This is a genomic window from Streptomyces sp. 4N509B, from assembly GCF_052245655.1.
GTDB lineage: Bacteria > Actinomycetota > Actinomycetes > Streptomycetales > Streptomycetaceae > Streptomyces.
On the sequence record NZ_JBQQBZ010000018.1, the window covers coordinates 1 to 57,671 of the forward strand.

Here is a 57,671-nt window from a genome sequence, read left to right on the forward strand (position 1 = left end):
GACCTGGCCACCCTGCAACGCCTGGTCGCCGACGCCCGCGAGCGGCTCCGGCTCCGCGTGACGGCGGAGACGGCCCTGCTCGACGCCACGGCCGAGCTCGGGGAGCTGGCCGGCGCCCACCTCAAGGAGCACGGCTACTCCCCCGCTCCCACCGCGGGCGACGGGCCGGCGCCCCGGCGGGTGCGCGAGGAGTTCGGCGACGTGCTCTTCTCGCTGCTCAGCTTCGCGAACGCGGCGGGGGTCGACGCCCGGGCCGAGCTCACCGCGACCCTGGCGCGCTACGAGGCGCGGTTCGGCGCGGCCGACGGCACGGACGACGTCGTGGACGGGACGGAGGCGGTGACCCGGCATGGGTGACTACCACGTCCACCTCCACCCCCACGTGCCGCGCGAGGACAGCCCGCCGCCGGGGGTCTACCCCAAGGCGCACGTCGACGCGTACGTGGAGCGGGCGCTCGAACGCGGCGCCACCGAGGTCGGCTTCACCGAGCACATGCACCGCTTCGTCGAGATCGAGCCGGCCGCCGCCGGCTTCTGGCTCGGCGACCGCGAGGAGCTGACCGAACACTCCCGCCGCTACTACTACGACGAGCTGAACCTCCACCTCGACCGGTACGCCGGGGCGGTGCTGTCCGCACGGGACAGGGGGCTGCCGGTGCTGCTGGGCCTGGAGGTCGACTTCCTGCCCCGGCGCATGGAGCAGATCGCCGACATCCTCGCCCAGTACCCCTTCGACTACCTCATCGGCTCCGTGCACTTCATCGGCGCCTGGGCGGTGGACCACCCGGCGGTGGCCGCCGAGTTCGCGCGGCGCGGGATCCGGCGGGCCTACGAGGACTACTTCGGGCTCGTCGCGGAGCTGGCCGAGTCCGGTTCCGTGCAGGTGCTCGCCCATCCCGACGTCGTGAAGAAGTTCGGCCACCGCTGCGAGGAGGAGCCGACCGACCTGTACGAGCGGGTGGTGGCGGCGGCCCGGCGGGGCGGCGTCGCCCTGGAGGTCTCCAGCGCGGGGCTGCGTTACGAGGCGCTGGAGCCGTACCCGGCTCCGACGCTGCTGCGGATGGGTCACGAGGCCGGCGTCCCGATCACGTTGGCCAGCGACGCGCACTACCCCGACCAGGCCGCCGACCAGTACGGACGGCTGGTGCGCTACGCCCGCGCCGCGGGCTACCGCCAGCGCGTCGGCTTCCGGGCCGGCGGCGGCTCCTACCTCGTGGACCTGCCGGACCTCGACGACGGGTCGTCGGGAGAGGCGGGCGAGGCGGCCCAGACGGGAGAACCCGATGAACGAGCCGGTGGACGAACGAGCGAACAGAGCGGCTGACGCCGACGCGGACGGCGGCGGCACGGGCAGGACGGACGGCGCGGACGGCGCGGGGACGGCGGAGGGCGCGGGCGGCGGGAACGGGGCGACGGAGGCGTCGCCCGCTCGACGAGCGGAGCTGACGGAGCTGACGGAACGGACAGCGCGGACGGGTCGGCCGGACCGGACGGACCGGCCGGACCGGACGGACCGGCGGGACCGGCGGGACCGGGCGGACCGGGTCGAGGAGAGCGGACCGGAGAACGGGAGCGACCCCAGCGAGCGCTTACCCGGCCCGGCCGGCCTCCCCGTCCTGATCACCGGGGGCGGCGGCCGCCTCGGCAGCGCGCTGGCCGTCCACCTGGCGCGCGCCGGCCACCACGTGACCGTCGTCGACCTCCGCTTCCCCGACTTCCTGGCCGACCCCTCCCTCGCCGTGCGCCGCGTCGTCGCCGACGTGCTCGCCACCCGCGGCCACGAGGAGGTGCGCCGGGCGATGGACGGCTGTCGGGTGGTCGTCCACCTCGCGGGGCTGCACGGGCTGCACCTGCGGCAGGGCGCGCGCGTCGCCGAGCTGTGGCGGTCCAACGTGGAGGGCACGCGGCAGGTCGCGGCCGAGGCGGCGGCCTCGGGGAGCGTGGGCAGGATGGTCCTGGCCAGCACCACCGCCGTCTACGGCCCGGCCACGCCGCCGGGCGAGCCGGCCGCCATCCTCGACGAGCGACGCACGCCGGCACCGGACAACCCGTACGCCTCCTCCAAGTTGGCCTCCGAGTCCGTCGTCGCCGCCGCGGCGGCGGGGACGTCGATGACGGCGGTCTCGCTGCGCCTGGGGCGCTTCTACCGCGAGGACGAACACGACTACCAGCTCCGCAAGCTCTCCACGGGGCTGGACCTCCAGGACGCCGTCGACGCCGTGGTCGCCGCGTGCGCGACCCACGAGCTGCCGGGCGGCGTCTACTGCGTCGCCAGCGACCTGCCGCTGGACCGCGACTCCCGCCTGGCTCTCGGCACCGACTCCCACGCGGTGCTGGAGCGCCACCTGCCCGGCTTCGTCGCGCGCGCCGCCCTGAGGGGATGGAAGGTGCCCGCGCGCGTCGGGCGCTCGGTCGACTCGGGACGGTTCCAGTCGGCCACGGGCTACCGGCCGCGGCGCTCCCTGGCCCGGCTCGCCCGGGAGTGGGAGAGGACACGACTGCCGACATCCGACTCCGACTCCGACTCCGACTCCGACTCCGACGCCACGAGTGAGAGGTATCCCACGTGACTGCCAGCGAGACAGGGACCCACGACCGTCTGGCCCTCCAGGGCGGAACCCCGGTGATCTCACCTCCGCACCGCTTCGTCTGGCCCCGCGTCTCGGACGGGGACCGGGCCGCGGTGAACGCCCTGATGGACGCCGGCGAACTGTCGTACTACGGCCGCGAGGGCGTCCTGGAGGAACTGGAGGACCTGTGGTCGGCCCGGCTCGGCGGGCGCCGCACCCTCGGGCTCGCCTCGGGCACCGCCGCCCTCCACTCCGCCTTCGCCTCGCTCGGCGCCGGGCCGGGCGACGAGGTGCTCGCGCCGACCAACACCTTCCTGGCGACGGTCATGCCGCTGGTCCAGCTCGGCGCCACCCCGGTGCTCTGCGACGCCGAGCCGGACACCGGCAACATCGACCCGGCGGCGGTGGCCGCCGCGGTGACGCCCCGGACGGTGGGCATCGTCGTGACGCACCTGTGGGGCCACCCCTGCGACATGGACCCGATCCTCCAGGTGGCCAGGCGGCACGGCCTGTGGGTGGTGGAGGACTGCTCACACGCCCACGGCGCGAGCTACCACGGCCGCGAGGTCGGGACGCTGGGCGACGCCGCCGCGTTCAGCTTCCAGGCCGCGAAGATCGTCTACGCGGGGCAGGGCGGGCTGCTGGCCTCGGGCGACACCGAGACCCACGAACGCGCCTGCCTGCTGGGGCACTTCCGGGTGCGCGCGGAGCAGGACGTCACCAGCGAGCTGAGCCGGTACACCAGCACCGGCTTCGGGCTGAACTACCGCATGCACCCGTTCGCGGCGGCCCTGGCGCTCAGCAGCTCCCGCGCCCTCGAGGAGCGCGTCGCCACGCGGCAGAAGCTGCTGGGGCGCCTCGCCGACGGCCTCGCCGGCATCGACGGCATCCTGACCCCGGTCACGCGCCCGGGGTGCGACCGGGGCGCGTACTACGGCTTCAAGCCCCGCCTGACCGGCCCGTGGCTCGCGGCGGGCGCCAGGACCGTCGCCGACGCCCTGGCGCGGGAGGGCCTCGACGTCCACCCGCCGGGGTCCAGGCCGCTGCACCTGCTGTCGCTGTTCGCGGACGGCGAGGTGCCGCTGCACCGCTCGGGCCCGCCGGTCAGGCTGCCGGCCCACCGGCCCGGTGACTTCCCCGTGGCCGAGGAGCTGCACCGCACCTCGCTGAGCCTGCCCACCTTCACCTTCCCCGACGAGGCGGAGCTGGTGGACCGCTACTGCGAGGCGTTCGAGAAGGTGGCCAGGCACCTGCCCGAGCTGACCGGTTCGGGCGGAGGGACGGGCCGGGCGGACGGGACGGGCGGGACGAGCGGGGCGGCGACGTGACGGAGCCCGTCGACGGCGGCGTGGGCGCCTCGCCGGCCGCGCCACCGCCCGCCGTCGTGCCCACGGAGATCCTCGTCAGCGCCTGGGGCCTGGACGCGGCGGCGCTCGCCCGAGCGCTGCTCGCCCGCGTGGGCAGGACGCGGCTGTTCCTCGCCGGCCGTCTCGCCGACGACCTGGCCACGGCCCACGGGCCGGCACAGATCGTGGCCCTGACCGACCACACCCAGCGGGTGCAGCGCACCACCTTCCCCCGCGACGGGCTGGTGCCCTGCCCGGTGCCGTTGACGGTGACGGTGCTGCCGCTCGGCGTCGTCCGGGAGTGGTCGGCGCCGCTGGTGTCGCTGCTCACCGGGCCCGCCCCCGTGCTGCGGCGCCTCCCGCCGAGGGTGGCCACCGGGCTCCACGCCCTCTACACCCAGCGGGACCTGCGGCCGGGCGACGACCACCTCGCCGAGGAGCTGGAGTCGACCCACGTCGAGGTGCTGCCGATGTACCAGGCGACGTGGGAGGTCCACGCGCTGCGCCACCCGGACCGGGCGGGCGCCCCGCCGTCCGACCTCGACCGGCTGGCCGGGACCGTGCGGGCGCTGTTGGGCGCCTGGGGCCACTGCACCCCCGACCCGGAGGCCCTGGTGCCGCTCTTCGACCGGGCGGCCGACGGCCTCGGCGTGCCGGGCGAGATCCCTCGCCTGGTGCGGCGGGCGCTGCGCGACGGTGGCGGCGCCGGGGAGGCCGCCGTCGGGCCCGCCCTGCGGGCGGTGACCCGTCTGGCGGCCGGCGACCCGCTGCTGCGGCGCTGCGAGGAACTCGCGGCGGCGGCCGCCCTCGCGGGCCGGTACGGCTGAGGGTCGCCGTCCCGCCGTCCCCGGCGGGTCGGGGAGCGGCGCCCGCTGGCCGCGTCACTGCGGCCGGGTGGGGCCGGACCACGGCGCGGCACGGCACGGCACGGCTGTGCAACTGCCGCAGGTGCGCGGTTGCACAGCCGGCGAGGCCACCCCGCAGGCGACCCGCTCCGCCGGCCGGTCGGCGGGACGCGTTCGGCCGGCGAGCGGTCAGCCGCCGGGCCCTCGTCCGCTGCCGGCGCCGAGCAGCACCGCGCGGCGGACCAGCGGCGTCAGCACCGCCGCGGCCCGCGCGAGCCGGTGGCGGGGCACCAGGTTGCGGACGGCGCCCAGCGGCATGGTCGTCAGGGCGCGGCGCGCGAGCGGGGTGTCCACGCGTGCGGCGACGGCCCGCGCGGCACCGGCCGGGCCCGACGCGGGCGTGAGCTGCGCCGCGCGCACGCCGAGGAGGAACGCCGCCAGCCAGAGCTCGAACAGCAGCTCCTCGCCGAGCAGGCCACGCGCCGCCACCGTGGCGCGGTCGGGGCCGTTCACCGCCGCCGCGCCCGCCTCCCCGACCTCCCGCTCGGAGAGGCCGAACCACGCGAGCGCCGGCAGCGCCGGCACCTTGCGCCAGCCCTCGGGCGCGGTGGCGTCCCGCATCCGCACGTAACAGCCGGGCCGCCCCCACCAGGCCATCACCGGGACCGCGTCCACGCCCGTGACCGCGCGCCCGGTGTCGACGCCGCCGGCCGGGGCGTCGCCGAGCCAGCAGGCGGCGCAGCGCAGCCCGTGCGGATGGTTGCCGGTCAGGCTGGCGGCGTCGCGGTGCTCGACGAGGTTGGGCACGGCCACGTGCGGCACCCGGCCCGTGGCGAGCAGGTGGCGGTGGAGCGCGACGTCGTCGGGCGCGCCGCCCGAGAGCTCGCCCCGCAGGTGCTCGCCGACGGCTCGTGCCACGGCCGCGGGCATCACGACGGCCTGCGTCGGCACGTAGTCGTCGACGACCTCGGCCCAGCCGGCCCCGGTGAGCGCCGCCAGGCGGACGACGGAGGCGGTCCACGCGCCCCACTCGACGAAGAGGGAGGTCACCTCGTCGGGGCGACAGGCCACCACCGCGTGGAGGGCGCCGAGGAAGTCCCCGGGCAGGCGCACGTCGTCCTGGAGCACCACGTGGTGCGTCGCGTCCCGGCCGGCGGCGGACCAGGCGAGCTGGGCGGAGCGCAGCGAGCCGCGTTCGCCCGGTGGGGCGGTGTCGCACGCCACCCGCACCTGAAGCCCCGGGTGGCGGCGCCGCAGCTGGTCGCGCAGCCGCTCGGCCATGGGCAGCCGGAGCTGGTGCGTCATCACGGCGACGGAGCATCGCGCGCCGGCAGCGCCCACCGTTCCTCCCTCCGGGCCCGCGGCCGGACGTCCGACGGCCGCCGCGGCGGACCGACCGGCAGTGTCACCCCGGACCGTGCGCGGGGTCAACGCGCGGGCCCCGCCGCCACGTTGACGTCGACACCCGCCTCCCACCGCCCCTCGGCGGCCCGCCTATCCTGACGGCGACAGACAAGGGGGTCCGCCGTGCCCGCCCGTCCCGTGTACGTGGCCGTCGTCGGCTGCGGTTTCGTGTCGGACTTCTACCTCGACGGTCTCGCCGACCACCCGGGTCTCGCGTTGGCGGGCGTCCACGACCTGCTGCCCGAGCGGGCCGCCCGCGTCGCGCGGCGGCACGGGGTGCGGGTCTACGAGGACCTGCCGCGCCTCCTGGCCGACGAGCGGGTGTCCGTGGTCCTCAACCTGACGCCGCCGAAGGCCCACGCCGGGGTGACGCTGGCGGCCCTGGCCGCCGGGCGGCACGTCTACTCGGAGAAGCCGCTGGCCACGACCCTCGCCGACGGGCGCGAGATCGTCGAGGAGGCCGAGCGGCGCGGCCTGCTGGTGGCCTGCGCGCCGTCGAACGTCCTCGGGGAGGCGTTCCAGACGCTGTGGCGGGAGGTCCGCGCGCACGTCGTCGCCACGCCCCGGCTGGTCTACGCGGAGCTCGACGACGGCGCCGTCCACCGCATGGGCTACGAGCGGTGGCGCAACGCCACCGGCAGCCCCTGGCCGTACCGGGAGGAGTTCGCGGCCGGCTGCAACGTGGAGCACTCCTCGTACCATCTCGCGACGCTCACCACGCTGTTCGGGCCGGTGCGGCGGGTGGTGGCCGACCGCGCCACGCTCGTGCGGGACAAGTTCCCGCCGGGCGAGGAGGGGCCGCTCGGGCCGGACTTCGTGACGGCCACGCTGACGTTCGACGGCGGCCCTCTCGCCCGGCTGACGTGCAGCACGATCGCGCCGGTCGACCGTTCGCTCACGGTGGTCGGCGACGGGGGCGTGCTGCGCATGGCGGACTGCTGGGACCACGGCACCCCCGTGACGCTCAGGGAGGCGGCGGGGCGGCGCTCGGCCTACCTCGGCCCGCCGCGGCCGGTCGAGCCGGTCCGGCCCTTCGCTCCCCGCTCGCACCACGCCTCCGGGCACCGCATGGACTTCCCGCGCGGCGTCGCGGACCTCGCCGAGGCGGCGACCCTGGGGCGGCCCCCGCGCCTGTCGGCCCGGCACGCCCTGCACGTCCTGGAGGTGACGCTGGCGATGGGCTCGGCCGACGGCGCCGTCGACATCGCCTCGGAGTTCCCGCCGCCGGAGCCGATGCCCTGGGCGCGGGACTCCTGACGCGGCGACTCCGCGGCGACTCGAAGGCGCCTCCGAGGCGACTCCGAGGCGAGCGGCCGGATTTAGGGGTGTGCCGGCCGCCCGCCCCCCGCGATGCTGGGCGCGACCACAACGATCTCGTAGGCGACGCGGCCCGCTCGACGCGCCGCGTCGCCGGAGAAGGGGGCTCCATGAGGCCACGCGTTCGCCTCAGACCACTGGCGGTCGTCTCCGCCGTCCTCGCCTCGCTGTTGGCCTCGGCCGCGGTGGCGCAGGAGGACGGGCAGGGGACCGGGCGGGAGGCCGGCGCCGCGTACCAGGTGCCGGGCCTGGAGCGGGAGGTGGAGATCGTCGTCGACGAGTGGGGCGTCTCCCACATCTACGCCGAGAACACCGACGACCTCTTCCACGCCCAGGGCTTCGCCGCCGCCCGCGACCGGCTCTTCCAGATGGACACCTGGCGCCGCAACGGCCTGGGCCAGCTCAGCGAGGTGCTCGGCCCGGACTTCGTCGCGAAGGACACCGCCTCCCGGCTGCTGCTCTACCGGGGCGACATGGCGGCCGAGTGGGCCAGCTACACGCCCGGCATGCGGCGGATCGCCACCGCCTTCGCCGAGGGGGTCAACGCCTACCTCGGCTGGCTGGCGGAGCACCCGGAGGCGATGCCCGAGGAGTTCACCCGCCTCGGGTACGAGCCGGAGCGGTGGTCGGCCGAGGACGTGGTGCGCATCCGCAGCCACGCGCTGGGGGCGAACCTCAACACCGAGGTGGCCCGCGCGCAGGTGGTGTGCCTCGGCGGCGCCGAGGCGAGCCGCTACATGTCGACCCTTCAGCCCGCCCACACCCCGGCCGTCCCCGAGGGCCTGGACCCCTGCGCGATCCCGGCCGACGTCACGGCCCAGTTCGACCTCGGCACCGCCGCCGTGACCTTCTCCGAGGCCGCGGGCGGGATGCGGATCGAGGACCCGGTCACCGACGCCCTGGCCGACGCCACCTCGGGCAGCAACGCCTGGGCCGTGGCGCCCGAGCGCACCGCCACCGGCCGCCCCGTGCTGGCCGGCGACCCGCACCGCACCAGCGGCGGCGCGCCCGCGAACCGCCACCTCGTCCACCTCTCCGCGCCGGGGCTCGACGTCGTCGGCGCCGGGGAGCCGTGGAACCCCGGCATCAGCCTGGGGCACAACGGCGAGGCGGCGTTCGCCCTCACCAACCTGCCCGTGGACCAGACCGACCTGTACGTCTACGAGCTCGACCCCGACGACCCCGGGCGGTACCGCTACGGCGACGGCTGGGAGGAGTTCGAGACGGTCGAGGAGTCCATCGAGGTCGCCGGCGGGCCGTCCGAGACCGCGCGGCTCCGGTTCACCCGGCACGGCCCGGTGATCCGCGTGGACGAGGAGGCCGGCCTGGCGTACGCGGTGCGCACGGTCTGGACCGAGCCGGGGACCTCGCCGTACCTCGGCAGCCTGAACTTCCTCGACGCGGGGAACGTCGAGGAGTTCACCGAGGCCCTCGACACCTGGCGGACGCCGAGTTCGAACCTCGTCTACGCCGACGACTCGGGGGACGTGGCGCTGCTGCCGCGCGGGCTCGCCCCGCGGCGCGTCGGCGACGGCTACGACGGGCTGATGCCGGTGCCCGGTGACGGGCGCCACGAGTGGGACGGCTTCCACGCCCCGGAGGACATGCCGGACGTCGTGAACCCCGAGGAGGCGTACGTCGCCTCGGCGAACGAGTACAACTTCCCCGACGACCATCCGTTCGCGGTCGCGTACGAGTGGGGTCCGCCCTTCCGGATGGAACGCCTGGACGAGGTGCTGGCCGAGGCGGAGCGCGCCACGGTCGCCGACTCCCTGGCGCTCCAGCAGGACATCGCCTCCACCCTGCCCGAGCAGCTCCTCCCCTACCTCGACGACCTGAGTTCGTCCGACCCCGACACCGCCGCAGCGCTCGACCTCGTCCGTTCCTACGACGGGGTGGCGTCGGAGGACTCGGCGGCGGCGGTGCTCTACGAGGCGTGGGTCATGCAGACGTTGCCGTTCGCATGGGTGAACACTGTCTTCCCTGAGGGGGCCCACCACCCGATCTTCTCGTTCTTCCCCGCCCACAGCGTCCACCTGGAGTCGTTCGCCGCTCCCGAGGAGTGGTTCGGCCCCGACGGGGCGGCCGTCCGCGACCGGCTGCTGCTGGACACGCTCGGCCAGGCGTTCGGCGTCGTCAGCGCGCGCATGGGGCCCGATCCCGCGAGCTGGCGCTGGGGGGACTTCCACCACCACGTCTTCCGTGGCCCGCTCGGCGACGAGGTCGCCAGGACCTCGCTGCCCGGCTCGTACTACTCGGTGCGCGCGTCGATGTACCACCCGCTGACCGGGGAACAGATCGTCGGCCCCACGTTCAAGATGGTGGTCGACGTCGGCGCCTGGGACCGGTCGCGGGCCATCAACGCGCCGGGCCAGTCGGGCGACCCGGACAGCCCGCACTACACCGACCTGCACGGGATGTGGGCCGAGGGCCAGACGTTCCCGCTGCTCTACGGCGACCGCGCGGTGCGGCGGCACGCGGAGGAGCGGCTGCGGCTCCTGCCGGCACGCTGACCTGCCCGCCCCCGCCGAGCCCGCCCGGCTCGGCGGGGGCACCCCGGCGGGCGGTCACGCCGTCTGCGGCGTGAAGACGGCGCGGACGCAGCCGTCCGTCTTGTCCTTGAACATGGCGTAGCCGCGCGGCGCGTCGTCCAGGGGCATGGTGTGGGTGGCGAGCTGGGCGGTGGGGAGTTCGCCCCGGGCCATGCGGTCCAGCAGCATGGGGATGTAGCGCTGACCGTGCTGCTGGGCCCCCCGGACGGTCAGGCCCTTGTTGATCACGGCGCCGAGCGGGAACTTGTCCACGAGGCCGCCGAAGACCCCGAGGACGAAGACGGTGCCGCCCTTGCGGCAGGCGTGGATGGCCTGCCGGACCGCCGTGGGCCGGTCGGTGTGCATCCGGAGCTGCTGCTTGGCCTGGTCGTAGAGGTATCCGGGTCCGGTGCCGTGGGCCTCCATGCCGACGGCCTCGACGCACACGTCCGGGCCACGACCGCCGGTCATCTCGCGCAGCGCCGGGGCGATCTCCGTCTCCGTGTAGTTCAGGGTCTCCACGCCCAGGTACCGCTCGGCCAGGGCGAGCCGTTCGGGGTAGCGGTCGATGACGATGGTCCGCTCGGCGCCGAGCAGCACCGCCGCCCGCGCGGCCATCTGGCCGACGGCGCCGCAGCCCCACACGGCGACGACGTCGCCGGGCCCGACCTGCCCGAGGTCGGCGCCCATCCAGCCGGTGGGCGCCGAGTCCGAGGCGAACAGCGCGGAGAGGTCGTCCACCTCGTCCGGGACGGGGAAGGCCCCGTGGTCGGCGAAGGGCACGCGCACGTACTCGGCGTGGCTGCCGCGGAAGCCGCCCATGGCGTGGGAGTAGCCGTAGATGCCGCCCGTCTCGTAGCCGAAGAGCGCCTGGGCCAGGCCGGGGTTGGTGTTGGAGTTGTCGCACAGCGACCACTGGTCGGTCTGGCAGTACCAGCACCGTCCGCAGCCGATGAACGAGCACACCACGACCCGGTCCCCCGGACGGTGTCGGCGCACCCCGGGGCCGACCTCGACGACCTCCCCCATGAACTCGTGGCCGATGACGTCGCCGGCACGCATCGCGGGGATGTAGCCGCCCAGCAGGTGCAGGTCGGAGCCGCAGGTGGTGCCCAGCCGCACGCGGACGAGGATGTCCTGCTCGTTGCGCAGCTCCGGCTCGGGCACCTGCTCGACGGACAGCTTGTTCACGCCTTCCCAGCACAGCGCCTTCACAGCACTCCCTCCCGTGACGCGCGCCGCGTCGCGGCGCCGACCAGCCGGCCGCGCAGGGTGGGGCGCGTGGTGGGCGGCCGGTCGGGCTCGATGACCTCGCCGGCCTCCAGCAGGGCCTTGGCGTCGCGCAGGGCGCCGCGCAGCTCGGCACGCGTGTCGTCCCGCGCGCCCGCGTGCCCACCGTCGGCGTCCGGGCGCTCGGGGGCCCGGCGCGGACGGACGGCGAGCTCGCCGCCCCTCCCGCCCGGCGCCTCCCTGACCTCCACCTCGATCCCCTGGTCGAGCTCCCGGTCCATCCTCCCCAGGGGCTCCGGCAGCTCTCCGCCGGGCGCGATCTCCTCGGGCGGTCGGTAGACCGTCACCACCAGCCAGCGGTGCCGCCCGTCCTCCGTGCCCCGCGTGTGCCGGCGCCATGCCACGAGCGCCCGCGCCGCCGCGGCGCCCGCGGCCGTACCCGCTGTCGTCCCCGCGGTGACCACCGCGGCCCGTACGAGGGGATGCCGCCCCATCTGCGCCTCCTCACCCTGGTCAGCGGCGCCCGGGTACCCGGACGGGCGGCCGCCAACCACCTCGGTCCCGTCGGAGCGTGACGCCCGTCACATCGAGGGGACCGGGTGTCACACTGCCGGCGGGCCGTCGCTCCTGTGCTGCGTGAGACGCCGGAGGAGCGAGGACAGCGGAAGGGTGGCGGACCAGGCGATGGGCGACACGACGACGGACGGGGCGGCGGGGAAGCCGGGCGAGGACGCGATCACCGCGGCGACCGAGGTCTACGTCGACCACCGGGAGCTGCTCTTCCGCGTGGTCTACGGCATGCTGGGCAGCGTCGCCGACACCGAGGACGTGCTCCAGGACGTCTGGCTCGCCTGGTCCGCCCGCCGCACGGCGCGCGACGCGGCGCAGATCGCGAGCCCCAGGGCCTACCTGGTGCGGACGGCCGTCAACGGGGCGCTCGCCCGCCAGGCGAGCATCAGGCGCCGCAGGGAGACCTACGTCGGGCCGTGGCTGCCCGAACCCGTCGTCGACCCGCCGGGCGGCCCCGGGGCCGTCGCGCCACGGGACGGCGACGCCTCGGACCCGGCGGTAATGGCCGACTCGGTGTCGATGGCGCTGCTGGTGGTGCTGGAGACCCTCACCCCCGTGGAGCGCGCCGTCTTCGTGCTACACGAGGTCTTCGGATACTCCCACCCCGAGACGGCGCGGATGCTCGGCCGCAGCACCGTCGCGGTGCGGCAGCTCGCCCACCGCGCCCGCGAGCACGTGCGGGAGCGGCGGCTGCGGCACCGGGTCGACCCGCGCCTCACCCGGCGGGTGACCGAGCGGTTCGTGGCCGCCGCGGCCGGGGGCGAGGTGCGGGACCTGCTGGAACTGCTGGCGCCCGACGTGACCCTGTGGGCCGACGGCGGGGGCAAGGCGCCGGCCGCGGGCCGCGGGCCGGTGCGGGGCAGGCAGAAGGTCGCCAGGGCGCTGGTCGCCGGGCGCGGCCGGTTCCCCGCCGGCCTCGACGTCCGGTACCGGCACGTCAACGGCGCCCCGTCGGCGGTGCTGTGCCGGGAGGGCGCCCCGTTCGCCGTGCTCGTGGTCGACCTGGACCCGGAGGACGAGCGGATCACGGGCATCTACCTGGTCTCCAACCCGGACAAGCTCTCCCACCTCCACTGATCCGCCCCTCCCCCGGCCCGTCGAACGGCGGCGCCCGCACCAACACCAGCACCAGCACCCACGTCCACCCCCGCACGCATCGGAGGGACCACCGTGTTCGCCGCCCACCTCGCCGCCACCCTCCTGGCGGTCCTCGCCAACTCCTTCTCCGCCGGCATGGACCTCGTCCGCCACGAACGCGTCGTCGCCGTGATGGAGCGGGGGCGGATACCGGTGTCGTGGATGATCCCGCTCGGCGTGCTCAAGGCGGCGGGGGCCCTCGGCCTGCTCGTGGGGTTCGCCGTCCCCCTGGTCGGCACGGCCGCCGCCGTCGGCCTCGTGCTGTACTTCCTCGGCGCGCTCGTCGTCCATCTGCGGGCGCGCTACCTCGTGTTCGGCAACCTCGCGCTCTTCCTGTCCCTGGCGGTGGCGGCCCTGCTCACGGGCCTGGCCCACCGGGGCGTCGCGTGACGCCTGGCCTCGGCGCTCGCGAGGGCCCGGAGGGCCCGGCGTCAGCCGGTGTCAGCCGGTGTCACAGGGACCGCATCACCGGCAGCACCGTGCGGGCGAAGGTGGCGCAGTACTCCGCGAACGCCTCCCAGCTCATCCCCGGCGTGGTGGCGGTCCCGGGTCGTGGCCCGACGAGCAGGACCTCGTCCGGCGCGTGGCCACCGCCCCAGACCGCCTCGACCTCCTCGCGCAGCCGCGCCGGCGTCACGAACACGTCCTGGCCGTGGGGCAGGTCGGTGACCGAGCGGGGCTCGCCCACCAGGTGGCGGTACCGGGGGTCGGCGGCGGCGACCACGGACGGGCCGTGCAGGGCCCGCGCCCGGTCGGGGTCGTCGCAGACGTAGACCGTGCCGAAGGCCGTGATCGGCCGTGCCGGATCCTTCGGCGGCCGACCAAGCTCCCCGCAGGCCCGCACCCACCCCTCCCACCAGCCCTGCCAGTGCTCGCGCCCCGTCAGCCCGGCCAGGAAGCCGGCGCGGGCGCCCACCCCGTGGCCCAGGCGCGCCGCGCGGCGCAGCGCCCTGGGTCCGGGAGCCGCGACCCAGACCGGCGGGTGCGGCTGCTGCGACGGAGGGCCGGGGATACGGACCCCGCGGCGTCCCGGCCAGTGCGGCCCGTCGTGGTCGAACGGCTCGGGGTCGGTCCAGCAGCGCACGATCAGGTCGAGGGCCTCGGCGAACAGCGTGGGTCGGCTCGCCGGGTCGCGCCCGAACATCCGCAGCTCGTCGTCGAACGCGGGCCCGACGGCGCCCACGCCGACGTCCAGCCGCCCGTCGCACAGGTGGTCGAGCTCCGCCAACTCCTCGGCCAGGACGACCGGGTCGCCGAGGCCGATCTGCGCGATCGCGGAGCCGATCCGGATCCGGTGGGTGACCGTCGCGAGCGAGGCCAGCGCGGTGAGGAGGCCGGCGCCGTACCGGTCGCCGTGGCCGTGGCCGTGGTGCTGGGCGATCCCGATCGCGTCGAAGCCCAGGCGCTCGGCCTCGACGGCCATCTCCAGCATTCCGCGCAGGTACGCCCCCCGCGAGGTCACCGCCGGGTTGTAGCGCAGGTCAAACATCAGTCCTACCCGCATCGCTCGTCCCTTCCTTCCGGCTCTCGGACAGCGCGGGGACCCGCCCGCGGCGTCGCCGGGCGGACCGCGACGGCCGCCGCGCGCTGGCGCGCGGTCCCGGTGTGCGGGCGGCGGGGCGGCGGGCGTTCGGGGCAGGGCTGCCCCCCGGCGGCGCGCGGCCAAGGCTATCTGTCAGGCCCCTGACAGACGAGGGCACGAATCCCGACATCACGGACACCCCACACGGCCCTCCCCGCCGCGCCCTCCACCCCCGTTCCGACAGGACCCCGGACGGCGAACGATATTCGAACTGACATGCCAAAATCGCGTCTGACCAGCCACGTTCTGTCAGTCTGACGCGGTATCATGGAGAGGTAAGCCCGGGATCAGCCAGGCCGAGGAGGTCACCCATGCCAGTGGTGCACGCCCCGACAACCGTCCCCAGGAAGCGACTCCCGGCGGGCATGCCCCGCGAGTGGTACGTCGCGCACAACCGCATGCTCAAGGCGATGCGTCTCGCCACCGCCCTGCTCGAGGCGGGCGTCTACACCCCCCAGCAGGCCGGCACCGAGACCATCCGCCGGATGGCCGAACGCATCGGCGTCCACCCGCCGTCGTCGACCACCTGCCGCCTGGTCCACTGGCTCCTGTGGTCCTCGGACCCGCGAAGTCGCCTCGTCTGGTGAGCGGCCAGGGCCTCCTCCTCCACGCGGGCACCCGCGGCGGCACACCGCGGTAGACGCGTCCGCACCCCACCGATCGGCGGCGACGGGTTCCCTCCCGTCGCCGCCGATTCCGTGACGGCGAGCCCGTGAGGCGATCACCCGACACGGCGGTCATCGAGAAGCCGTTCCCGCGATGTTCGGAACCGAACACGGCCTGTGGCGAAACTGTGTTCCATGCATTAGCTTGTGTGCCGAGAGGGGGGTTACGGGGAGGCATCGACACCTTATGTTCTCGACCGCGGCCAGAAAAGGGAAAGACGCTGCTGTGACGGGCTGAGCATCTCCATGTTCCCGTTCCGCCCACATCTCACGTACGAAGGTCGATCCCTTCGCGACGGTGAGCGGATCCATCACGAGTTGACCCCGTCTTCAAGGCGTCTTCGTTTCCCGTTTGCTCGTATCACCTCTTTCGCCTTCGTTGGTTCGTGACGCCCGAGTCGTTCGGGCTGCGAACGTGTGAGTACGGCGCACCCTTATCGGAGGTCAGGACAGCCATGGAAATCACTCCGCAGAAGACGGGGAAGTTCGGCGTCGTCGTGCACGACTTCGACGCCGTCACCGCCACCGAGGACGACTTACAGCAGCTCAAGAGCGCGGTGTACACCGACCGGATCGCGCTCCTGAAGGACCAGCGACTCGACAACGCGGGATTCGTCGCGCTCGGCCGCAGGCTCGGCGAGGTCGAGGTCTACTACGAGCCGATGTACCACCACCCCGAGCACAAGGAGATCTTCGTCTCCTCGAACGTGGAGTCGGAGGGCCAGCAGGTCGGAGTGCCGAAGACCGGGAAGTTCTGGCATGCGGACTACATGTTCATGCCGCGCCCGTTCGGCCTCACGCTCATCTATCCCCAGCGGGTTCCGGAGAAGAACCGGGGGACGTACTTCATCGACATGAGCGACGCCTATGACAGGCTGTCGGAGAGCCTCAAGCTCGCCGTGAAGGACACCTACTGCCTGCACAGCCCCCGAAAGTACTTCAAGATCCGGCCGAGCGACGTCTACCGTCCGATCGGAGAGATCTACGACGAGATCGAGGAGCGGACTCCGCCGGCGCGCCACCCCACGGTGTTCGAGCACCCGGTGACGGGCCGCCCGGTGCTCTACGCCAGCGCGGGCCTGACGTACGCGATCCAGGACGCCGACGGCAACGACCTCGGCCAGGAGCTGCTCCAGCAGGTGTTCGAGGAGACCGGGCAGCTCGACATGACCTTCCCCGAGAGCGTCGTCCACCTCCAGACCTTCGAGCGCGGTGACCTGCTGATCTGGGACAACCGGGCCCTGATCCACCGGGCGCTGCACACCACGACCTCCGAGCCGACGGTCTCCTACCGCGTCACCGTCCACGACGACCACCCGTTCCACTCGCAGGTCGCCGTCTGATGGCCGTGACCCAGGAGTCGGCGACCCTGCTCGACCGCGTTCTCCGGGTCTACAAGCCGCACTGCCGGTACCTGAGATCCGCGAACGTCCTGCCCGGCGGGGAGCCGCTGCGGGCGGCCTGCGACTTCGAGATACCGGAGTCGTGCTACATCGACGACACCGGCCACTTCAACTCCGTCGAGTTCAACATCTGCTACAACCAGAGCCTCTACTGGCTGCTGGCCACCTCCGTGCGGGACCGGCTGCTGCCGGTCCTGTCCGGCTGGACCATGGACGACTTCTGGGCCCGGCAGCTGCCGGACATCTACATCGCCGCCTACGAGGCCGTCTTCCACACGCCCATGCGCGGCCGGGAGCTCTTCCACGGCGAGATCGAGGTCCGGCGCACCCGGCACCGCCGGCCGACCGCGGCGCGCCCCGGCGTGATCTGGCTGGACACCGCGGTCCGGTTCTGGGAGCAGGGCGGCGGGCAGTGCGACGGCCGGATCCGCATCGCGGTGACGAACCTGCCCCGGGAGGGTGATGACCAGTCCTGAAGCGCCCCTCAGCGCGGAACTGCGGCGGCTCCCGCTGGCCGAACGGCGGGACCACCTGCACGAGGCGGTGCACTCCGAGTTTCGGACGGCGCTGTTCCTGTCCGACACCGAGCCGGTGCCCGAGGACGAGAACTACTTCGCCCTCGGCGTCACCTCCCTCGGCCTGATGGACATCAAGAGCCGGCTCGACGAGCGGCTGGGCGTCTCGATCAGCTCGACGGCGCTGTTCAACCACCCGACGGTCGAGGAGCTCATCGACTATCTGGTCGGCGAGGTCCTGGCCGACCTGTTCACGGCGAGGGAGTCGACGCACTCCGCGCCGGCCGACCGACAGGGGGGATGACCGTGGGTCAGGAGCAAGGCGCCGCGGAGCCGATCGCGATCGTCGGGGCCGCGATCAGGATGCCCGGCGGGCACGACGACCTGGCCGGCTTCTCGGCGTTCCTGCGCGAGGGCGGGTCCGCGACCGGGCCCGTCCCGCCGGACCGCTGGGACACCGGGCCCCTCGGCGCCGGCGACGCCACGCCGTACGGGGCGTTCGTCGACGGCATCGACCAGTTCGACGCGCGGTTCTTCAACATCGCGCCGCGGGAGGCGGACTACGTCGACCCGCAGCAGCGGCTCGTCCTGGAGACGTCCTGGCGCGCGCTGGAGTCGGCGGGCGTGGACACCGCCCCGCTGCGCGGCGGCAACGGCGGTGTCTACATGGGCGTCAGCTGCGTCGACTACGCGGTGGAGGTCGAGGCCCTCGGCTTCGACGAGCTCAACGCGCACGTCGGGACCGGCAGCGCCCACAGCGCCGTCCCCGGCCGCGTCTCCTACTTCCTGGGCTGGCGCGGGCCGAGCGTCGCCGTCGACACGGCGTGCTCCTCCTCCCTCGTGGCGCTCCACCAGGCGGTGCAGGGCCTGCGCCTTCGCGAGTGCGACATCGCCCTCAGCGGCGGCGTGAACGCCATGCACCACCCGCGCAACCACATCATCTTCACCGAGGCGGGCATGCTCGCCCCGGACGGCCGCTGCAAGACCTTCGACGACAGCGCGGACGGGTACTGTCGCGGCGAGGGCTGCGGGGTCGTGGTGCTCAAGCGGCTCGCGGACGCCGAGCGCGACGGCGACACCGTGCTCGCGGTCGTCCGGGGCTCGGCGGTCGGCCAGGACGGCGCGAGCGGCGGCCTCACCGTGCCGCACGGCGGGGCGCAGGAGCGGGTCATGCGCGTCGCCCTCGCATCCGCCGGCGTGGACGCGGGAAGCGTCCAGTACGTCGAGGCGCACGGCACCGGCACCTCGCTCGGCGACCCGATCGAGATGGGCGCCATCCAGGCGGTCTTCGGCGCCTCCCGCGACGCGTCCCACCCGGTGCTCGTCGGCTCGGTCAAGACGAACGTCGGGCACATGGAGCCCGCCGCCGGCATCTCCGGCGTCGTCAAGGTCATCCTCCAGCTGCGTGAGGGCACCGTCTTCCCGCACATCAACTTCGCCACCCCGTCGCGGCACATCCCCTGGGACCGCTACGCGGTGGAGGTCCCCGTCGCCGCGCGGCCGTGGGAGGGGGCGCCGCGCCGCGCCGTGGTGAACTCCTTCGGCTTCCAGGGCACCCTGGCCAGCGTCGTGCTGGAGCAGGCTCCCGCGGCACCCGCGCCGAGCCCGCCCGACCCGGCCCCGGCCCCGGCCCCGGCCGTGCTCACCCTGTCGGCGCGGACCGACACCGCGCTGGGCTCGCTGGTCGACGCCTACCGCCGTCGCCTGGCGGAGGACCCCGAGCTGTCGGTCCACGACCTGTGTTACACGACGAACGTCGGCCGCACGCACCTGCCGGAGCGGCTGGCCGGCGTCGTGGGCGACCGCGCCGAGCTCACCGCGCTCCTGGACCGCGCCCGCGGCGCCCGCGGGGTCCGCCCCCGCCGGGTCGCCTTCCTCCTCACCGGGCAGGGCGCCCAGTACGCCGGCATGGGCCGGGACCTCTACCGGGACTTCCCGGTGTTCCGGACCCACCTCGACGCGTGCGACCGGCTGTTCGAGCCGCACCTGGGCCGGTCGATCAGGGAGCTGATGTTCGCGACCGACGACGAGGCGGCGCAGCTGCTGGAGCGCACCGGCTACGCCCAGCCCGCGCTGTTCAGCCTGGAGTACGCGCTGGCACGGCTGTGGTGGTCCTTCGGCGTCAGGCCCGACGTCCTGATCGGCCACAGCGTCGGCGAGGTCGTGGCCGCGACGCTCGCCGGGCTGTTCGACCTGGAGGACGCCGTCACGCTGGTCGCCGCCCGCGCCCGCCTCATGCAGTCGGTGACGACCCCCGGCGGGATGGCCGCCGTCGCCTCGCCCGCCGAGGACGTGGCGCCGCTGCTGGAGCCCTACCCCGACCTGACGCTGGCCGCGGTCAACGCGCCGCGGCAGTGCGTCGTCTCCGGCGGCACCGCCTCGCTGGACGCGGTGACGCAGAAGCTGCGCGGCGACGGGCACCGCGTCACCCCGATGCGGGTCTCCCACGCCTTCCACTCCCCGCTGATGGCCGAGGTCGTCGACGACTTCGTCGCCGCCCTCGCCGGCATCCGGTGGCGCGAGCCCGAGCTGGGCTTCGTCTCCAACGTGACGGGCGAGCGGGCCGACCTCGCGGAGGTCTCCACCCCGGAGTACTGGGCGCGCCACCTGCTGGCCCCCGTCGACTTCCGCGCGGGCATGGCGGCCATCGAGCGGCGCGGCGCGCACCTGTTCGTCGAGATCGGGCCGGCGGCCGTGCTGACCGCGCTGGGCCGGGCCTGTGTGGCAGCCCCGAAGGACCACGTGTGGGCCGCGAGCCAGCGCCGCGAGGACCCGGCGCGCGCCCTCCGCGACGCGGCGGCCCGGGTGTACGCGGCGGGGGTGCCGCTGGACTGGACGGCGTTCCACGCCGGGCGCCAGCGCCGCAGGGTGGCCCTGCCCGAGTACGTCTTCGAGCACCGCAGGTACTGGCTTCCGGTCGCCGGACGGCGCCACGGCCGCGTCGGCGCGTCGCCGGACGCGACGCCCGTGCACGCCCTGCTGGGCACGGAGGTGTCCAGCGAGGAGCAGCGCGCCGCCGGCACGCGCGAGTTCGCCGCCGAGCTGAGCGCGACCGCTCCCGGCTTCCTCGCCGACCACGTGGTGACCGGTCAGGTCGTCTTCCCCGGCGCCGGGTACGTCGAGATCCTGCTCGCGCTCCAGGACGCGGTGTACGGCGAGAACCGTCGCGCCGTGCGCGGGCTGCGCATCCACGAGCCGCTGCTGCTGGCCGACGAGCCGGTGTCGCTGCGCACCCGCCTGCGGCCGGCGGACGGCGGCGCGGAGTGCGAGATCGTCAGTGTGAGCGGCGCCGTCGAGCGGCGGCACGCCACGGCGCGCCTGGGCACGGCGGACGGCGGCGAGGCCGAGCTGCGCCTGGCCGAGGAGCTGCGCGCGGAGGCGGGGGGCGGCGCGGCGGCGGCGCTGGACGCCGAGGAGTTCTACGAGCAGCTCGCCGAGCTGGGCCTGGACTACGGGCCCCGGTTCCGACTCCTCGCGTCCGTCGCGCGCACGGGGCCGGACGCCGCCGCCGGGATCCTCTCGGCGGCCGACGCCGCCGGTGTCGAGCAGCTGCCGCCGCCGGTCCTGGACTGCTCGATGCAGACCCTCGTCGCGGCGGTCGACGGCTCCGACACCCACCTCCCGGTCGGCTTCGAGCTGGTGCGCCTGTTCAGAAAGCCCAGGGGCGCGCTGCGCAGCCTGGTCCGGCTGCGGCCCCCGTCACCGACCACGGACGCGGACCGGTGCGCCGACGTCGTGGTGCTGGACGCCGAGGACGCCCCGGTGTTCGTCGTGAACGGGCTCCAGCTGCGTCGCCTGGAGCGGCCGGCCGGCAGCCGGGCGCCGATGGTGCACGAGACGCGGTGGATGAAGCGCTCGCTGCCCCAGTCCTCCGGTGACCACCACGCGCGCCGCGTCCTGCTGGTCGGCGCCGCGGTCGGCGAACTGGCCGACGCGGAGCGGCTCGCGGAGAGCGGGGCGCGCTGCGAGGCGGCGGCCGACGCCGCCGCGGCCTCGGGGCTGCTGACGGCCGAGACCACCGACGTGTGCTGGTTCTGGCGCCCTGAGGACGCCGCGAGCGGCCACGCCCGCCTGCGCGCCGAGTCCGAGCGCAACTTCCGCGAGCTGCTGAGCCTGCTCGCCGCCATGGACGACCGGGCCCCGGCCGCACGGCTGTGGCTGGTCACCGAGGGCGCGCAGGTCGTGGCCGGTGACCGCACGGCGGAGCGGGACGTGGACGCGCTGGCGGCGGCGAGCCTGTGGGGGTTCGGCCGGACGATGCGCAACGAGTACCCGCGCCGCCGCGTCACCCTCGTCGACCTGCCGCCCGGCGCCGGGCCGCGCGAACGCGGCCTGCTGGTCGAGGAGTGGCTGGCGGGCGAGGGCGGCACCAGCGAGTCGCAGGTGGCGTACCGGGCCTCCGGACGCCACGTGCGGCGGATCGTCAGCCGGTCCGCCGACGCCCCGGACCCCGGCGGCCTGGAGCTCGTCGTGGACGGGCGGGGCGGCGGCATGGTCAGGACGGTGCCGTGCGAGACCCCCGACCCGGTGGACGACCAGATGCAGATCCGGGTCCACGCGGCGGGCCTGAACTTCAAGGACGTGCTGAACGCGCTCGGGCTGCTGGAGCGCCACGCCGAGGACGCCGGGATCGCCTACCAGCCGCTGCCCCTCGGCTTCGAGGGCGCGGGAACGGTGCTCGCGGCGGGCCCACGCGCCGGGTTCGCCGTGGGGCAGGAGGTGATCTTCAGTCACCTGGGAAGCCTGCGCGGGCGCGTCACCGTGCCCTCCGCGGCGGCGGTCGCCAAGCCGGCCGGCCTCGACTTCGCGCAGGCCGCCGGCGTGGCCAGCGCCTTCCTGACCGCGTACTACGCGCTGCACGACCTGGCGGGCATCCGCGCGGGCGACCGGGTGCTGATCCACGCCGCGGCCGGCGGCGTCGGACAGGCCGCGGTGCAGCTGGCGCGGCTGGCCGGCGCGGAGGTCTTCGCCACCGCCAGCCCCGCCAAGCAGGCGCTGCTGCGCGCCCAGGGGGTGCGCCACGTCTGGAACTCCCGCACGCTCGACTTCGCCGAGGGCATCTTGGAGGCCACCTCGGGCCGCGGCGTCGACATCGTCCTGAACAGCCTCAACAAGGACTACATCCCGGCCGGGATGCGCGTGCTGGCCACCGGCGGCCGCTTCGTGGAGCTGGGGAAGATCGGTATCTGGTCGCCCGAGCGGGTGGCCGCCGAACGGCCGGACGCCACCTACCACACCTTCGACCTCAGCGAGGTTCCCGAACCCGGGCTCACCGAGCTGACCCACCGGATCATGCGGACGGTCGTGGACCTGTTGGACCGGGGCGAGCTCCGGCCGCTGCCGACGGTCTCCTACGGTCTGGACGAGGCCGAGGAGGCGTTCGGCGTCCTCAGCCGCGGCGCCAACGTCGGCAAGCTCGTCGTCTCGTTCGTGGACGACCACGCCCCGGCGCCGCAGCCGCTCCGGGTCAGCCCGGAGGAGACCTACCTCGTCACGGGCGGCTCGGGCGCGCTCGGCCTCGTGGCCGCCCGCACCCTGGTGGAGCTCGGCGCCCGCCGGATCGCGTTGATGAGCCGCCGCCCGCCCGAGGGGGGCGCGCCGCGGCTCGGTGAGGGCGTCGAGGTCGACGTCCTGACGGGCGACGTCGCCGAGCCCGCCGACGTGGCGCGCGTGCTGGAGCGCCTGCGCTCGGGGCCGCACCCCCTGGGCGGCGTCATCCACGCCGCCGGTGTCCTGGCGGACGCGCCGATCACCGAGCAGAGCTGGGAGAGCATCGAGACGGTGCTGCGGCCGAAGGTGTACGGCGCCCACCTGTTGCACCGCGGGCTCGCCGACTTCCCCCGGCTGCGGTTCTTCGTGTCCTACTCCTCGGTGAGCTCGGTGCTCGGCACCCCGGGGCAGGCGAACTACGCCGCCGCGAACACCTACCTCGACGAGCTGATGAGCTGGCGCGCCCTCGGTGGCGACCCCGGCTTCAGCGTCGGCTGGGGCCCGTGGGCCGGCGCGGGCATGGCGGCCCGCCTGGACGAGCGGGCGGCCGAGGGCATCGCCCGGCGGGGCGTCAGGCCGCTGCGCCCGAGGTCCGCGATGCGGGCGCTGCACGAGGCGCTCGCCCGCCCGGTCGCGCACGCGATGGTCGGCGAGCTCGACTGGGCCCGCTACGTCGCCGCCCAGCCGGGCGAGAACCCGCTGTTCCACCTGGTGGCCGCCGACCGGCCCCGGGCGGGAGCCGAGCTGGACCTCGCCGCGCTGCGGGAGAAGGACACCGCCGACCGCCTCGCCGCCATCAGCGACTTCCTGCGCCACGCGATCAGGGCGGCGCTGCACTTCGACGAGGCCGAGACCATCGACCCCGAGGCACGCTTCAGCGAGCTGGGCCTGGACTCGCTGATGGCCGTGGAGCTCAAGAACTCGCTCGAGGCGGCCTTCGAGACCTCGCTGCCGGCCAGCCTGGTCTTCGACCATCCGTCGATCCCCGAGCTCGTGGCGTTCCTCGCCACCACGCTGTTCGGGGAACCTCAGGCGCCGGCGCCCGCCCCCGCCTCGGTGGAGTCGCTGTCGGACGAGGAGGCCCGAGCCGAACTCGACGCCCTGAGGGACCTGACGTGAGCATGCGCGCCTACGTCGACGGGCTGCGGGAGATGTCCCGCCCGCAGCTGGAGCTGATGCTCGCCCGCAGGCACCGGGACGAGACGGAGCCGATCGCGGTGTCCGGCATGGGGTGCCGCCTGCCCGGCGGCGTCAACGGCCCCGAGGCGTTGTGGCGGATGCTGCGCGAGGGCGGCGCCGTGACGACGAAGGGAGCGGGGCCGCCCACGGACAGCCGCGGCCGTCCCCGCTGGAACCTCGACGCACCGGACCTGGCGCCGCTGGCCGCGACGCTCGCCCACGGGGCGTTCCTGCCGGACGTCGACCTGTTCGACCCGGAGTACTTCGGCGTCGGAGAGGACGAGGCCGCCGCCATGGACCCGCAGCAGCGCGTCCTGGTGATGGCCGCCGCCGAGGCGCTCCAGGACGCCAACCTGACCCGGGAGGAGCTCGGCCGGTCGACGGTGGGCGTGTACGTCGGGTCGAGCACGGTGGAGTATCCGGTCGCCCGCTTCCGCAACGGCGCCGCGCCCGACAGCATCACCGCGCACGCGGCCCCCGGCGCCGCGCTGAGCGGTGTCGCCGCCAGGACCGCGGTCGCCCTCGGCCTGAACGGCCCGGCGCTCACCGTCGACACCGCGTGCTCCTCGGCGCTGGTGGCGGTGCACCTCGCCGTCGGCGCGCTGCGGCGCCGGGAGTGCGACGTGGCCGTGGTCGGCGCGGTGCACCTCCAGCTGTCGCCGTGGACGACGCTGGCGTTCGAGCGCTCCGGGGTGCTCTCCCCCTCGGGGACGTGCCGCCCCTTCGCGGCCGACGCCGACGGGTACGTCCGGGCCGAGGGCTGCGGGGTGCTGGTGCTGCGACGCCTCGGGGACGCGCGGGCCGGCGGCGACCTGCCGTACGGCCTGGTCCGCGGCAGCGCGGTCCACCAGCACGGCGCGCGCTCGGGGATGGCCGTCCCCTCGGGGGTGGGCCATCGGCGGGTGATCGAGGAGGCGCTGCGCTCGGCCGGCGTCGAGCCCGAGCGGATCGGGTTCGTCGAGGCCCAGGCCAACGGCCTGCGGATCGCCGAGCAGGTCGAGCTGGAGGCGGTCGCCGCCGCCTACCGTGGCGCGGGCGGGACCGCGCCGCTCCACGTGGGCTCGGCCAAGGCGAACTTCGGGTACCTGGAGACCGCCTCGGGGGCGCTCGGCCTGATGAAGACCCTGCTCGCCCTGCACCACGGCGAGATCCCGCCGCAGCCGCACCAGGGGCCCCGCCCTCCGGACATCGACCCGGCGCTGCTCGTCCCCGAGGAGCCGGTGCCGTGGCACGGCGGCGCGGACCGCTTCGCGGCCGTCAACGCCTCGGGGTTCACCGGGACCAACGCCCACGTCGTCCTACAGGCTGCCGAGCCGGTGCCGCCGGTGGAGGCGGCCGACCCGCCCGGTCCGGTGCCGCTGACGCTCTGCGCGCACACCCCGCGGGCGCTGCGCGACACGGCGGCCCGGCTGCTGGACCACCTCGCCGGGCGCGACGACTGGAGCCACGTCACGGTGTGCCGGACCCTGGCGCTGAAGCGCGACCGGCGCCCGGTGCGCCACACCGCCGCCGTCGGCGACCGCCGCGAGCTGCTGGACCGGCTCGCCGACGCCGCGGCCGGCCGCCCCGGGGACCGGGGCGCGGCCCCGCCGCCCGAGGGCCTGTGGGACGGGCCCGGGGCCCTGTGCCGTCTGCCCCCCGCCGCCTTCACGTGTCGTTCCTACTGGCTGGAGGAGTGCCGATGGCTGTGAAGTCGATCCACCACCCCGAACTGAGGACGGTCGTCGACACGGTCGGCTTCCACGCGCGCCACCGCCCCGAGCGGACCGCGATCGTCTGCCAGGGCCGCGCCGTCACCTACCGGGCCCTGCACCACGAGAGCTCCCGGACGGCCCGGGCCCTGGCGTCGGCCGGCATCGGCGTCGGCGACCGGGTGGCGTACCTCGGCAGGGAGTCCGAGCACTACTACGAGGTCTTCTTCGCCTGCGCCAAGATCGGCGCCGTCCTGGTGCCGGTCAACTGGCGTCTCACCGGCCCCGAGGTCGAGTACATCGTGCGGGACTCGGGCAGCGTCCTGGTCTTCGTGGAGGCGGAGTACGAGTCCGTCGTGGACAAGGTCGCCGCGACGCTCCCGGAACGGCCCGCCGTCGTCGTCGTGGACGGCGGCGAGGACCGCGGCGAGGGCCTGCGCGCGTGGAAGGCCGACTCCCCCGCCGCCGAGCCCGACCTCGTGCCGGGCGCCGACGACCCGGTGGTGCAGATCTACACCAGCGGCACCACCGGCATGCCCAAGGGCGTCGTCCTGGCCCACCGCAGCTTCTTCAAGGTGCGCGACGCGCTGGCCGAGCACGGCGTCGACTGGGTGGACTGGTACCCGGACGACGTCAGCCTCATCGCCATCCCCGGCTTCCACGTCGGAGGGCTGTGGTGGGCGATGCAGGCGTTCAACGCCGGCGTCACGAACGTGGCGATGCCGATGTTCGTCAGCGAGGACGCCGTCGACCTCATCCGCCGCTTCGGCGTGACGATCACCTGCATGGTCCCGGCCATGCTCCAGATGGTGCTCTCCGACTCCCGGGACCCGGCCGACTTCGCGAGCCTGCGCAAGGTCACCTACGGCGGGGCGCCGATCGCCGAGCCGCTGCTGAAGGCCTGCCTGGAGGTCATGGACTGCCAGTTCGCCCAGTTCTACGGGCTGACCGAGACCGGCAACACCACGGTGTGCCTGCCTCCCGAGGCGCACGTGCCGGGAAGCCCGCTGATGGCCGCGGCGGGCCGGCCCTACCCGGGGTTCGAGGCGAGGATCGTCGACGCCGACGGCCACGTGCTGCCGCCGCGCGAGGTGGGCGAGATCTGCGTGCGCACCCCGGCGCGCATGCTGGAGTACTGGCGCCAGAAGGAGGCCACCGAGGCCACCCTCGTGGACGGCTGGATCCACACCGGGGACGCCGGCTACCTCGACGAGGACGGCTACGTGTTCGTGTGCGACCGCATCAAGGACACCATCATCGTCGCGGGCGAGAACGTCTACCCGGCCGAGATCGAGAAGGCGATGTGCGAGCACCCCGCGGTGCGGGAGGCGGCCGTCGTCGCCGTGCCCGACAGCCGCTGGGGGGAGAGCATCCACGCCGTGGTGGTCCTCGAGGCGGGCCAGGAGGCGAGCCCGAGGGACATCACGGTCTTCCTGCGGGAGCGGATCGCCGACTTCAAACTGCCGACCGCCTACGAGTACATGGACCGTCTGCCCCGCAACCCCAGCGGGAAGATCCTGCGGCGAGAGCTCCGCGAGAAGCACTGGACCGGCCTGTCACGCCGAGTGAACTGAGGTAAGACCAGCATGCGATTCATCGTCAGGATCATCCCCTTCGTCCTCCGCGCCCTGGCCCTCCTCTCGCCCCGCCTCGCGGGACGGGCCGCCTTCTTCCTGTTCTGCCGGCCGCTGGTGAGGGCGAAGGTCAGGGACCGCGACCGCGTCGTCCACGACCGGGCCGAGCGGTCCTCGGTGACGGTGGACGGCAACACCGTGGCGGTGTACCGCTGGGGCGGGGGCGACAGGCCGGTGCTCATGGCACACGGCTGGGGCGGGCGCGCGTCGAACTTCTCCACCCTCGTCCAGGCGTTCTCCGACCGCGGCGTCCCGGTGGTCGCGTTCGACGCGCCCGGACACGGCGAGTCGAGCGGCACCACCACGCACATCCTGCACTACGAGGAGATCGTCCAGCGCCTGGCGAAGGACCACGGCCCCTTCCGCGGCACCGTCGCCCACTCCTTCGGGAACCTCGGCGTCTTCAAGGCGCTGCGCTCGGGCGTCGAGGCCGACCGGGTGGTGTCCGTCTCCGGCGTCTGCGACTTCTCCTACCTGCTGGACACCTTCGCCGAGCGGCTGCGGCTCGGCGAACCCGTGAGGCAGCAGCTCCGGGTCCGGTCCGAGCGGTTGCTCGCCTCGGGCACCGACATCTGGGAGCGCTTCTCCGCCTGCCACGACCCCGACCTGGTCAGGGGGTCGGTCCTGGTGGTGCAGGACGAGGACGACGACACGGTCTCCCTCGCCCAGGCGCGCCGGCTCGCGGCGGCCTTCGAGCCACGGTCGCGGCTGATGACCACCAGCTCGCTCGGGCACCGGCGGATCGTGCACACCGAGGCGGTCGTCACGGCCGTCGTGGACTTCGTGACCGACGATGACTGACACGAGAGCGAACCAGGGCACGAGGGCCGCCGTCCTGGCGGGCCTCGGCGGATTCGTGCCGCCGCGCGTCGTGACCAACCACGACCTCGCCGGCCGCATGGACACCTCCGACGAGTGGATCCGCACGCGCACGGGCATCCGGCAGCGGCACTACGCCACACCGGGCAGCGCCACCTCGGACCTGGCCGTCGAGGCGGGGCGGCGGGCGCTGCGGTCGGCCCCCGACGTGGAGGTCGACACCGTCGTGGTCGCCACCATCACGCCGGACCAGCAGCTGCCGCACACCGCGCCCGGGGTGGCCGAACGGCTCGGGCTGTCCGGGGTGGCGGCCCTCGACGTCAGCGCCGCGTGCAGCGGCTTCGTCTACGGACTGGCGACGTGCGCCGGCCTCATCGCCGCCGGCACCTCCCGCGCGGTGCTGTTCGTCGGGGCCGACACGTTCTCCACCACGCTGAACCCGGAGGACCGCACCAGCGCCGTGATCTTCGGCGACGGCGCGGGCGCCGTCGTCCTGCGGGCCGGGTCCCCCGACGAGCCGGGCGCCCTCGGCGCCTTCGACCTCGGCAGCGACGGCGGCCGGTGGGAGCTCGCGACCATCCGTGGCGGGGGGTCGCGGCAGCGGCTCGCCGTCGCGCCCCTCGACCCCGCGGACACGTACTTCGCGATGGACGGGAAGGCCATGTTCCGGCAGGCGGCGCTGCGGATGGCCGACTCGGCGCGGGCCGTCGCCAAACACGCCGGGTGGACGCTCGACGAGATCGACCGCGTCGTGGCGCACCAGGCCAATCTCCACATCGTCCAGCAGGTCGCCTACGAACTCGGCCTGCCCGTCGAACGGTGCCTGACGAACATCGACAGGGTCGGCAACACCGTCGCCGCCTCGATCCCGCTGGCCATGGTCGACGCGGTGCGGGACGGCGGCCTGCGGCCGGGCCACCGCGTCCTCGTCCTCGCCTTCGGCGGCGGACTCACGTGGGGCGGCACCACCGTGCACTGGCCTCGGCTCCAGCTCGCCCCGGAGCCGCCCACCCTCACGGCACCACCGAACCCAGGAGGGACTGCCTGATGTCCGACATGTACAAACGCCTGAGCGAGCTGCTCGTTCAGCGCTGTGACGCCCGACCCGAGCAGGTCACCCCGGACAGCACGTACGCCGGCCTCGGCCTCAGCTCGATGGACTACGTGACGCTCGCGATGGCCATGGAACGCGAGCTCGGCATCGAGGTCGACGAGGACGACTTCCCCCCGGAGTCGAGCCTGGCCGACTCGGCGCGCCACCTGGAGCAGCGGCTCGCCCAGGCGGGCACCGCGGAGAAGGCGACGCCATGACCGACAAGTGCCCCATCGACCACGGCGCCCTGTTCGACGAGGACTACTTCGCCGACCCCTACCGGGTGTACGAGACGCTCCACGCCGAGGCCCCGGTCCACCGGATCCAGCTGCCGGACGGCACGCCGACGTGGCTGGTCACCGAGTTCGTCGCCGCCCGCGAGGCGTTACGCGACCCGCGTCTGGTCCGCAGCCACGACTACGCGGGCGAGGGCATGACGGGGGAGGTCTTACCCGAGCCCATGCGGGCGGGCAACCTCCTCACCGAGGACCCTCCCGCCCACACCCGGCTGCGGCAGTTCATGAACTTCGCGTTCACCCCCCGGCGGATCGAGGCGCTGCGGCCACGCGTGCAGGAGATCATCGACGGGTGCCTCGACACGATCGAGGGGCGCGGCGAGGCCGACCTGATGAACGCGCTCGCGGCACCGCTCCCGATCGCCGTGATCGCCGAACTCCTCGGGGTGCCGCCCGAGCTGCGCGGAGAGTTCCGCGGCTGGGCGGACTCGCTGCTCGGCGACGACCAGGCGGCCTCCCGCCGGGCCGGGGCCGAACTGCTCCGGTTCGCCCACGAACTCCTCCCCGTCAAGCGCGCGAACCCGGGGGACGACCTGATCTCCTACTGGGTGTCGAAGGCCGACGCCGGGGAGATGACGCCGAACGAGCTGGTCGGCATGGTCTTCATCCTCATCCTGGGCGGCTTCGACACCACGGTGGGGACGATCGGCAACGCCGTGGCGGCGCTGCTGGCGGAGCCGGAGAAGGCCGAGGCGCTCCGCGCCGATCCCGACCGTGTCCCCGCCGCCCTGGAGGAGATCCTGCGGTACGACGGATCGGTCCACTCCGGGGTCCGCCGCTTCGCGGCCGAGGACATCGCCATCGGCGGGACCCGCATCTCCGCGGGGGACGCTGTCCTCGTCAGCATCGGCGCCGCCAACCAGGACCCGGTGCGCTACGCCGAGCCCCGCACGATGGACTTCTCCCGCGAGGCGGAGCGCCATCTGGCGTTCGGGATCGGCACCCACCACTGCATCGGGGCGGAACTCGCCCGGATGGAGATCGCGATGGCGCTGACGACCCTGCTCCGACGCTTCCCCCGGCTGGCGCTGGCCGAGCCGGTGGAGAGCCTGGTCTGGCGGCGCTCCTTCGTGGTGCGCGTCCTCAAACGGCTTCCGGTCGTCTTCTGAGGGCACCCGCGCGGCCCACGCTCCTCGACCGGCTGGGGGCCCGGGGTGCCGAGCGCGCTCGGCACCCCGGGAGCCCTCCGCCCAGGCGACCACTCCGGTGGTGCGGGCGCCGAGGTGGCGGCGTCATAAGGTGCCGTCCTTCGCCTCAAGGCCCACGAACTCCTTGAACTCCTTGAACGGCAGGACCTTCCGGGGGTCGATCGCACCGCTGACCGACGCCAGGACGATCAGCTGTTCGTTGGTGTCGACCTCGAACCGCTGCCGCAGCTCCCTGAGTAAACGCCGCAGATGGGTGGGGGTGAAACCGAGCCATTCGGCCGCGACGCCCTGGTTGGGGGCGGCTATCACACAGCTCAGGATCTGGGAGTCCTCTTTGGTGAACGGGACGGACTGTCGGGATTGCACACGCCTCTCCTTCGTTGCGCAGCGCGGACGGTGGGGTGCTTGCCGCGTGTGGACGGAAGGGAGAGGTGCGCGAACGGACCCTCGACGCGGCGGGTCTTGTCGTGGTCCGTGGCGAGGCCGCGGGTCGTTGACGAGGCGGCTGGTGCCGCCCGGCGGGAGCGTGCGACGTGTCGACGTGGACCGCCTGCGCGTGCCGCTCGATGGCGCGCCCGTCCGGCCGTTGCTACCACGACCCCACCGCCCCCCACGACCTGCCTGGTCGGCGCACCCGGCGCAGCATCGCGATCAGCTCGCCCGCCGGGGTCCGGGTCCACGACCCGGACCTGCGTCCCCGGTCACGGTCCCCGGTCCGAGGGCCGGTGGTCGAGCGTGGTCTGCCGAACCGCCTGCGGTTCTGACCTGCGTTCCTGTCCACCTCGCGAACGCCACACACAGCGCTGTCGTCGTGGCCCTCACGGGTCCTCCCGGACGCGTCCGGGAGGGGTTTCCCTGCATTCTCGCAAGGCGTCGGCGGAGGCGAGCGCTTCCGGATATGTGATGTAGCTAACTTCGAGCGGCCCCACCGACGGCCCCACCCGACGGCCCACCAGAGGCGCCACCAGAGGCCCCACCAGGGACCCCACGACCAGCCCGACGGACGGCGTGCGAGCGGTCGTCGGGCGGCCCGGGGCTCTCGGCGGCCCCGGCCGCCGGGGACCTCCCGACGGCCGGGCCCGGCTCAGCCGGCGCCGTGGACCTGGATCTCCTCCGGGCCGGTGGCGTGGCCCTGCTGGTGGGCCGTCACCACGCGCAGCGCGGTGGTGGTGACCTCGGCGAACCGCACCTCGTTGAGGTTGGCGCGCGGTCGCTCGGGGACCGTCTCGGACGCGGGCACCTCGCGCCACCGACCGCCGTCGAGGTACTGCACGGTGTACGTCGCCGGTTCCGCGTAGCCCGCGTCGGGCCGCTTGTCGCTGGCGAGGAACAGCCGGAACCAGTCCTCGGCCGAGCCGGAGCCCTCGCTGCCCCAGAACGGATCGTTGATGGTGAAGCCGTCCACGGCGCCCGCCACGCCGTGATCCGTGGCCGAGTGCGAGGCGCTGGCCGTCGCCCGCTCGGCGAGGTTGTCCTGTTCGCCGGCCAGGTCGCGCCCGGCGCGCGCGAGGACGTCGACGACCCGGTCCGAGGTGTCGGAGACGACTCCCGCGGTGGTTGATGTCGGTTCCGCAGCACGGAGGAGAGGAAGCGGAAGGTCACCGTGGAGTTGATGACGGAGACGTTGTTGCTGCCGGGGTGGCCCTGCGCGGCGGCCTCCGCCTTGGCGGCCTGGTTGGCCGTGTGGAAGGGGAAGATCGGGTACACGTCGGCGTCGGCCCACAGCCGCAGCGCCTCCAGGTACCGGGGGTCGCCCCTGGCTGGTCACGCCCCGGAAGCGCCCCTGTGGGACGATCGTGCCGACCCGCCGCAGGGTCGTGGATCGCTCCCGAAAACGTGGGGCGTTGTACGAGACGGGGCGGAGGCGACGGGCCGGGATCCGGCCTCGGCTCGCCCAGCGCGGCGCCCTGGGCGGCGACCGCCGTCGAGCCGCGTGTGGCCGATCCGACGTCCGAGGAAGTGAGGCAGCGAAGCGATGGGCAACGTCGGCATCCGAGAGGTCGCCGCCCTGGCGGGCGTGTCCGTGAGCACCGTCTCGAACGTGCTCAACCGCCCCGAGCGCGTCTCGGCCGCCTCGCTCGCCCGCGTCCGGGAAGCCATCGACACGCTCGGCTACGTGCCCAACCTGCCCGCCCGCCAACTCCGCGGCGGGCGCAGCGGCTCCCTCGGCATGGCCGTGTTCGACACCGGCATCCCCTTCTTCAGCCAGGTGATCCTCGGCGCCGACACCGTCGCCGAACGCTCGGGCCTGACCGTCATGGTCGGCAACAGCTACGGAAGCGTGGCCCGCCAGGAGCGGCACCTGGCCAGCTTCGAGCAGTACCGGGTCGACGGCGTCCTCATCACGCCGGTCACCGGCGACCTGTCCTCCCTCCACCGGCTGCGCCGACGGGGCGTCCCGGTGGTCCTGGTCGACGCCCGGGACCAGGCCGGCGACTTCGACTCGGTCTGGCTGGACGACGTCGGCGGCGGGCGGCTCGCCGCCGAGCACCTGGTCGAGACCGGCCGCACCCGGATCTGGTTCGTCGCGGGGCCGCTGACCATCCGCCAGAACGCCGACCGCCTGGCGGGCTGCCGCGAGGTGGTGGCGGCGACCGTCGGCGTCTCCCTCACCGTGGTCGAGGGGGACGGGACGGGCATGCGGATGGGGCGGGAAGCCGGCGAACGGCTGGCCTCCCTGCCCGCGCGCGAGCGTCCCGACGGCGTCTTCGCGGCCAGCGACCTGGAGGCGATCGGGCTCATGCACACGCTGCTGCGCGCCGGCATCCGCGTCCCCGACGACGTCGCCATCGTGGGCTACGACGACAGCGACTTCGCCGCGAACAACACCCTTCCGCTCACCTCCGTCCGCCAACCCGCCGTGGCCATGGGAAGCAACGCCGTGGAACTGCTCGTCGAGCGGGTGGCGAACCCCGAGCGTCCCGTCCGGCAGGTCGTCTTCGACCCCGAACTCGTCCGGCGGGAGAGCAGCGGCGCCGCCGGCGCCCGAGGGCCGCACGCCTGACGGCCCGCGGCGGGCCGTGGGTGAACCCCGGGCGCGCGAGGGAACGCGCCCGGGGTCCGTCACAGAGGGCCGTCAGCGTAGGTAGATGTTCGGCTGCGGTGGGCGGTTCATGCCGGCTCCGAGGAAGTAGCTGGGGTGGGGTGGTTGGTTGTAGGCGGTGTTCTGCCAGGCCAGGGCGACGCGGTACTGGGCGTCGTGGACCAGGGTGTGCAGCTTGGTGGTGGTCGGGGTGGAGGTCGCGTAGATCCGCAGGGCGGAGTTGTCCGTGTGACGCCAGACGACCTCTTCCCGCCAGTCGCCCAGCAGGTCCCCGGACAGGACCGGGGTGGACTTGGTGCCGTTGCTGGAGGCCACGCCACTGCCGGTCAGCAGCCGGGTGTCGCCACCGGTCCCGTACTTGTCGATCGTGGTGCCGTTCAACAACTCACGCACCGGGTCGGCGTCCCACCAGGCCAGGAAGTTCGCCGAGGACGGGTTACGCCCGACACTGCCACCCGAGGCGTTACGCAGACTGGTCATGTTCGGCCCCGAACCCCAAAACTCCGCCCCCGCGTTACCGGCGTAGATGTCACCGGCCACACCCCGACCCGGCCCCTCCGAGCCGCTGGTCGGCGTGCGGTGGATGACCTGGCCGGTCCGGGCGTCGTGCAGGTCGGAACCCGGCTGACTGCCCGACTCGTGGATCGTGAAGACCTCCACCCCCGAGCGGGAGGGCACGAAGTCACCCACGTGCAACGCGTCACCGTGACCAAAACCCGTCGCATACATCAACCGGCCATCGTCATCGATCGTCGCCGAACCGTAGACGACCTCCTGCCGCCCGTCACCATCCACGTCGGCGACCGACAACTGATGGTTCCCCTGACCGTACGCCGCACCGTTCCCCGAGACGTTCGAATCGAACGTCCAACGCCGGGTGAGCTGCCCGTCACGGAAGTCCCACGCCGCGACGACCGCCCGCGTGTAGTAACCACGCGCCATGATCAGCGACGGCCGCTGCCCGTCGAGATACGCCGTCCCGGCCAGGAAACGATCCACCCGGTTGCCGTAGTCATCCCCCCACGAGGCGACGTTCCCACGCGGCGGATCGTAGTTCACCGTCGACAGCGCGGCACCGGTCAACCCGTCGAACATCGTCAAGAACTCCGGGCCAGCGAGGATGTACCCGCCGGAGTTGCGGTGATCGGCGCTACCGTTCCCGATCACCGCGCCCAGGCCGTCACGCGTACCGTCGGCCGTCTTCATCGCGACCTCCGCACGACCATCCCCGTCATAGTCGTAGACCTGGAACTGCGTGTAGTGCGCACCCGCCCGGATGTTCCGACCCAGATCGATCCGCCACAACCGCTGCCCGTTCAACCGGTAGGCATCGACGTAGACGTTCCCCGTGACCCCGGACTGCGAGTTGTCCTTCGCGTTGTCCGGATCCCACTTCACGATCAGCTCGTACTGCCCGTCACCGTCCACATCCCCCGGACTCGCCTCGACCGGCGTGTACGTCGAACCAGGCCGCTGCAACGGCACATCCAGATAGTTCCCCCCGGTGAAGCGCACCGAGGACTCCGAGGGCGCCTGCTCCACACCGCCCACCACCGCCCGCACCGTGTACGTCGCGGTCGAGGCGGCACCGTTGTCCAGATAGTTCGTCGAGTCCGTGACCGGCGAAGCGTTCACCCTCGCCCCGTCACGGTAGACGTTGAACGCCGTGTCGTAGCCCTCCGTCCCCAACAACCGCCACGACACCAGATTCCCGTCACCCGAACGCACCGAGGTCACACCCCGATTCAGATCCTCCATCTGGAGGGCGCCCGCCGGCGGGTCCGGGTCGTCGCCGAGCTGGGTGGCGGTGAGGGTGATCGAGGGGATGCCGGGCGCTGAGGCGGTGAAGGTGGCCGGGCCGCTGCCGGTGGTGGCGGCGGCGATGGTGACGGGCTGCGGGACGTCCCAGTTCGTCGGCGTGAAGGTGACGGTCGAGGGGCCGCTGACCGACAGGTTGGTGTTGCCGCTGGTGCGCGCGACCGTGACGGTGAGGTCGCTGATGGGCTCGGCGCTCAGACGGAGGTTGATCGTGCCGGTGGTGCCCGGTTGCAGCGCGAGCGAGGAGGGCGTGGCGAGGATGGTGACCGCGTCGACCGGCGGCTCGTCGTCGCCGCAGGCGACGCCGTTGACCGAGAAGCTGGTGGGAGCGGTGTTGGTGCCGGAGTAGGTGAAGTTGGCGCCGGCGCTGACGGTGGCCCCGGGCGCCAGCTCGCCGTTCCACGACTCGTTGACGACGGTGACGCGCTGGCCGGACTGCGACCAGCGGCCGCTCCAGCCCTCCTGGAGGTGCTGGTCGCCCGTGTAGGCGTAGGACAGCGACCAGCCGGAGGCCGCCACGTCACCGGTGTTCTCGATGGCGACGTTGGCGGTGAACCCCGCGCCCCAGTCGTTGGCCGAGTAGGCCACGTCGCAGGCGAACGACGCGGCCTGCGCGGTGGTGCCGGTCAGGCCGGCGGTCAACGACAGCGGCAGCGCGACGGCTACCAGCGCGGCGACGCGACCTCGGCGGACGAGGTCCGTTTCTGTTCGTCTCCGCCGGGCCGGGCGGTCAGGTGGTGGCGTGTGTCTGCCGCGCGTCCAGCGCGGTCCTCGGACGTGCATCGCGACTCCTTCGGCAGGGAGGACAGAGATGCGCGCTCATGTAAAACGTTCTCCTAAATCGTTTCATCCACTCGACATGGAAGGGATGGAACGATTTACTGGGAGCGCTCCCAAGAGGTTAGGGCCGGCCGCATGGGGCGGCAAGACCCGCGCACCGAACCGGCCGATCGGCCGGGGCGGACCGCACACCGCCGCACGGCGCGACACGGCGACGCGACGGCGGTGCGGACACGTCACCTCCCGGGACGCGGCCAACCCGGCCGGAGCGCCCGAGAGCCGAACCCCACCCGCCGACTCCCACCCTGTTCGTCCGTCAGCCGAGAGGCAGGTAACGCCACAGGAACATAGCGTTGACATTCACGCCTTTCGGACGTATGTTCCCCCCCGCATCTCGTCCGAAAACTTTTCAGTGGTGCAGGAGTAGGTGTTCGATGCGCATGGGTTCACGGCATGGCTGGTCCCGGGTGGGGGGCGCGGTCCGCGTCACGGTGGCGGCCGGGCTGCTGGCGTCGACGGTGTCGGCGTGCGGCAGCAGCCCCGGCAGCGGGGGGACGTTGGACGTCTGGGTCTACCAGGACGCCTCCACCTCCGTTCAGGAGCGGTTCGTCGAGGAGTTCAACGCCACCTCGGACATCGACGTCAACCTGATACAGATCCCCGGTGGGGAGTACCAGGGGCGCATGCAGACCGCCATGTCGGACCCAAACCCGCCCGACATCTTCTTCAACTGGGGCGGCGGCAACATCGTCGACTTCGTCGCCGACGGCTCGCTGATGGACCTCAGCGAGATCGTGGAGACGGACCAGGAGTTCGAGAACGCCTTCGTGCCCAACCTCCTGGAGGGCGCCATGATCGACGGGCGGTACTACGGCGTACCGATGCGCGGCGTGCAGCCCGTGATCCTCTTCTACAACCAGACCCTCTTCGACCAGGTCGGCGTCGAACCCCCCGCGACCTTCGACGACTTCCTGGAGCTGGTGGACCTCTTCACGGCCGAGGGCATCACGCCCGTGGCGCTCGCCGGCGAGGAGCCGTGGACCGAGCTGATGTGGCTGGAGGTCCTGCTCGACCGGTACGGCGGCCCCGAGGTGTTCCGGCACATCCAGGCCGGCGAGGTCTCGGCGTGGAAGGACCCGGCCATGCGGTGGACCGCCGAGACCATCCACGACCTGGTGGAACGGGGCACCTTCGGCGAGGACTTCGGGTCCATGGGCTACACCAGCGGCGAGGCCTCCACCCTCTTCGCCGAGGGCGGGGCCGCGATGCACCTGATGGGCAGCTGGGAGTTCCCCAACCAGCTCGCCGACGCGCCCGCGTTCGCGCGCCGTGACCTGGCGTACACGAACTTCCCGGTCGTCGAGGGGGGTGAGGGCTCCCCGGAGAACCTGGTCGGGAGCCCCAGCAACTACTGGTCGGTCAACGCCGCCCTCCAGGAGGAGGGCGAGGAGGACCGCCTGGCCGCGGCCATCGAGTTCCTCAAGCTCGGTGCCACCCAGGAGTACTCCCAGGCGCTGATCGACAACGGCGACGTCCCGACCACCAACGACTCCGAGGCGCTGATCGGCAGCCACGAGAACCCCGAGTACGCGCGGTTCCAGTACGACATGGTCCGCGCGGCGCCCAGCTTCCAGCTCTCCTGGGACCAGGCCCTGCCCGTCGACCAGTCGGAGCCGATGATGAGCGCGATCCGGGACCTGTTCGACGGCCGGATGAGCCCGGACGAGTTCGTCGAGGCGATGTCGCGGAACAACCGGTAGCTCCTCGCCGTGGCATGAGCCGTGCGACGTCGCGCGGCTTCAGGGGCGCAGCTCGTCCTGGGCCCGGGAGGCGTACGCGAGGACCGTCTCCCGCTCGGCGGCGGTGAGGAGGCCGGCGGCCCGCCACTCCTCCGCGACCCGCCGCACCCGGCGGACGAAGGCGTCGTGGTCGGCGAACGGCGCGGCGTCCCACACCGCGTCGAGGAGGGTGAGGCCCTCGTCGCCGGGTGAGGCGACGCCCTCGACCGGCACGTCGTAGCGCGGCAGCCCGTCGTCGCGCTTGCGGTTGGGCACGCCGGTGGCGAGGGAGCCGAAGACGATCTCGGGCTCGATGCGCAGGAAGTACGGGGAGTGGGGCTCGGCGTCGCCGACGTGGTGCGGGCGCAGGACGCGGCCGTCGGCCGTCGTGAACGTCTGGCCCCCGCCCGTGCCGGGCGTGAAGGCGGCCCGGGAGTAGTCGCCGTCCAGCCTCAGGTGGCGGTAGAGGGTGAGCTCCTCGAACGCGCCCCCCGCCGGCTCCCCGAGGATCGGCATCATCAGCGGGCCGAAGAAGACCGACTGCACCTCGGGCCGGTCGATCGCCCGCTCGACGCGGAGGCGGAAGGGCATCGCGATCTCGATGGTGTCGCCGGGCCGCCAGCTGCGGCTGAGCGTGAGGTAGCTGCCCGCCCGTGGCGGCGGCCCGGCCAGGCGGCGGCCGTTGACCGACACGACGAAGCCGCCGGGGGCGTCGTCGGTCCAGGCGGGGACCCGCAGCCTGATGTCGAGCGGGCCGCTGCCGTCCACGACAAGGGTGGTGCCCTGTTCGCGGGGGAAGTCGGTGCGCTGGGTGAGGGTGAGTCCGCGGTCGGCCCAGTCGAGGGTCGAGGCGAGGTAGAGGTTGACCCACAGCGTCGACTGGTCGGCGGAACGGAAGTAGACCGTCTCCTGGTACTTGGTGTGGTTCTCCAGGCCGGTGCCGCCGCAGCAGGTCCCCGTGTTGCCGTACGAGCGGCCCGCGCCGGGCGTCAGCGGCTGGAAGTACGCGACCTGCGGGTCGTCGAGGGTGTCGGTGTCCGCGCGCTGCCCGGCGATCATGTTGACCAGGCCGCGCTCGTAGTAGTCCATGTAGGCCGGGTCGGGGTCGTGGAGGAAGAGGTTGCGCGCGAGCTTCAGCAGGTTGTAGGTGGTGCAGGTCTCGGCGCCGGCCGAGCCGATGGCGTGGGCGACGTTGTCCCGGTTCTGGAACTGCTCGGGGTTGTCGTTGGAGCCGGGGAAGTTCCCGCTCGTGCCGCCGTGGGCGAACATGCGGTGGGGGACGACCATGCCGAAGAAGTGCTTCGCCGCGAGGTGGTAGTCCTCCTCGCCGGTCTGCTCGAAGATCCGCAGGTAGCCGGTGAAGTTGGGGATGTGTGTGTTGGCGTGCAGGCGGTTCGGTCGCTTCCGGCCCGGCCGGGTCTCGTCGGTGGTGACGAGGATGTCGCGGTCGGCCACGCAGGCGTCGAAGAGCGACTCGCGGTTGTCGAAGCACCTGGCCGTCGCGAGGTGGCGCTCGTCGCCGGTCAGCGCGTGGAGCTCGGCGAACACCTCGTTGGCGCCGCCGTACTCGCCCGCGATGTAGGTGTCCCACATGAGGTTCAGGTCGTCCCGGGTGACCGGCCCGGCGTAGTCGGGGTGGTGGACGTCGCCGAGCGTCAGCGCGAGGTGCGCCCAGTCCGCCATCGCGAGGACGATCGCGTGGGCCCGCTCGTTGCCGGTGAGCGTGTACGCGTCGAGGAGGCCGCGCATGATCTTGTGCTGGGTGTACCAGGGAGCCCAGGTGTTGGTGTCCGGGTCGCCGCCGTACGCCGCGAACCGTGGCGGGCCCGCGCGCAGCACGGTGTCCTCGGGCAGGGCGCCCAGGTAGCCGGGGTGGACGGTCGTGCCCGCCAGCGCCTCCTGGCAGGCGCCGAGCTCGTCCACCATCCAGTCGAGCTTGTCCCTGAAGACGCTCTCGCCCTGGTCGGCGTGGGCCTGTGCGAGGGCCGTCAGGTAGTGCCCGGCCCAGTGGCCACTGAGCAGCCCGCCGTCCTCCCAACCACCGGGGACCTCGACGCCGGGTGGGTTGGGACGGCCGGCGACCTCGTTGAACAGCACGAGGAAGCGCCGCTCGTCGTAGTGCTCGACGAAGCTCTTGATGCGGTCGCGCTTCTCCTGGAACAGGCACCGTCCCAGCGACACCTGGTGCAGCGTGAAGGGGCGGAGGGGTGCCGTGGCGCCCGCCCCCACGTAGGGCGGCGGCCCGCCGGCAGCCGGCGCCGCCGCCGGCCCGTGGCCCGCCGCGGACGCGGGCGTCCGGGCGAGGGCGACGGCCGGCAGGGCGCCGGCGGCGGCCACGGCGGCGACGCCCGTGGCGGAGGCACGCACGAAGTCGCGTCGTCGGAGGGGTCGAGGGCTCTTCGTCATGGCGTTCGCCTCCAGCGTTCGCGATATCGAACGACGGTTGCGTTCCCGAACAACCCCTGCCATCTAAGGTTCGCGCGAACGGCCCGTCAACACCTGCGGCAGGGCCATGACATCCCCCGCCGCATGGCGGCGCCCGCCGGACAACACGGCTAGGCCGTGTCGTTCGCTCTCCGTACCGGCTGCCGGAGGACGGTCCTGAGCCTGGCGGGCTGGGTTCTGCGGGGGTCGCTGAGGTAGATCTCGTGGTGCTGCCCCACCATGCGCAGCCCGTGGGCGGCCAGGTACTCGTGATGGAGCACGGCGAGCGCGGGCCCCTCGTCGTCGTAGGGGCCGATGTGCAGCAGCTGGGCGCTGGTGCCCTCGTGCAGGGTCTCCCGACGGACGTGGGCGATCGCGGGCAGGCCCTTCTTCGCCATCGCGGCCTGCCTGGCCTGCTCGACGAGGTCGTCGGTGATCCAGTCGGGCTGGCTGATGAGCATGCGCCAGTGCCAGGCGTCCTTGGCGCGTGAGACGAACACCTCGGGGTCGTCGGACCACCACAGCCCTTCGAGGGGTCCGACGACGAAGTCCCGGCCGAGGGTGCGCCTGCTGGTGAACTTGAGTGTGTAGGCGACGGTGTAGAGGGCCTCGACGGCGCGGGCGTAGTCGACGCTGGTGTTCGGGTCCCCCTCGCCGTCGACGGCGAGGAACCGTTGGGCGGGCACCTCGACCAGCGCCCAGTCGGTGTTCCTCGGCGCGTAGCACTGCCGGAGGGCGCGTTTGACGTCGTACGGGCTGTCGGGGCGGGTCACGGCGGTCTGTGTTTCCCTTACGCGAGGCGTGGCTGAAGTGGCTGGCGCGGCCAGCGAGGAAGCCTGGGGAGGAAGCCTAGAGGCTCCTCCCCGCCGTGGCGGCCCGACGGGCGCGGCGGGCCCGTCCGCACCGGCCCGGCGCAGGCGCCGGCCAGGTCGGGGATGACCCGGTCGGCGCCGGCGCGGGCGGCTCACAGCCCTCCGTGGTGGGCGGGGCCTCAGCCGCCGCTTCCGGAACGCCAGGCGTCGAGTTCGTCCAGCGTGATCACGTAGGGGTGGTTGAACACGTGCTCCAGGTGCGCGGGGGGATTGTGGACGCCGTCGTCGATGAAGCTGCCGGACCAGGTGACGAACCAGCTCCAGTCGGCCTCGTACGCTTCGAGCAGGTCGGGGTCGGGGATGGAGCCGGTCTCGGTGAGGGCGACCAGCCTCTGGTCGCCGACGAGCTCGACCAGCTTCTCGTACGTGCCGCTGACCGGGCCGTGGTCCCCCACGGCCGGGTAGGTGTCGGCCGAGACGATGTCCACCACGTCGTCGCCGGGGTACCACTCGGGCGAGACGGAGTTCCACACCCACAGCAGGTTGTGCAGCTCATGGTGGTTGACCATGCGGTCGTACATGATCCGCCACAGCTCCTTCGCCGGCCCGGGGCCCTTCGCGCCCCACCAGAACCAGCCGCCCTCGGCCTCGTGCAGCGGGCGCCACAGCACCGGGACCCCGGCGTCCCGAAGCCGCAGCAGTTCCTCGGCGATGGCGTCGATGTCGCGCAGCAGCAGCCGGTACTCCTCGGACTCCCTGTCAGCCAGGGCGGCGGCCACGTCGAAGGTGGTGGCGTCGGTGTAGAAGCCGCGCCACCACTCCCTGCCCGGCTCGTCGATCAGGCCGGTGGGCGCGTTCCAGTGCCACGCGAAGGTGGTGATGCCGCCCCGCTCGTGCCAGGCCAGCGCGTTGTCCACGTCCGTGCCCACGGTGCCGCGCTCGACGCGGCTGGGCGAGTAGTCCATCATGTCGAGCCCGGCGACGGCCGGCGCCCTGCCGACGTTCTCCTCCAGCCACTGGACGGAGCCCATGTCCTGCTGGCCGCTGAGGATGTTCTCGCCGTAGTTCTCGGTGAGGTCCGCCAGCAGCGCGCGGGCCTCGGGGGTGGCGTCCGGGTTGACGGGTACGCCGGTGACCTGGTGCGGGGGGCGGGGCTCGCTGGGGCTGAGGCTGATGGCGTCGATGTCGTACCAGCCCCAGTTGCTGAGGACGGAGATGGTGTTGCCGCCCTCCTCCAGCAGCACGCGGCCCGCCGACGCGGTGCTCCAGGCCTCGGTCTGGGGCAGCACGACGTCGCCCGCGCCCTCGCCGTTGAGTTGCAGGGAGGTGGTCTTCTGTCCGGAGGGCGCACGGTAGTGCAGCGTCAGGTCGTGCAGGCCGCCGGGGCTGTCGGGGATGGTGAGGGTGAGCTTGTCCGTCTCGGTGTCGAAGCCGGTGACGTAGCCGGTGCCGGAGTAGCCCTCGGCGGCGGAGTCGACGGTCACGCCGTTCAGTTCGCCGTCCTCGGCCTCGTGGACCGTGGAGGCGGCGGGCGCCCGCGCGGGCTCCCCGGCCCCGGCGTTCGACGGGAGCGAGGTCGCGGAGAGCAGGCCCGCGAGGGAGGCGGCCAGCACGGACAGGGCCAGTGCTGGCCTGCGGCGTCTGCGGGGGGATCGGGTCACGTTTGCCTCCAGTGGTGGGGGCGCGGGCGTGGGGCACCGCGGCACTTGGGAGCGCTCCCATCGTTGTGACGTCTCCCTCACCTGTCAACGGGCCTCGCGCTGGGACAGGCAGTCCGCTCCGGCGGGTCTGTGCCGCCGTCGGGTCGGCCGGGTGAACGAACGCCACAGACCCGGGTGAGGACCCTCCACCAGCCACCGTCCCCGTCTCCCGCTCGCGGAAAGGCCAGCAGCCGCACGGGGCTGCTGGGCCGCGTCGTTCGGGGGCCGTACACGGCAGACGCGTGGAGGGATCCCGAGGGACCACGGGCAGGGTGGGGCGCCGCCGCTGGCCGTGCCCACACCGGCGCCCGTCGGGCGGCATGCGGTCCATGACGCGGCGACTCGTGACGACTCGTGACGACTGACGAGGTGAATGGTCGATGAAACGGATCCGGCCTGGCCGGCTGATCCCGGCGGGCGTGGCCGCGGCGGTCGTGGCCGCGTTCGCCGTCTCCGGCAACGCGAGCATGGCCGACACCCTGGAGGTGATCACCGTCTCGGACTCCGACGAACTGGCACAGGCCCTGGAGGGCGCCGAGGCGGGTGACCGGATCGTGCTGGCGGACGGCGCGTACGAGATCGGGAGGATGAGCGACCGGCACGGCACGGCGTCGGAGCCGATCGTCGTCGCGGCCGAGAACCGCGGGGAGGCGGTCATCTCCGACGGTCAGCTGGAGGTCCTCGACTCGTCCTACGTGACGTTCGAGGGCCTCTCGTGGCGGAACAGCGACACGCTCAAGATCACCGGGTCGCACCACGTGCGGCTGACCCGCAACCACTTCCGGCTCGCCGAGGAGGAGTCGCTGAAGTGGGTGATCATCCAGGGGGAGAACAGCCACCACAACCGGATCGATCACAACCTGTTCGAGGAGAAGCACGAGCTGGGCAACTTCATCACCATCGACGGCTCGGAGACCCAGCAGTCCCAGTACGACCGGATCGACCACAACCACTTCCGGAACATCGGCCCGCGCGCGAACAACGAGATGGAGGCGATCCGGGTCGGCCAGAGCGCCATCTCCGAGTCGGACGGGCACACCGTCATCGAGTCCAACCTCTTCGAGAACTGCGACGGCGACCCGGAGATCGTCTCGGTCAAGAGCAACGACAACGTGGTGCGGTACAACACGTTCCTGACCTCGCAGGGCACGGTGACCCAGCGGCACGGCAACCGGGGCACGTTCCACGGCAACTTCTTCCTCGGCGGCGGGAAGCCGGGCACGGGTGGCATCCGGCTCTACGGCCAGGACCACCTGGTCTTCAACAACTACTTCGAGGGCCTGACCGGGACCGGCTACGACGCCGCGCTCCAGGTGGACGGCGGCGACGTGGACACCTCCGGCGCCCTCAGCGCGCACTGGCGGGTGTACCGGGCGACGATCGTGCACAACACGTTCGTCAACAACGTGTCGAACATCGAGGTCGGTGCCAACTACGAGCTCCCGCCGGTCGACTCGGTCATCGCGGACAACGTGGTGGTCGGCGGCGAGGGGAAGCTCTTCAACGAGTTGATGACGCCGCGGGACATGACGTACGCGGGGAACATCGCCTGGCCGACCGGCTCGGCCACGGTCGGCGACGTGCCGGACGGCGGCGTCGAGGTCGCCGACCCGCTGCTCGTCGGGGACGGCGCGGTGCGGCGGATCGCCCCGGACAGCCCGGCGGTCGACGCCGCCACCGGCGGCTTCGACGTCGTCACCGACGACATGGACGGCCAGGCCAGGGACGGGGAGCCGGACGCGGGCGCCGACGAGTACGGCCCCGGCGAGGTGACCCGTGGCCCGCTCACCGCGGCCGACGTCGGCCCCGACGCGGAGAACCCGGACGAGCCGGACCAGCCGGGAGACCCGGACGACCCGGGAGAGCCCGGTGACCCGGACGACTCCGTGCTGCCCGTGGTGGACGTGGCGGCGAGCGACCACGACGGCAACGTCCCGGAGAACACGCTCGACGGCGACCTGACCACCCGCTGGTCCGCCGAGGGCGACGGCGTCTGGATCAGCTACGACCTCGGCGCCACCCACACGGTCGGCTCGGTGTCCCTCGCCTGGCACCGGGGCGACACGCGAACCCACACCTTCGACGTCGAACTGTCCGAGGACGGCAGCACCTGGACGACCGCGCTGGCCGGCCAGCGCACCAGCGGAGCGACGACCGCCGCGGAGCGCTACGACATCGCCGACGGCCCGGCCCGCCACGTGCGGATCGTCGGCTACGGCAACACCGACAACGACTGGACCAGCATCACAGAAACCACCCTCCACGGCCGGGCACCCGGAGCGGAGGACCCCGACACGCCCGACGTCACCAGGGTGTCGACCGCCACCGAGCTTCAGGACGCCCTCGACGAGGCGGAGCCGGGCGACACGATCGCGATGGCCGACGGCGTGTACGACGCCATCACCCTCTCGAACAGCGGAACCGAGGACGCGCCGATCACGCTGACCGGCTCCCCGGACGCGGTCATCGACGGCGGCGACAACGGAAGCGGCTACGCGGTGGACCTCCGGGCGGACCACTGGCGGCTGACCGGCTTCACCGTACGCGCCGCGAAGAAGGGCGTGATGGCCACCGGCGCCTCCGGCAACGTGCTGGACGGGCTGGAGGTGTACGACATCGGCGAGGAGGGCGTCCACTTCCGCCGGGAGAGCTCGGACAACGTGGTGCGCAACTCCTTCGTCCACGACACCGGGCAGGTCACCGCGGACTACGGCGAGGCGATCTACCTCGGCTCCGCGGAGAACAACTGGGACGACGGCCCGGACCGGAGCGACCGGAACAGGGTGCTCGACAACCGCCTCGGCCCGAACGTGACCGCGGAGCACGTGGACATCAAGGAGGGGTCCACCGGCGGGGAGATACGCGGCAACACGTTCGACGGCACCGGCCAGACCGGCGCGAACTCCGGCGAGAGCTGGGTGTCGGCGAAGGGCAACGGCTACGTGATCGCGGAGAACCACGGCGAGGCCGCGTACATGAGCGGCTTCAAGAGCCGCGTCCGCGTCGCGGGCTGGGGCTGCGGCAACGTCTTCCAGGGCAACACCGGCAGCGTCGCGCCGTACGAGGAGGACGGCTGGGGATTCGACGTCGTCAACGACGACTGCGCCGGGGAGGACGCCGGGGAGAACGTGGTCTGCGACGACAACGAGGTCACCGACGCCGCGCTCGGCGAGAGCACGGTCGCGCTGACCGACTGCGACGGAGACGGCGGCGGCGGGGACCGGTCACCGGCCGCGTCCGCGTCCGCGACCCGGCCCGGGCCGGCCGGCGCCGGTGGCCTCCCCGCCGCCCGGAACGACGAGGACGCGTTCGTCCGCGTCTGACCCCCGCTCACGCGACCAGGGGGAGGGTGACGCGTCCCCTCCCCCGCCTCCCCTCCTCCGACGCGCCTCCGACGCGCCGCCGCCCGGCCGCGCGCGGACGTGTGTTTTTCCGCACAACGACGAGAAGGCAAGGAGACATCCCCTTGAGCAGCTCGCGTTCGATGTCCCGCCCCCGTGGCCGGCGGTGGGCGGCGCTCGCCGCCCTCGGCACGGGAGCGGCACTGTTCGTCGTGCCCCCGCCGGCCCACGCCGCCGACGTGCCGATCACGCCGGACGCCAGCGGCGTCTCGGCCAGCACCAGTGACGGGAACGAGCCGGCCAACGTCGTGGACGGCGACCTCGACACCCGCTGGTCCGGCGAAGGCGACGGCGCCTGGCTGGAGTTGGACCTCGGCTCGACCATGACCGTCTCGCGCGTCGACCTCGCCGTGTACGAGGGCACCACGCGCCAGAACGTCTTCGAGCTGCAGTTCTGGGACGGCTCGCGGTGGGTCACCGTCGTCGAGGACCGCAGCAGCGGCGCCACCACCGAGCTGGAGGCGTTCGCCTTCACCCCCGTCCAGACCAGCAGGGTCCGCTACCTCGGCCACGGCTACGAGGGCGAGGGCGAGGGGGACTGGAACAGCCTCACCGAGGTCGAGGTCTGGGGCACCCCCGGCGACGGCGATGACGACGATGACGGAGACGACGACGGAGGCGGTGGGGAGGACGGCGGCACCGGCGAAGGCGGGTACGGCACCGACGGCAACGGCAACCCGAGGACCGACGACTGCACGTCCTTCGCCGACGACGACCTCCAGTCCGCGGTGGACGCGGCGGACGACGGCGACGTCGTGTGCGTCCGGCCGGGCGACTACTCGGACACGACGCTCACCGTGGACCAGCCCGTGACCGTACGCGCGGGCGGCGTGGCGCGGGTGCGTGACATCCGGATCAGCGGCAGCGGCGCCGAGGTCGACGGCTTCACCGTCGTCGGCGACGAACTGGACGACCCGTCGACCGGCATCCGGTTCTCGGGCAGCGGCCACCGCATCGTCAACAACATGGTCAACGGCCGGAACATCCACTACGCCATCGCGTGCGACCCGGAGGACTGCGCGAGCGACGTGCTGATCTCCGGGAACACGGTCACCGGGACCCACAACTTCGGCGTCTACCTCTGGGGCGGGCGGAACATCACCGTCGAGTGGAACAACATCTACGACCTGTGGACCGAGGACGGGAACGACGACGTCGACGGGATGCGGGTCTGGGGCACCGGGCACGTCATCCGGAACAACTACGTCCACGACCTCAACGCCGCCAGGAGCGAGGGCGACCCGCACCCGGACTGCCTCCAGACGTACCAGCACAGCAGCGACACGCGGCCGGCGTCCGACCTGCTGGTGGAGAACAACTACTGCGTCCGCGTCTCGGGCCAGTGCCTGATCATGCAGAACCTGCACCGCCCGACGCCGGACGTGCGCGACGTCACCTACCGCGGGAACGTCTGCGAGTCGTTCGGCTGGCAGAACATCGAGTTGGGCAGCGTCCCCGGCGCCACGATCGAGAACAACCTCCTGGCCGGCGGCGTCGAGGGTCACGTTCTCACCTTCCACTCCACGGTCGACGACCTGGAGACCACGAACGTGCGGATGCGCAACAACGTCCTGGTCACGGCCGGCGGCACGGTCTACTCGCGCGGCAGCGAGGACGCGCTGACCGACGACACCGCCAACGTGGAGCTGACCGACGAGTCGATCGCCGACGACTGGGAGGAGTTCGAGGGCGACCCGGACGCCCCGGTGCCCGCCTACGATCCGGACGACTTCACCGACTTCCGCGACCGGGCCCGACGGGCCGACGTCGTGGACGAGGGCGCGCCTCCGAACAGCGGCGGCCTCACCCACGACATCGACGGCGCGCCCCGCGTCCAGGGCTCCGCCATCGACATCGGCCCCTACGAGTTCGGCTGACCCGTCTCCCTGGGCCGGCCCTCGGGTCGGCCCAGGGCTGGCCCCGGGCCGGCCCCGTCGTCGGGGCCCGGCGGCCGGGACCGGACACCCAGGGCGGTGAACCGTCGAGGCGCGTACTCCGTAGCCCCGGGCAGTCGGAGCGAGGAATACGAACTCGGGGAGTTTCGCTCTTTGGCGGCCTGCGGTCGACATCCAGGTGAAGAACTCCGCGTTGCGGAGCATCGAATCGAACCAGGGTCCGCGACAGCCCTCGGACATCGCCACGCCATGGTGTGCTCACATGGGCGTTATCGACCGATACGAAGAGAAAGACCCTCTCTGTCTGACGTAAGTCGAGGGCCCCGGCGGGTGCGTCCCTGTTCGGTCGTCAGCGGGGAACACGACGTCGGGGCCCCAGATCGGTCTACCGTCTCAGGCTGAATTCTCCCGCCCGCCGCACGAGGTCGGCCCTCGTGCGGCCCACGCGTCGCGCGCCCGACTTCGGCCGCGCGCACGGCGCCGGCCGGTGACCGCGTTCCGAGTCACCTCCCGGGCACGCGTTTCACGCCCCTTCCCCCTGACAAGCACCATGGTCAGGCAGGCCACAGCTCGCGCACGCGCGCCATTCGAGGTGGCCAATTCGCCGTGCTGACGGAACCGCGAGGGCCTATATACTCCCGCCCATGGCTCAGAAAGTTGTCACCATCTATACGGATGACCTCACCGGCGCCGAGGCGAGCGACGTGAGTACGCACAGGTTCAGCTTGAACGGTGTTGAGTACGAGATCGACCTTACGCCTGAGAACTATGACAAGCTGGACGCCGCTCTGAGGCCCTTCATCGAGAAGGGCCGGAAGGTCGGGAGGCTCAGGCGGTCCGTGGCGGGCGCGAAGCGGGCCACGCCAAGTGAGGACACGGCTGCCATCCGTCAGTGGGCCAAGGAGGAGGGCCTGGAGATCAGCGAGCGCGGCCGGGTGCCCGCCAGCATCCGTGACGCTTACGAGAAGGCTCACTGAACCACGTCATCCGCCGCCGGCCCCATTCCTTGCGGGAGGGGCCGGAGTTGTCCCACCAGGTTCCGAGAGAACGAGTCACCTGCGACAACGCGCCTTCTCGTGTGGCGGTTGTCTGCCACCGCCCCGATCCGAACGGGCACGGAGCCGCGGAGAAGTCCTGGCGAGACGAGCGACGTAGTCCCGTGGTTCGTTCGATCGCCCGCGGCTTGTCGAGAAAGTCCAGAAGCAATCCAGGAACTCCGCAGGGTGGGCCCGCCAGAGGGAACGACGAAACCGCGGAAGGCCGGATCAAGGCCCACTTCCTCGCCTAACCCACACGAAGGATGCGGATCCCTCACACGGGTGAGGAACGGTTGATTCGGGCGGCGAGACGGTAGCCACTTCGTGACGTGGTCTCCATTCGATGGAAGAGGTGATCACCATGCGGAGTTCCCATGCCGGGTCGCGGCGGCTCCTGATCACGCTGACCGCATTCTTCTTCGCACTGACGCTGGGGGCGGGAACGGCTCACGCACAACCAACGTGGTGGGCGCGTACGGGAGAAGCGGTCTACGATCCAACCACGCAGAACGTACGGCTACGCATCACCTACAGCTGCCCGCAGGTCGAACGAAGGGGCGGCACCACTCCGGCGGCGCAGATGGAGATCAGGCAAGGACAGACCTACCGCAAGGGCCTTCTGGACACCTTCATCAACTGTCCCGCCAACCAGGCGCCCGAAACGGTGTACTCCGGCATCGGTCAGGCCTTCGATCGCGACCGGCCGGCGGAAGTGCGGGTGAGCATCGGGTTCGCGCGGAACATCGCGATCATCGGACCCGTTCCCGACTTTCGGTTCTTTCCCCAGTACACCTCCGAGTGGCGCACCGTGTGCCTGTACGGAGGTAATGCCGAACTCTGCCCCCAGTGAGGGTGAGACATTCGACCGGTGCCCCTCGCCGCGTTCGGTGAGGGGCACCGGTCGAATGTCACACCCATGTCCGCAGGGTGGTGGCCAGCGGTTCGGTGGGGTGGTCGATGAGCCGGGCGAGGTCGCCCGGGGTGGGGGCCATCGCGCCGTCGCGCATGTTGGCGTTGAGGGTGACCACGAAGCCGGCCATGGCGTCGTCGAGTCCCGCCGCGATGAGCTTCTCGGCTTCCTGTTCGGAGGTGAGCGGCTCGTAGCGCACGGGGGTGCCGAGCAGTTCCTGGGCGGTGGCGGCGAACTCGTCGTAGGACCAGGCGGTGTCGCCGGACAGCTCGTACGCCCGGCCCTCGTGGCCGGGTGTGCTGAGCACGACGGCGGCGGCCTCGGCGTAGTCCCTGCGCGGGGCGGTGGCGATGCGGCCGGCGCCGACGCTGTTGGCGATGACGCCGCGTTCGCGGGCGTCGGCGAAGTCCTGCTGGTGGTTCTCGGTGTACCAGCCGTTGCGCAGGAAGGTCGCGGGCATGCCGGCGGCGGTGACGAGGTCTTCGGTGGCCTTGTGGTCGGCGGCGAGTTCGAGGATGGTCGTGGGCGCCTGAAGGCCCGAAGTGTACACCAGGTGGGGGACGCCGGCCCGGCGGGCGGCCTCGACGGCCTGCCCGTGCCGGGCCACGCGGGTGCCCAGGTCGCCGAAGGAGACCAGGAGCAGCTTCTCGACGCCGGCGAGAGTCCCGGCGGTGCCGGCGGTGTCGTCCAGGTCGACGGCGGCGGTGCGCAGCCCGCGCTCGGCGAGGGCGGTGAGGCGGTCGGCGTTGCGGCCGAGCGCGAGCACGTCGTCGGCGGCGACACCGCGCTGGAGGAGGGCGTCGATGGTCAGGCCGCCGAGCTTGCCGGTGGCGCCGATGATCGCGATGGTCACGGAGCTCTTCTTCCTTCGGGTGAACGGGGCATGCCGGTGGTCTCGTCGTAGGGGCGGAGGGGGATTTCCTGCTCGCCGGCGCTGGCCGTGGTGGGCCCCGACGCCGCGACGGTGGGGGTGGGGGTCAGGCGACGGAGACGGCGATTTTGCCGAGGGTTCCGCCGCGGAAGGCGGTGAACGCCTCGGGAGCCTCCTCCAACGTGTAGGTGGCCGCGATCGGGACCCGCAGCGCGCCGGAGGCCGCCTGCCCGGCCAGCGCGGACAGCGTCCGCGGGCTCGGGTCGGCCATGATCGGGTGGACGGTCACGTCGGCTTCGACGGCGTCGCTGGTCAGGCCGAGGGTGGAGGCGATCCGCCCACCCGTCCGCACCAGGCCCGCGAGCCGCGTGCCGTTCCCCGCCAGGTGGACCACCACGTCAAGACCGTTCGGGGCCAGGGCCGTGACGTGGGCCTCCAGGTCGCCGGTGAAGTCGACCGCCTCGACCCCGGAGCTGGTCAGGCCGGTGACGAACTCGCTCTCCCGCCCTGGCCTCGCGGTGGCGATCACCCGGGCGCCGCGGGTGGCGGCGAGCTGCACCGCCAGCGCCCCGACCCCGCCGGTCGCTCCCGAGACCAGCACCGTCTCGCCCCGGGCCACGGCGGCGGCGTCCACGCTGTTCAGCGCGGCGGTGCCGGCCAGGCCCAGCGCCCCCGCGACCCTCACGTCCAGACCCGCGGGGATCGGGGCGACGCCGTGGCCGGCCGGGACGGTGACGTACTCGGCGAGCGTTCCGGCGCCCACGTACGGCTTCAGCGCCACCCCGAAGACCGCCTCCCCGACGGTGAAGCCCTCCGCCCCCTCGCCGAGGGCCTCGACGGTGCCGGCGAAGTCCATGCCCACCACCAGGGGGAACCGGTGCTCCATCATCCCCTGGAGGTGGCCGCCGGCGACCGACAGGTCGAAGCCGTTCACGGACGAGGCGGCCACCTTCACCAGCAGCTCGCCCGCCCGCGGCCGGGGCGTCTCGGCCTCGGTCACGGCGGGCATGGAGGGGACCTCGTTCAGCACGACGGCACGCATGACAACACCTCCCACTAACTGGAACGGCCTTCCCGTTTCCAGTGCCGCCCAGCGTAACAACACAAATGGACCGATTGTTCCACTTAGGTAGGGTGGCGGCATGACGTCTTCCGCGGCCCCTGGCGACGCTCCCGGGCAGCGGCCCGGCACCGGGCTGCGCGCCGACGCCGAACGCAACCGCGACCGCATCCTGGCCGCTGCCCGACACCTGTTCGCCACCGAAGGGCTCGGAGTCTCCCTGTCCGCCGTCGCCCGCGCCGCGGGCGTCGGCAAAGCCACCCTCGCCCGCCGGTTCCCCACCCGCGACGACCTCGTCAACGCCGTCTTCGCCGACCGCATGGACGCCTACGCCGCAGCCGTCACCACCGCGCTCGACGACCCCGACCCCTGGCACGGCTTCACGGGCTACGTCCACGCCATCTGCGCGATGCAGGCCGCCGACCGCGGCTTCGCCGACGTCCTGACCATGACCTTCCCCGCCGCCAGAGCCCTGGAGGCCCGCCGCGCCGAGGCGTACAACGGCGCCGTCGAACTCATCGCCCGCGCCAAGGCCACCGGACACCTACGCGAGGACTTCACCGACCGCGACCTGCCCCTCCTGCTCATGGCCAACGCCGGCGTCGTCAACGCCACGGGCGACGCCGCACCCGACGCCTGGCGCCGCCTCGTCGCACACCTGATCCGCTCCTACGCCGCCCCCGGCGCACCCATACCCCCGCTGCCCGACGCACCCCCACCCGCCGCCCTCCACCGGGCCATGGTCCGCCTCACCCGCCGCACCAACTGACCCGGACACGGACACGGACACGGCCCACCCGCCTCCGTCGTCCACCCCCACCACGCGGGACAGTCCGCGGGGAGGGAGCCCTCGCCTCGGTGAGGCCGGGCTCGCGGCCACGGCGGAGAGCCGCCCTCCGGGACCCCTGGCCGTGAGAACGTGAACTCTCCCTCTCGGACACCACCGCTCGGCGTTTGTGACCTGCGGCTTCGTAAAGCTGCAGGGCCGGCCGGGGCGCCACTCGTACTGGACGCTACCTGCCCGTTTCCGACTGTTCCTGGCCGCTACTGGTCACGCGCCTGTCATGACAGGCACTCACGAGCGCTGACGGCCCACGGTCAATGGATGGGCTTCCGCTCGCGGGGTGGCTCGGGCTTGCCGTACAGCATGTTGCAGCTTTGCAGGTGCTGACGGTCGCCTTGGCCGCCGCCACGCGTCCGAAGTATGCGCTCGTCGGACTCGGGGCCCCACCCCAGTGAGAGACGCGATGCCGCTCAGCGTTCCCTCGCGGGACAGGCCGGGACGCCAGAGTGAAGTCGCCGCACTCCGCCTCGCCAGCATCCTCATCTGGACACACGCGCTGACGAAAGGACCGACGCCGGGCCCCGGCACGGCAGTTGGGAGGGGTCCCTGCGCCCCGCCACTAGTCTCCCACCGCCGGTCCCGCCCGGAAGAAGGAGAGTGGAGATGGTAGACGAAGCGAAGCACGGGCCCGACGTCACCCCTCAGCCCGTGCGTGAACGCAGGCCCGGATCGGTCGTGGCAGTGGTGGTGCTGGTCTGGCTCCAGGTGGTCACCAATGCCTTCCTCGGATGGCTGCTCCTGCAAATCGCCCAAGAGGACGCGAGCCACGGCCGCGAGGTCCCCGGACTCGTGTACGTCACCGGCTACGTGTCGCTGATCGCCGCCGTACTGCTGGCGGTGTGCGCCGTGCTGCTGATCACGCGCCGCAGTATCTGGCCGCGCTATGCGGTCATCGGCTTCCAGTTGCTGTCGATCGGCCTGTGGGGTCTGGGGCTGGTCCAGGCGGGCGAGATCGACATCTCGGGTGTCCCGCCGGTCATCCCCGTCATCGTCCTGATCCTGCTCGCGCGGGAGGAGATGGAGGACTGGTACGACGGCTCGCCGCACAAGAGGTGAGCTCCCGGTCGTCACCGCGGCGCCGGGGCCTCCGGTCCGGTCGCAGCCGCTCCAGCCCACGCGGCCATCTCGGCGGCGGCCTCCCAGGGGCCGCTCTTCTCCCACACCACGCACGCACGGCGGCCACCCGGTGGACCTGGTGTTCACCGTGGACCTGGGCCCGCCACCCGGCCAGGTCCCGGCCCGGCACCTGCGGCTGGCGCACGCCCGCGAGGACCTGCTGACCGGGTTGCCGTCAGGTGGCCACGGGGCGAAGGCGTGCAACGTGAGCCGGACACTGCGGGTACCGGCCTGGCGGATCATGGCGGGCGGAGACAGGCTGGAGGCGCTGTTCGACCACGTCGGAGTGAGCCCTGAAGGGTGACGCGGTCGGGTCAGCGCTGGAGCAGGGAGCGGACGACGAACGTCATGTGCTGGATGTTCCCGGCCCGCAGCCAATCGGCGATCTGGCCCGTGCCGTCCTTGGAGGTGAGGGGGCCCTCGGCACAGTCGCGCAGCCAGGTCTCCCCGGCGCTAGCCACCGCTCCCCGGAACTCGGGCAGTTCGCGGATCCGGCGCGCCGCCATGCGGATGCCCGCCGTGCGGTCGGGCCCTCTGTTCCACACCTTGCACAGCACGAACCAGCCGTCGACGGTGTAGCGCAGGACGCCCCAGGGTGGGCCTCCGCCGGCTGGCTGCTGGGCGAGCGCGGTGACGGGCTGCACGCCGTAGTCGCCGTAGGCGAGCAGCGGCACGTAGTCGCGGCCACTCGCCCGCGTCTCCTGCCACATCCGCCAGTCCGCGCGGGGCGCTTCGTGGAGCGCTCCCAGCTCCAGCATGTCGTCCGTGACCCGGGGGAAGCCGCCGCCGAGGACGGCGGCGGTCCGCCAGTTCGCCAGGGGCCACAGGGCGTCGAGGGCGCGCAGGGCCTCCTTCGCGGCGTCGGGGCGGCCGGGAAGGACACCGCCCAGATCGAGCAGCAGATCGACGGGCACGTCGGGGTCGGCGTGGGCGAGAAGGCGGTCGACGTCCTCGGCCGTATCACCGTTCCACTCACCCGGGACGCGTACACGGACGCCCACCCCGCAACCGCGCCGGCGAGCCGCCTCCAGGGCGGCGGAGCGCTGGGCCGCACTCCGCTCGGGCCCGGTCACCGGGCGGAGCAGGCCGGAGAACCCCGTGCACTCGGACAGGATCTCCGACAGAGCCGGTATCTGCGCCTCCTCGGCGAACGGGGCGTCGACCCAGCCGGGATGGCGGCGGTGCGCTCCCCGCACCCGGTCCAGTTCCTTCTTCCAAGGGGCGCTTCTCAGCGCCGCCGGGGGCACGCCGGGGGACGGCGGCAGGTTCCACAGCGGGGCCATCGCGGCCTGGGGGTCTGGCCGGACACCCTGGTAGGCCAGCCGCGCGTGCTGCCGGACGGGAAGGACGGGGACGTAGAGCGGTACGGACATCGCGGCCCCCTCGGCACAACCCGCCTGCTTCCTTTTTTCAGGATCTGCGCCTGAGGTGCGCCGGGAAAGGGTACCCTTTCGGTCGGGATGGCCGAAATGTGCATGCGCCTGGTACGGCCGTGGCGTGCGTTGTAGCGTGCGTGATAATCGGTGGCGGGGATGCTCCAAATGCGCGGAAAGCAACGGTAACTGACTGCGCCACAACCAGGTGTGTCGTTCTCTGTCCGCCGTGCGTCGCCGGACCAGTCCGCCGGGTCGTCGCCGCCCGGCCGCTTCACGATGGGCGCGCGGGTTGAACCCGCATACCCGGTCTGACCGTGAGCGGCTTCCGCACCCTGACCGATACCAGGCTGCCGTAGGGGCCCCTGACCGTGATGGGGTGGATCTGAAGGCAGGCGAGCGGTCAGACACATCTCGCCTGAGTCAGTTGGCACCGCCTCGTTGTGCGTGGCGGTCAGTGAGGTTTCTCAACGTGAGTTCATGCCCTGCGTTAAGGGTGCGGTTGTCTGCTGCGTGTGGGGAGGGGATGTCGGGGAGGAGGAGGCGGACGGTGCCCTTCCACACTCCAGGGTCGATCCGGACCAGAGCCAGGCGGTCATCCGCCTGCGCGAACTCCTCTGATCTGACGGCCAGCCACCGCTTCACGGAAGCTGAGTTCAGAGTCCTCTGAGAACCAACGAAGCCACCCCGTCGTGTACTCCCGACACGCTGATCCCACCGCCCGGCTGCCGGCGTAGCCGCGTGACTCAGGAGCCCGCTGGGCCGCCTCCAAAGTCACGGGAGTCAGGCCGCGCGCGGGCGAGAAAGTCCTGGAGTTCGCGGTGACGGAACTGGTAGGCGATGCCTGCCGTCCGCCGCATCAGGCCAGCATCGCAGCACCAGTCGAGAAACCGCGCCAGCCGCCAGGGCAACCACTGATCGGACCACCAACGGCGCGTGCACAACAGGAACGCCACGTACCGCATGCCGACGGGGGCCGCGAGGAAGATCATCGAGATCCCGAGGATGATCCCGAAAACAAGCCCATCCTCCGCCCTGAACGCGGAAAGAGGTCCGAAGATGGTGGCGAACACGACGGCCTGGACCAGATCATCCAGCACGATCTGACGCGGCAGGGTGGGATCGCTCACCGCGGAATCCTCCACCCTGGGGACCGCTTTCTCCAGCCCACCCAGGAACACGATGACGAACCCGCCAACGATCCCGTTCATCGCCCCGAGCCAGATCCCGTTCGCGGGCTCTTCTCCGCTGATCCCCAGGGTGACACCGGTCACCGCGATTCCGATGGCGAGACCAAACCCCAGTGCGAGCCTCAGTCGGAATCTCCCACCGCGAGTTCTCAGGCGCGGGGGGTGAAACCTCAGAACCAAGGGATACGCGGGGCTCTTGGACGTTGCCACCACGCTGATCAACAGACCGAGAACCACCAGAACGACGATGTACTCTCCCCCACCGGAGAGCATCAGGAAAGGCAGCGTGACAACGGATATCGTCCCGAGGAACAGGGCGACGTGGACGATGCGGGCACGCCGGAGACCGGCCAGTGGCCAGAGTTCGTGAACAGCGAGGTCCGCGCTCGGAAGGAGGCGACCCGCTACGCTCCGCTGGGTGACGACGTTCGAGTTCAGATAACTGGCCAGAACGGTCAGCCACACACGGACCTGCCGCACGGTGTACGGGACGGGGTGCCTCTTTCCAGGTACCGAGGCAAGGGAGCGGATGGTGGCGGGAACGAAGAGGTCCAGCAGATGATCCCTGATGTCCCCGAGCGTCCGTAGTCCGGGATGGAGAAGTTCCACAGGATCCCGGATCCAGGTGCCGTCCTCGCGACGCTCGTCGTAGACGACGACCGCCATGGTCAGTCGCCATGGCGTCGACAGACCGTACGCCAGGGCGCAGGCCGGGTCAGCGTCCATCGCGTCCAGAACCGGGTCCCACCGTGCCGGGGTGCGGGAGCGGGAGGCCACGAAGGCCCGCGCGGCGGCGGCGGTGACGGGGGCGATGTCGACTCGGGCGGCGTCCTGCGCCCACGTCTCCGCCAACTCCAGCGCCGCGTAGGTCGCGGACCGACACGTCACGACCAGCTGGCTCTTGATCGTGCCCTCCAGGTACGCGTTCATCGTTTCCACCGCCGCCGCGGCGCGCAGGCTGCGCTGCGAGGATTCCGCGGAATCCATCTCATCCAGGCCGTCGAGTACGGGCAGCACGAGCCGCGCGTCCACGAGGGCGGACGCGGCCGCGGGGCGCAGTCGGTAAGCCCTGGCCAGATGGCCGACGAGCCACTCCTCAAGGGCCTGTTGGCCCGGGTTGAAGGAGGAGAGCGACAACCGCACCGGGACGGGGC

General features: G+C 72.8%; 43 protein-coding genes (1 of these 43 running past the window's edge). 29 read left to right on the forward strand and 14 right to left on the reverse strand.

The genetic code is table 11. The features are described from left to right. From ACTWP5_RS17640 to ACTWP5_RS17660, 5 genes are all read left to right on the forward strand, one after another. A partial coding sequence (locus ACTWP5_RS17640; RefSeq protein ID WP_443221936.1) for a hypothetical protein occupies positions 1 to 357 on the forward strand: 357 nt, incomplete at its 5' end. Further along, positions 350 to 1,324, forward strand: coding sequence for a histidinol-phosphatase (locus ACTWP5_RS17645; protein ID WP_443221937.1), 975 nt, complete (start codon positions 350 to 352; stop codon positions 1,322 to 1,324). The genes ACTWP5_RS17640 and ACTWP5_RS17645, both read left to right, overlap by 8 nt. Next, a complete protein-coding gene (locus ACTWP5_RS17650) occupies positions 1,284 to 2,570 on the forward strand; it encodes an NAD-dependent epimerase/dehydratase family protein (protein WP_443221938.1) in 1,287 nt (428 codons plus the stop codon). The genes ACTWP5_RS17645 and ACTWP5_RS17650 overlap by 41 nt, the downstream gene beginning before the upstream one ends. Beyond that, positions 2,567 to 3,898 carry a DegT/DnrJ/EryC1/StrS family aminotransferase gene (locus tag ACTWP5_RS17655; RefSeq protein ID WP_443221939.1) on the forward strand — a complete coding sequence of 444 codons (1,332 nt, stop codon included), beginning with the start codon at positions 2,567 to 2,569 and terminating at the stop codon, positions 3,896 to 3,898. The genes ACTWP5_RS17650 and ACTWP5_RS17655 overlap by 4 nt, the downstream gene beginning before the upstream one ends. After that, positions 3,895 to 4,743 carry a hypothetical protein gene (locus ACTWP5_RS17660; RefSeq protein WP_443221940.1) on the forward strand — a complete coding sequence of 283 codons (849 nt, stop codon included), beginning with the start codon at positions 3,895 to 3,897 and terminating at the stop codon, positions 4,741 to 4,743. The genes ACTWP5_RS17655 and ACTWP5_RS17660 overlap by 4 nt, the downstream gene beginning before the upstream one ends. 207 nt (positions 4,744 to 4,950) lie before the next feature. Here ACTWP5_RS17660 and ACTWP5_RS17665 read toward each other — a convergent pair whose 3' ends face one another. Then, entirely contained in the window at positions 4,951 to 6,066 is a 1,116-nt protein-coding gene (locus ACTWP5_RS17665) for a hypothetical protein (protein WP_443221941.1), read from the reverse strand. 222 nt (positions 6,067 to 6,288) lie between these two features. Here ACTWP5_RS17665 and ACTWP5_RS17670 point away from each other — a divergent pair, with 222 nt between their 5' ends. Further along, the gene (locus ACTWP5_RS17670) at positions 6,289 to 7,422 is read left to right on the forward strand and encodes a Gfo/Idh/MocA family protein (protein WP_443221942.1); all 1,134 of its coding nucleotides are present in this window, start codon (positions 6,289 to 6,291) and stop codon (positions 7,420 to 7,422) included. A 170-nt stretch (positions 7,423 to 7,592) separates the two neighbouring features. Then, a complete protein-coding gene (locus ACTWP5_RS17675; protein ID WP_443221943.1) occupies positions 7,593 to 9,995 on the forward strand; it encodes a penicillin acylase family protein in 2,403 nt (800 codons plus the stop codon). A 54-nt stretch (positions 9,996 to 10,049) separates the two neighbouring features. Here the strand turns inward: ACTWP5_RS17675 and ACTWP5_RS17680 are convergent, their stop codons facing one another. Together ACTWP5_RS17680 and ACTWP5_RS17685 are read right to left on the reverse strand one after the other, a co-directional pair. Continuing rightward, positions 10,050 to 11,228, reverse strand: coding sequence for a zinc-dependent alcohol dehydrogenase (locus ACTWP5_RS17680; protein WP_443221944.1), 1,179 nt, complete (start codon positions 11,226 to 11,228; stop codon positions 10,050 to 10,052). After that, positions 11,225 to 11,737, reverse strand: coding sequence for a hypothetical protein (locus ACTWP5_RS17685; protein WP_443221945.1), 513 nt, complete (start codon positions 11,735 to 11,737; stop codon positions 11,225 to 11,227). Before ACTWP5_RS17685 ends, ACTWP5_RS17680 begins: the two co-directional genes overlap by 4 nt. A 190-nt stretch (positions 11,738 to 11,927) precedes the next feature. On the opposite strand from ACTWP5_RS17685, the gene sigJ reads away from it, so the two are divergent. Both sigJ and ACTWP5_RS17695 read left to right on the forward strand, forming a co-directional pair. Next, entirely contained in the window at positions 11,928 to 12,890 is a 963-nt protein-coding gene (sigJ, locus tag ACTWP5_RS17690; protein ID WP_443222032.1) for an RNA polymerase sigma factor SigJ, read from the forward strand. Between the two features lie 93 nt (positions 12,891 to 12,983). After that, on the forward strand, positions 12,984 to 13,340 hold the full coding sequence (locus ACTWP5_RS17695; protein WP_443221946.1) for a DoxX family protein: 357 nt from the start codon (positions 12,984 to 12,986) through the stop codon (positions 13,338 to 13,340). 61 nt (positions 13,341 to 13,401) lie between these two features. Here the strand turns inward: ACTWP5_RS17695 and ACTWP5_RS17700 are convergent, their stop codons facing one another. Beyond that, positions 13,402 to 14,454: an LLM class flavin-dependent oxidoreductase gene (locus ACTWP5_RS17700; protein ID WP_443221947.1), complete on the reverse strand. Its 1,053-nt coding sequence runs from the start codon at positions 14,452 to 14,454 to the stop codon at positions 13,402 to 13,404. Between the two features lie 389 nt (positions 14,455 to 14,843). Between ACTWP5_RS17700 and ACTWP5_RS17705 the strand changes: the two genes are divergently transcribed. The 11 genes from ACTWP5_RS17705 to ACTWP5_RS17755 all read left to right on the forward strand — a co-directional run bounded on the left by ACTWP5_RS17705 (position 14,844) and on the right by ACTWP5_RS17755 (position 30,426). Further along, on the forward strand, positions 14,844 to 15,119 hold the full coding sequence (locus ACTWP5_RS17705; RefSeq protein WP_443221948.1) for a hypothetical protein: 276 nt from the start codon (positions 14,844 to 14,846) through the stop codon (positions 15,117 to 15,119). Positions 15,120 to 15,652: 533 nt separating this feature from the next. Further along, on the forward strand, positions 15,653 to 16,540 hold the full coding sequence (gene scoE / locus ACTWP5_RS17710) for a (3R)-3-[(carboxymethyl)amino]fatty acid oxygenase/decarboxylase (protein WP_443221949.1): 888 nt from the start codon (positions 15,653 to 15,655) through the stop codon (positions 16,538 to 16,540). After that, the gene (locus ACTWP5_RS17715) at positions 16,540 to 17,076 is read left to right on the forward strand and encodes an FcoT family thioesterase (RefSeq protein ID WP_443221950.1); all 537 of its coding nucleotides are present in this window, start codon (positions 16,540 to 16,542) and stop codon (positions 17,074 to 17,076) included. Before scoE ends, ACTWP5_RS17715 begins: the two co-directional genes overlap by 1 nt. Further along, on the forward strand, positions 17,063 to 17,419 hold the full coding sequence (locus ACTWP5_RS17720; RefSeq protein ID WP_443221951.1) for an acyl carrier protein: 357 nt from the start codon (positions 17,063 to 17,065) through the stop codon (positions 17,417 to 17,419). Before ACTWP5_RS17715 ends, ACTWP5_RS17720 begins: the two co-directional genes overlap by 14 nt. Positions 17,420 to 17,421: 2 nt before the next feature. Beyond that, the gene (locus ACTWP5_RS17725) at positions 17,422 to 23,724 is read left to right on the forward strand and encodes a type I polyketide synthase (RefSeq protein ID WP_443221952.1); all 6,303 of its coding nucleotides are present in this window, start codon (positions 17,422 to 17,424) and stop codon (positions 23,722 to 23,724) included. A gap of 2 nt (positions 23,725 to 23,726) precedes the next feature. Continuing rightward, positions 23,727 to 25,475: a beta-ketoacyl synthase N-terminal-like domain-containing protein gene (locus ACTWP5_RS17730; RefSeq protein ID WP_443222033.1), complete on the forward strand. Its 1,749-nt coding sequence runs from the start codon at positions 23,727 to 23,729 to the stop codon at positions 25,473 to 25,475. Continuing rightward, positions 25,466 to 27,049, forward strand: a complete 1,584-nt coding sequence (locus tag ACTWP5_RS17735) for a long-chain-fatty-acid--CoA ligase (RefSeq protein ID WP_443221953.1) — start codon at positions 25,466 to 25,468, stop codon at positions 27,047 to 27,049. The genes ACTWP5_RS17730 and ACTWP5_RS17735 overlap by 10 nt, the downstream gene beginning before the upstream one ends. Before the next feature lie 12 nt (positions 27,050 to 27,061). Then, the gene (locus tag ACTWP5_RS17740) at positions 27,062 to 27,910 is read left to right on the forward strand and encodes an alpha/beta hydrolase (RefSeq protein ID WP_443221954.1); all 849 of its coding nucleotides are present in this window, start codon (positions 27,062 to 27,064) and stop codon (positions 27,908 to 27,910) included. Further along, entirely contained in the window at positions 27,903 to 28,976 is a 1,074-nt protein-coding gene (locus ACTWP5_RS17745) for a beta-ketoacyl-ACP synthase III (RefSeq protein ID WP_443221955.1), read from the forward strand. The genes ACTWP5_RS17740 and ACTWP5_RS17745 overlap by 8 nt, the downstream gene beginning before the upstream one ends. After that, positions 28,976 to 29,239: an acyl carrier protein gene (locus ACTWP5_RS17750; protein ID WP_443221956.1), complete on the forward strand. Its 264-nt coding sequence runs from the start codon at positions 28,976 to 28,978 to the stop codon at positions 29,237 to 29,239. The genes ACTWP5_RS17745 and ACTWP5_RS17750 overlap by 1 nt, the downstream gene beginning before the upstream one ends. Further along, a complete protein-coding gene (locus ACTWP5_RS17755) occupies positions 29,236 to 30,426 on the forward strand; it encodes a cytochrome P450 family protein (protein WP_443221957.1) in 1,191 nt (396 codons plus the stop codon). Before ACTWP5_RS17750 ends, ACTWP5_RS17755 begins: the two co-directional genes overlap by 4 nt. 123 nt (positions 30,427 to 30,549) lie before the next feature. On the opposite strand, the gene ACTWP5_RS17760 is transcribed toward ACTWP5_RS17755, so the two are convergent. Both ACTWP5_RS17760 and ACTWP5_RS17765 read right to left on the reverse strand, forming a co-directional pair. Then, positions 30,550 to 30,831: a hypothetical protein gene (locus ACTWP5_RS17760; protein WP_443221958.1), complete on the reverse strand. Its 282-nt coding sequence runs from the start codon at positions 30,829 to 30,831 to the stop codon at positions 30,550 to 30,552. A 718-nt stretch (positions 30,832 to 31,549) separates the two neighbouring features. After that, positions 31,550 to 31,882 carry a hypothetical protein gene (locus ACTWP5_RS17765; protein WP_443221959.1) on the reverse strand — a complete coding sequence of 111 codons (333 nt, stop codon included), beginning with the start codon at positions 31,880 to 31,882 and terminating at the stop codon, positions 31,550 to 31,552. Positions 31,883 to 32,440: 558 nt separating this feature from the next. On the opposite strand from ACTWP5_RS17765, the gene ACTWP5_RS17770 reads away from it, so the two are divergent. Further along, entirely contained in the window at positions 32,441 to 33,469 is a 1,029-nt protein-coding gene (locus ACTWP5_RS17770; protein ID WP_443221960.1) for a LacI family DNA-binding transcriptional regulator, read from the forward strand. 72 nt (positions 33,470 to 33,541) lie between these two features. Here the strand turns inward: ACTWP5_RS17770 and ACTWP5_RS17775 are convergent, their stop codons facing one another. Beyond that, positions 33,542 to 36,109, reverse strand: a complete 2,568-nt coding sequence (locus ACTWP5_RS17775) for a rhamnogalacturonan lyase family protein (RefSeq protein WP_443221961.1) — start codon at positions 36,107 to 36,109, stop codon at positions 33,542 to 33,544. Between the two features lie 437 nt (positions 36,110 to 36,546). On the opposite strand from ACTWP5_RS17775, the gene ACTWP5_RS17780 reads away from it, so the two are divergent. Then, on the forward strand, positions 36,547 to 37,866 hold the full coding sequence (locus ACTWP5_RS17780; protein WP_443221962.1) for an ABC transporter substrate-binding protein: 1,320 nt from the start codon (positions 36,547 to 36,549) through the stop codon (positions 37,864 to 37,866). Between the two features lie 39 nt (positions 37,867 to 37,905). Here the strand turns inward: ACTWP5_RS17780 and ACTWP5_RS17785 are convergent, their stop codons facing one another. The 3 genes from ACTWP5_RS17785 to ACTWP5_RS17795 form a co-directional block, all read right to left on the reverse strand. Next, positions 37,906 to 40,290, reverse strand: a complete 2,385-nt coding sequence (locus tag ACTWP5_RS17785) for a glycoside hydrolase family 127 protein (protein WP_443221963.1) — start codon at positions 40,288 to 40,290, stop codon at positions 37,906 to 37,908. 149 nt (positions 40,291 to 40,439) lie between these two features. Next, positions 40,440 to 41,081, reverse strand: a complete 642-nt coding sequence (locus ACTWP5_RS17790) for a GyrI-like domain-containing protein (RefSeq protein WP_443221964.1) — start codon at positions 41,079 to 41,081, stop codon at positions 40,440 to 40,442. Positions 41,082 to 41,299: 218 nt separating this feature from the next. Further along, positions 41,300 to 42,781 (reverse strand): glycosyl hydrolase, encoded by a 1,482-nt coding sequence (locus ACTWP5_RS17795; RefSeq protein WP_443221965.1) that lies wholly within the window; start codon positions 42,779 to 42,781, stop codon positions 41,300 to 41,302. 419 nt (positions 42,782 to 43,200) lie between these two features. On the opposite strand from ACTWP5_RS17795, the gene ACTWP5_RS17800 reads away from it, so the two are divergent. The 4 genes from ACTWP5_RS17800 (at position 43,201) to ACTWP5_RS17815 (ending at position 50,003) form a co-directional block, all read left to right on the forward strand. Beyond that, on the forward strand, positions 43,201 to 46,143 hold the full coding sequence (locus ACTWP5_RS17800; protein WP_443221966.1) for a chondroitinase-B domain-containing protein: 2,943 nt from the start codon (positions 43,201 to 43,203) through the stop codon (positions 46,141 to 46,143). 143 nt (positions 46,144 to 46,286) lie between these two features. Then, positions 46,287 to 48,098 (forward strand): discoidin domain-containing protein, encoded by a 1,812-nt coding sequence (locus ACTWP5_RS17805; RefSeq protein WP_443221967.1) that lies wholly within the window; start codon positions 46,287 to 46,289, stop codon positions 48,096 to 48,098. 662 nt (positions 48,099 to 48,760) lie between these two features. After that, positions 48,761 to 49,093 carry a histone-like nucleoid-structuring protein Lsr2 gene (locus ACTWP5_RS17810; protein ID WP_443221968.1) on the forward strand — a complete coding sequence of 111 codons (333 nt, stop codon included), beginning with the start codon at positions 48,761 to 48,763 and terminating at the stop codon, positions 49,091 to 49,093. A 403-nt stretch (positions 49,094 to 49,496) separates the two neighbouring features. After that, the gene (locus ACTWP5_RS17815; RefSeq protein WP_443221969.1) at positions 49,497 to 50,003 is read left to right on the forward strand and encodes a hypothetical protein; all 507 of its coding nucleotides are present in this window, start codon (positions 49,497 to 49,499) and stop codon (positions 50,001 to 50,003) included. A 58-nt stretch (positions 50,004 to 50,061) separates the two neighbouring features. Here the strand turns inward: ACTWP5_RS17815 and ACTWP5_RS17820 are convergent, their stop codons facing one another. After that, positions 50,062 to 50,916: an NAD(P)H-binding protein gene (locus ACTWP5_RS17820; protein ID WP_443221970.1), complete on the reverse strand. Its 855-nt coding sequence runs from the start codon at positions 50,914 to 50,916 to the stop codon at positions 50,062 to 50,064. Between the two features lie 124 nt (positions 50,917 to 51,040). After that, a complete protein-coding gene (locus ACTWP5_RS17825) occupies positions 51,041 to 51,976 on the reverse strand; it encodes an NADP-dependent oxidoreductase (protein ID WP_443221971.1) in 936 nt (311 codons plus the stop codon). Between the two features lie 100 nt (positions 51,977 to 52,076). On the opposite strand from ACTWP5_RS17825, the gene ACTWP5_RS17830 reads away from it, so the two are divergent. The 3 genes from ACTWP5_RS17830 to ACTWP5_RS17840 all read left to right on the forward strand — a co-directional run bounded on the left by ACTWP5_RS17830 (position 52,077) and on the right by ACTWP5_RS17840 (position 54,258). After that, positions 52,077 to 52,763 (forward strand): TetR/AcrR family transcriptional regulator, encoded by a 687-nt coding sequence (locus ACTWP5_RS17830; RefSeq protein WP_443221972.1) that lies wholly within the window; start codon positions 52,077 to 52,079, stop codon positions 52,761 to 52,763. 678 nt (positions 52,764 to 53,441) lie between these two features. Further along, positions 53,442 to 53,894 (forward strand): hypothetical protein, encoded by a 453-nt coding sequence (locus ACTWP5_RS17835; RefSeq protein ID WP_443221973.1) that lies wholly within the window; start codon positions 53,442 to 53,444, stop codon positions 53,892 to 53,894. A 130-nt stretch (positions 53,895 to 54,024) separates the two neighbouring features. Beyond that, a complete protein-coding gene (locus ACTWP5_RS17840) occupies positions 54,025 to 54,258 on the forward strand; it encodes a hypothetical protein (protein WP_443221974.1) in 234 nt (77 codons plus the stop codon). A gap of 10 nt (positions 54,259 to 54,268) precedes the next feature. Here ACTWP5_RS17840 and ACTWP5_RS17845 read toward each other — a convergent pair whose 3' ends face one another. Then, a complete protein-coding gene (locus ACTWP5_RS17845) occupies positions 54,269 to 55,327 on the reverse strand; it encodes a beta family protein (protein WP_443221975.1) in 1,059 nt (352 codons plus the stop codon). Positions 55,328 to 56,073: 746 nt separating this feature from the next. Next, positions 56,074 to 57,671, reverse strand: partial view of an NACHT domain-containing protein gene (locus tag ACTWP5_RS17850; RefSeq protein WP_443221976.1) — the 3' portion only. The gene runs 445 nt beyond the window's last position; the window shows 1,598 of its 2,043 coding nt (coding positions 446–2,043); the start codon falls outside the window, past its right edge; the stop codon is at positions 56,074 to 56,076.

Coding starts and splice junctions, on each gene's coding strand:
- ACTWP5_RS17780 (WP_443221962.1), top strand. CDS start 36,547: ATGGGTTCACGGCATGGCTGGTCCCGGGTGGGGGGCGCGGTCCGCGTC.
- ACTWP5_RS17715 (WP_443221950.1), top strand. CDS start 16,540: ATGGCCGTGACCCAGGAGTCGGCGACCCTGCTCGACCGCGTTCTCCGG.
- ACTWP5_RS17740 (WP_443221954.1), top strand. CDS start 27,062: ATGCGATTCATCGTCAGGATCATCCCCTTCGTCCTCCGCGCCCTGGCC.
- scoE (WP_443221949.1), top strand. CDS start 15,653: ATGGAAATCACTCCGCAGAAGACGGGGAAGTTCGGCGTCGTCGTGCAC.
- ACTWP5_RS17720 (WP_443221951.1), top strand. CDS start 17,063: ATGACCAGTCCTGAAGCGCCCCTCAGCGCGGAACTGCGGCGGCTCCCG.
- ACTWP5_RS17735 (WP_443221953.1), top strand. CDS start 25,466: ATGGCTGTGAAGTCGATCCACCACCCCGAACTGAGGACGGTCGTCGAC.
- ACTWP5_RS17650 (WP_443221938.1), top strand. CDS start 1,284: ATGAACGAGCCGGTGGACGAACGAGCGAACAGAGCGGCTGACGCCGAC.
- ACTWP5_RS17645 (WP_443221937.1), top strand. CDS start 350: ATGGGTGACTACCACGTCCACCTCCACCCCCACGTGCCGCGCGAGGAC.
- sigJ (WP_443222032.1), top strand. CDS start 11,928: ATGGGCGACACGACGACGGACGGGGCGGCGGGGAAGCCGGGCGAGGAC.
- ACTWP5_RS17745 (WP_443221955.1), top strand. CDS start 27,903: ATGACTGACACGAGAGCGAACCAGGGCACGAGGGCCGCCGTCCTGGCG.
- ACTWP5_RS17730 (WP_443222033.1), top strand. CDS start 23,727: ATGCGCGCCTACGTCGACGGGCTGCGGGAGATGTCCCGCCCGCAGCTG.
- ACTWP5_RS17810 (WP_443221968.1), top strand. CDS start 48,761: ATGGCTCAGAAAGTTGTCACCATCTATACGGATGACCTCACCGGCGCC.
- ACTWP5_RS17830 (WP_443221972.1), top strand. CDS start 52,077: ATGACGTCTTCCGCGGCCCCTGGCGACGCTCCCGGGCAGCGGCCCGGC.
- ACTWP5_RS17785 (WP_443221963.1), bottom strand. CDS start 40,290: ATGACGAAGAGCCCTCGACCCCTCCGACGACGCGACTTCGTGCGTGCC.
- ACTWP5_RS17750 (WP_443221956.1), top strand. CDS start 28,976: ATGTCCGACATGTACAAACGCCTGAGCGAGCTGCTCGTTCAGCGCTGT.
- ACTWP5_RS17800 (WP_443221966.1), top strand. CDS start 43,201: ATGAAACGGATCCGGCCTGGCCGGCTGATCCCGGCGGGCGTGGCCGCG.
- ACTWP5_RS17705 (WP_443221948.1), top strand. CDS start 14,844: ATGCCAGTGGTGCACGCCCCGACAACCGTCCCCAGGAAGCGACTCCCG.
- ACTWP5_RS17825 (WP_443221971.1), bottom strand. CDS start 51,976: ATGCGTGCCGTCGTGCTGAACGAGGTCCCCTCCATGCCCGCCGTGACC.
- ACTWP5_RS17675 (WP_443221943.1), top strand. CDS start 7,593: ATGAGGCCACGCGTTCGCCTCAGACCACTGGCGGTCGTCTCCGCCGTC.
- ACTWP5_RS17845 (WP_443221975.1), bottom strand. CDS start 55,327: ATGTCCGTACCGCTCTACGTCCCCGTCCTTCCCGTCCGGCAGCACGCG.
- ACTWP5_RS17665 (WP_443221941.1), bottom strand. CDS start 6,066: ATGACGCACCAGCTCCGGCTGCCCATGGCCGAGCGGCTGCGCGACCAG.
- ACTWP5_RS17770 (WP_443221960.1), top strand. CDS start 32,441: ATGGGCAACGTCGGCATCCGAGAGGTCGCCGCCCTGGCGGGCGTGTCC.
- ACTWP5_RS17700 (WP_443221947.1), bottom strand. CDS start 14,454: ATGCGGGTAGGACTGATGTTTGACCTGCGCTACAACCCGGCGGTGACC.
- ACTWP5_RS17835 (WP_443221973.1), top strand. CDS start 53,442: ATGGTAGACGAAGCGAAGCACGGGCCCGACGTCACCCCTCAGCCCGTG.
- ACTWP5_RS17775 (WP_443221961.1), bottom strand. CDS start 36,109: ATGCACGTCCGAGGACCGCGCTGGACGCGCGGCAGACACACGCCACCA.
- ACTWP5_RS17685 (WP_443221945.1), bottom strand. CDS start 11,737: ATGGGGCGGCATCCCCTCGTACGGGCCGCGGTGGTCACCGCGGGGACG.
- ACTWP5_RS17755 (WP_443221957.1), top strand. CDS start 29,236: ATGACCGACAAGTGCCCCATCGACCACGGCGCCCTGTTCGACGAGGAC.
- ACTWP5_RS17815 (WP_443221969.1), top strand. CDS start 49,497: ATGGAAGAGGTGATCACCATGCGGAGTTCCCATGCCGGGTCGCGGCGG.